The sequence below is a fragment of the Paraburkholderia sp. genome (assembly GCF_035948235.1).
GTDB lineage: Bacteria > Pseudomonadota > Gammaproteobacteria > Burkholderiales > Burkholderiaceae > Paraburkholderia.
Window position 1 is genome coordinate 1 of sequence record NZ_DASZJJ010000137.1, and the last position, 51,854, is coordinate 51,854.

Here is a 51,854-nt window from a genome sequence, read left to right on the forward strand (position 1 = left end):
CGCTTCCTTGCCCGATTCCGGCTATATCGCCCAGCCGATCGGGGTGAGCTACAGCGTGCTGGTGGCGTCGCCGACGTGGCTCGCGCGCCATGGCGTGCCGCGCACGCCCGCCGATCTCGCGCAGCACGCGTGCCTGGGGCTCGACACGCCCGCCGCGCCCGCGCACGAGTGGCGCCTGCAAGGGCCGGACGGCGAGTCGGTGCACGCGCTCGGCGAACCGGCGCTGCAGGTCAACGAGCCTGAGGCGCTGGCCGTCGCCTTGCGCGCGGGCAGCGGCATCGGGTCGCTCGCCATATACTCGGTAATCGACGATCTGCGCGCGGGCACGCTGGTGCGGGTGCTGCCCGCCTACCGGCTGCAAACCCTCAACGTTTATGCGGTGTATGTGTCGCGCGTGTTTGTCGATGCGCGCATCCGTACCTTTGTCGACCATCTGCGCACGACGCTCGCGCCCGCGCTGCGCGCCGAGGAACAGGAGATCGAGCGGCTCGTGCGCGCCACTTCCAGTGTGGCCGTGCTGCCGCCAAGGAGCCAACCGCGCCGATGAACCCACAACCCGACAGGCGCAGGCGCGAAGCGCCGGCCAATGGTGGGGCTGCCGCACGGGCCGCCGCGCTGATCCACACCAAGCTCGCGCCCGCGCATGCGCGCGAGCAGGTCGCGCGCACCGTGCCGCTCGAACGCCTGCGCGCGGGCCGCGAGCGCAAGCTCACCGTGGTGTGCGCGCCGGCGGGCTACGGCAAATCCACCCTGCTGGCCGAGTGGCGCGCGGCGCTGCTCGCCGAAGGTGCGCAGGCCGGCTGGGTGAGCTTCGACGACGATGACGACGAGCCGTCCACCTTCGCGGCGTATCTGATCGCGGCGGTGGTGGAGGCGAGCGGCGGTATCGGCACGCGCGCCGCGCAGCAGTTGCGCGAGCGTGCCGTGCTGCCGATCCACGTTGCCTTCGCGGAGTTGCTCAACGAACTGGCGGCCAGCAGCACGCCGCTGTTTCTCTTTCTCGACGATGTGGACCGGCTCGCCTCTCCCGCGATCCACGAAGCGCTGTTCAGCCTGCTGCGCTATGCGCCCGATCATCTGCATCTGGTGCTGGGCTGCCGCTCGACGCCCGCGTTGCCGCTCAGCTACTTTGCCTCGCGCGACCAACTGGTCTGGCTCGACGCCGATACGCTGCGCTTCACGCGTGCCGAGGCCGCCGAATTCGTGCGGCGCGTGGCGGGCAAGGAACTCGCGGCCGCGGATCTCGAAGCGCTGGTCGGCGCGACCGAAGGCTGGGTGTCGGGTCTGCAACTGGCGGCGCTGGCCCTGCGCGACGACGTGGATGCGGGCCAGGTCGTGCGCCGCGTCGCGCAGGCGCGCGGCGGCATTGCGGCCTATCTGAACGAAAACGTGATGCACGTCCTGCCGCAGCCGTTGCGCGAATTCCTGCTCGCAACCGCTGTGCTAGAACGCATGACGCCCGCGTTGTGCAACGCGCTCACGGGCCGCGACGACGCCCACGCCATGCTTGAATGGCTCAGCGCGCGCAATCTGTTCGTCAAGGTGCTCGACGGCGAGGCGCAGGCGGGCGCGCAGTGGTTCCGCTATCACGCGCTGTTTTCGCGTTATCTGCGTGACGAATTGCAGGTGCGCAAACCCGAAACCGTGGCCGGTCTGCATCGCGCGGCGGCGCGCTGGCTGGGGCAGGCCGGCCTGTGGTCGGAAGCCGTGCGCCACGCGCTGGCGGCCGGCGAAGTGATGCAGGCGGCGGACTGGGTCGAGTCCTGCGCGATGGAGCTGATCGCCGCCAGTGACGTGCGCACCGTGCTCAACTGGATCGCCCGTCTGCCGGACGCCGCGCTCGAAGGGCGCGTGCGCCTGCGCCTCGCGCACGCGTGGGCGCTGGCGTTGTCGCTGCAGATCGTCGCCGCCCGCCGCGCGCTCGAGCGCATCGAAGCCGATCTCGGCCATGGCACGCTTGCCATCGACGATGTGGCTGCGCTGGAAGTGCTGGCGGTGCGTTCCCTGGTGGCGGGCCTGGCCGACGAGAGTGCTGAATCGCTGCAACTGGGCCGCCGCGTGCTCGATGCGCAGCCGCGCCCCGGATCGTGGGTCGAGCATATCGGCCAGACCACGCTGATTTTCGGGCTGAGTTACGCGGGCGGTCTGGAGGAAGTGCTGCGGCTGCGCGCACACGACGAAGCGGCGGATGGCGAGCCGCTTTATTCGAACGTCTACCGGCGCAGCATGAGCGGTCTGGGCGAGTTCGTCGCGGGGCGGCTGGGCGACGCGGCGCGCACGTTCGAGGGCGCGCTGCACATGGCCGAGGAACGCGCGGGACGCCTGTGCGCGGCGGCGGCGCTGCCGGCCGGCTATCTTGGCGCGATCTGGTACGAGTGGGGCGATCTTGCGCGCGTGCGCGAGTTGCAGCGTGAACGACTGTCGATCGCACTGCAGGCCTGCTCGCTTGGGCCGATGCTGCGCTTCGCGCTCACTGCCGCGATGGATCTGGCGCATGCACGCGATTTCGGCGGCGCGCAGGCGTTGTTGCGCGATGTCGAGCGCGTTGCGGCGGGGCGGCAGTGGCTGCGTCTGCAAGCGGCGTGCATGGGCGCGCAGGTGCGTATCAGTCTGATGGAAGGCCATGACGCGCAGGCGCATCGCCATGGCGAAACGCTGCGCGCGCTGGTGGATTTCGACGCAGACATGCCGCCCAACGGTGGCAGCGGCATCGAAACATGGTCATTCGCGATGACGGCACGAGCGCGCCTGCTTCTTGGCGAGGGGCGTGCCGGGGAGGCGGCCGCCATGTTTGGCGGCGTGCATCGCCAACTGTCCGCGCGCGGCATGCCCTGGCTGGCGGCGCAGGCGGCGGTGCCCGGCGCGCTGGCCTTGCAGGCCGCAGGCGATGAGGACGCGGCGCTCGCGCTCTTTGCGCACGCGCTGGCTTATGGCCAGCGCAATGGTCTATCGCGAACCTTCGCCGACGAAGGCGAGCGCGTGGCCACGCTGCTGGCGGCAATCGGCCAGCGCCCGGCGAACTTTCCTGACGTGGGCGGCTGGTATCTCGACGAACTCAAGGCGGTTTGTTCGACCGCTGCATCCGCAGGCGGAGTCGATGACATGAAGAGGATTCCTGAGCGTAATCCGGAAAGCCTCGCGGCGAACAATCTCAGCGCGCGCGAAGTGGAAATTCTGGACTATGTGGCGCGCGGTCTGTCAAACAAGGAAATCGCCCGCGCGCTGCGCGTCGCCCCAGAAACCATTAAATGGCATCTCAAGAAAATCTTCGAAAAGCTCAACGTGCATTCGCGCATTCAGGCGGTGCGCAGCGGCCTGGCGTTTGACATGCCGACAGTGCGCGTTCGTACAGGAAACGGTCCTTGACGCCTGCGCTAAAGCATTGTGTGGGTAAGCGCTGAATGTGAAATACCGGCTTCCGGTCGTCGTTCAGTGGCGACCTGGTGCGCGATCATGACGGCGCGACGATATTTTTGCCGTCGGCGGATGTGGCTTCATCGACAATCCATTGCGTGAATGCCTGTAGCGGCCGCGCGCTCAACTCGATCGGCTCAGGAAGGACGAGGCAGAAGTTTTTGGTAATCGCTTTGCCGTCAGGCCAGGGCGCGACCAGACGGCCTTGTTCAAGCTCCGTGCCGATATAAAGACGCGGTACCAGCGCGACACCCAGGCCGGCCAGCGCGGCCTCGATCAGCATGGAATGAAGGTCATAACGCGCACCAACCGCCGAATTGCCCAGCTCGATGCCGGTCTCCTCTGCGTAAAGCTGCCACGCGTCCGGGTTCTGCCGCCGGTGCAGACGCGGCAGTTCATCGAGCGATACGTTCGCACCCGCGCCGGCGAGCAGCGCCGGACTGCATACGGGCACGAGCACCTCCTCCAGCAGTCGATGTGAATGCATACCGGCCCATGCCGGGTGCTCAAAATGGATTGCTGCGTCGAAACCGCTACCAGGAAGAACGAACGGCTCCATGCGCTCCGCAATATGCACGGTGATAGCCGGATGAAGAACCTGAAAACGTTTGAGCCGGGGAATCAGCCAGCGCGTGGCGAAGGTCGGAATGGCGGCGATATCGATGCTCGCGCCTTCGGTTGGCTGCCCCATCAGATACAGGCTGTCGCGCTCCAGTCGATCCAGCGTCTCGCGAACCTGCACCGCGTATCGCGCGCCATTGGGCGCAAGCCGCACCCGGTTGCCCACGCGCTCGAACAGCACAACGCCCAGAAATGCCTCCAGACGAGCGATCTGACGACTGATGGCGCCTTCGGTCAGCGCCAATTCCTCGGCCGCGCGGGCGAAGCTGCCGTGGCGGGCCGCGGCTTCGAAGGCCAGCAGCGCGGAATTGCTCGGAATTTTACGTCGCATTGAGGTTTCGCCGGTGGGAAAGGCAGCGACGCCAGCTTGAGCAAACATCACTGAAGCCTGACTTTATATCGCTATAAACGTGAAAAACATCAGATTAGCATTACGTTAGTGCAATCAACATAGTTAATCCGATGATCTACACCGTGGAATGCAGCTTCGACGATCCCGCTAGCGAAGCGCAATGGAATGAGTTCTACAGCGCTGAGAAGCTGCCTGCGTTGATTTCGGTTGCGGGCTTTCGCACCTCGCAGCGCTTCAAATCGTTAAGCGATGGTTGCCCGGTTTATCTGGCCATTCACACCGTTGATGGACTCGATGTCCTCACGGGAGAGGAGTATCGCCAGAAGGGCGGCGGCAATTTTGCCAGGTGGCAGCAACACATCACCAACTGGCGCCGCAATCTCTATGACGGCATTGAGCCTGCACCGGCGGTACAGGCCGACGAAGTTCTCGTGATGTGTGCAAGCGGCCCAGAAGCGCTGACCGGGATCGGCCTCGCGCCGCTGTCCATGAGCGCTGTCGCGCTGGATAAGTCTCCGCTGCGCCGCTGGCTTGCAAGCATGCCTCGGCGAAACGCTCATCTTGTCGAGCGCATTTCCACAAGCGTTCAGATTTACACACCGATGACCGGGCAGCTGACGAGTGAGCGTCTTGTGCGCGCGGCGTCGGATACGCACGTCCACAACTAGAACGTCTTCAGGAGACGCGCTGTGTCCACCAATACGTTCCCGGTTCAACGAGTCGGCGATTTCACGATCACCGCCATCAGCGACGGCTATCTCACCGCAAGCCTCGACTTCCTCTCGAATATCGATTCGTGCGATGCCGCCAGAATGCAAAGCGATGCCGGGCAGCAGGAGCCTGCCGCCGTGCATATCAACTGCTACCTGATACGCGGCGCGGGGCGGACCGTGCTTGTCGACGCCGGAGCGGGTGGCATCAGGCAATGGGGCGGCCGCCTGAGGGCGCATCTGGCGCTTGCCGGTGTCGAACCCGCCGATATCGACACGATTCTGCTCACCCATGCGCATCCCGATCATGTTGGAGGGCTAGTGGACCCGGACGGTCAGATCGTCTTTCCGGATGCCGAGTTGCTTGTCCATCAGCGCGAGGTCAAATTCTGGCAGGACGATGCCAATCTGGCGCGTGCGAGCGAGCGCGCCCGTGGCAACTTTCTGATAGCGCGCCGGGTGTTCGACGGCTATGGCGACAGGCTTCGTACTTTCGACGAGGGGGAAGTGCTTGCCGGTATCCATGCGCTGCCGCTTCCGGGGCACACGGATGGACATACCGGATATCTCTTCGAATCCGCCGGGCGCAGCCTGCTTGTCTGGGGCGATATCGTTCATTTCCCTCACATCCAGATCAAACGGCCAGACGTCTCGATTGCATTCGATCAGGACGCCACGCTGGCAGCCGACACACGCTCACGGCTGCTGGATCAGGTCAGCGCAGAGGGGCTTGTAATTGCCGGCATGCATCTTGGTGAAGCCGGCTTTGCGCGGATCAGGCGCACGAACGGAGAATATGGCCTGTTCTATGAGGCCGATCGCATGTCGGCCTGAGTAGAAGCGTCTCAATCATTGCCGTGCGCACGCGCAAAACCCGGCTGGCCCACCTGACTGGGTAGCTGGGGTACACGCCGGAATCGCGACGTGTCGTAACCCATCCCATCAAGACGCGCCAGCAGGGCGCGATAGTCGGCGTCGCTGATCTGCGGCTGCCGCGCAAATATCCAGCCGAGTTTCTTGCCCGGATAGCCGAGGATCGTGTAGCGATAGTCGGGATCGACATAGAGCGTGAACTGCGTGACATAGATCGGCCAGAAGAGGCGCACGCTCCACTCGCCGCCGCCGCTGCCGGCCTTGACCGTATCGACGAACTGGTAGCGCTTTTCTGGCCCGTCGAAACCGCCTTTACGGCCGACGAAAGCGTCGTCTATGCGTCCGTCCTCGCGCAGCGTCCATTCGGCGCGGCTTGCGACGAAGCCGCGCTCGGCGAAGTACGGAATATTGGCGATCACGTACCAGCGGCCCATATAGCGCGGCAGATCCACCGGCACGGTCTGCAGCGGTAGCGCGGCGCGCGGATTCGGGTTGGGCGGCCCGTCCGTGCAGCCGGTCAGGCCCACGAATGCGGCTGCGGCACAGTACGCGGTGAAGCGGGCATAGGGGCGCGCGTGACCGGCCGACCGATCCGCTGCGCGCCTGAGCACGGGAAGCGCCGACGCCAGCACAGTGGCGGCTGCGCCAAGGATGAAGATCGTGAGCATCGTGGCAAGGCTCCATTTCTCGATTCCATCGGCATATACGGATCAGGTGGCCGCACGGATGCATCGGCGCAGAAATGTGGGCGATGCGGATGACTACGTCAGCGATCGTGAATCGCATCCGGGAGGAATCGCCCGACACGCCTTAAACTGCGCTATGCGCGCGATTGCATTGCGTCGTGGCGCTCCGCATGAATCATGGACCGCCGGGACATTCGCACTGACCCGGCGCGCGTAAGGAGGAGTTTGCATGAGCGAAGAACGCTGGACCCTGGCCGCGCGCGGCTTGCGCAGCGCGGCCGACTTCTGGTCGGTGCGTTTCGTTGATGAGCGCACCGACGACCATACCGTACGCAACGACGTCGCGTTGCCGTCGCGTCAGGCGCGCGAGCGCGGCGCGATGGTCACGGCCTGGGCCGGTGCGGGCGCGGGCTACGCGGCCACCGCCGATCTTTCCGCAGGCGGGCTGCAGCGCGCGCTGGAGATCGCCACGGCGCGCGCCCAGGCGGGCGCGGCGCATGCGCTGATCGACCATCGCACGATCGCGCGACCCACGCAAAGCGGCAGTTATGTTTCGCCCAATGCGCACGCGGCGCTGCCGTCGCGGCGCGAATGGATCGAGCGCCTCACGCACGAATGCGCGGCGGCCAATGTCGATGCGCGCATCGTCGAGCGTGTCGCGGGCATGCAGGTCACGCAAAGCGACCAGCTTTATCTAACCAGCGACGGCGTGCGCATCGACCAGCAGTTCCGCTTTCTGATGCCGAGCCTGTCCGCCGTCGCGCACGCTGACGGCGACACCCAGGAACGCACGCTCAACGGCCACTACGGCACGCTCGCGCAGGGCGGCATGGAAATCCTGGCGCGCTATGGTTTCGACGGCGCGGGTGCCCGCGTCGCCGAAGAAGCGCTGCAACTGCTGGTCGCGCCCAATTGCCCGAGCGGCCGGCGCGACCTGCTGCTGATGCCCGACCAGATGATGCTGCAGATCCACGAGTCGATCGGCCATCCGCTTGAACTCGACCGCATTCTGGGCGACGAGCGCAATTTCGCGGGCTGGAGCTTCGTGAAGCCCGAGATGTTCGGCCACTACCAGTACGGCTCGCCATTGCTCAACGTCACCTTCGACCCCGAACTGCGCGAGGAAGCGGCGGCCTACGCCTTCGACGACGACGGCAGCGCGGCCAGCAAGCAATATCTGATTCGCGCGGGCGTGCTGGAGCGCCCGCTCGGCGGCGCGCTCTCGCAGCAGCGCGCGGGTCTGCCGGGCGTGGCGAATTCGCGCGCGGCCAACTGGAACCGCCCGCCCATCGACCGCATGGCCAACCTCAACATCGAGCCCGGCGACCAGTCGCTCGACGCGATGATCGCGGGCATCGAGCACGGCATCCTGATGAAGACGAATACCTCCTGGTCGATCGACGACCATCGCAACAAATTCCAGTTCGGCTGCGAGTACGGCCAGCTCATCGAAAACGGCAAGCTCACGCAGGTGGTCAAGCGGCCCGGTTATCGCGGCATTTCCGCCAGTTTCTGGCGCGGACTTACGGCGGTCGGCGACGCCTCCACGCGCGGTGTGTTCGGCACGCCGATGTGCGGCAAGGGCGAACCCGCCCAGGTGATCCGCGTGGGCCACGCGTCGCCCGCGTGCGTGTTTTCCGACGTCGAAGTGTTCGGAGGGGCATGATGACCGGAATTCTTTCTACGCGCGGCGTCGACGCGATCGACTGGCACGCGCACTTCACGATGCTCGCCGAGTCGATCGAGCGCATGTGCCGTCCCGGCGAAACGGTGCTGAGCGCCTTCGCGGGCGAGCAGTCCGATTTCATCCGCTTCAATGCGGGCAAGGTGCGCCAGAGCGGCCAGGTGGAGCAGGGGCGTCTGACCTTGCGGCTGATCCACGGCGCACGCCAGGCGTACTCCACCTTCGATCTGGGCGGCGACGCGCACGCCGATGTGAGCGACGTGTCCGACGCGCTCGCGGCGCTGCGTGAAAGCCTGCTCGATGCCCCCGACGATCCCCACGTGTTGTTCGAAACGAGTTCGTGGACGCGCAGCACGCGCCGCGACGGCCGCTTGCCCGATCCGCAGGCGCTGGTCGAACTCGTCGCGCGCGCCGCGCAGGGTCTGGATTTCGTGGGCTTTTATGCGGGCGGCACGCTTGCGCGCGGCTTTGCATCGACCACGGGCAGCCGCGGCTGGTACGAGGTGGAGAATTTCAACTTCAGCTGGTCGCTTTATCAGCCCAACGGACGGGCGATCAAGACCGCTTACGCGGGCGACGCCTGGGACGACGCCGTATTCGTCGACAAGGTGCGCGAGGCGGCTGAACGCCTGCCGGTTCTGTTGCGCGCGCCGCGCGTGCTGACGCCGGGCGGCTATCGCGCCTGGCTTGCACCAGCGGCGCTGGCGGAACTGATGGAAGCGGCGGCATGGAACGGCTTTTCGGCGCGCGCGCAGGCGTCGTCCACCAGTCCGCTCTACAAGCTCAATACCGGCGCAGCGGCGTTCGACAAGCGTATTTCGCTGGCGGAATCGCTCGAACTCGGCATCGCGCCCGCATTCAACGACGACGGCTACTTACGCGCCAGCGTGCCGCTGATCGAGGCGGGGCGCAGTGTGGGGCGGCTGACGAGCGCGCGTTCGGCGCGCGAATACGGGCTGGAGCCCAACGGCGCGCTGCCGCAGGAGATGCCCACCAGCCTCACGATGACGGCCGGCGATCTCGCACAGGCCGATGTGCTGGCCCGCCTGGGGACCGGGCTTTATATCGGCAACTTGTGGTACGTGAATTTTTCGGACCGCATGAATTGCCGGCTGACCGGCATGACGCGCTTCGCCACCTTCTGGGTGGAGGACGGCGAGATCGTCGCGCCCGTGGACGCCATGCGCTTTGACGACAATCTCTATGGTCTGCTTGGCGAGCGGCTGGAGGCGCTTGGCGCGCAGCCCGAACTGCTGCTCTCCGATTCCACCTGGGGACAGCGTGCGGCCGGTGGAGTGCAATTGCCGGGCGCGCTCGTGAAGTCGTTTGAGCTGGTGTTGTAGGATGCGCTCCCAATCGCTCAAACATTTGCCATCGTCGAAAAAGTCTCCATGAGAACAATCGCAGTTGCTGCAGCCTTTGCAGCGGTTTCGCTAGCCGCGCCGGTCGCCTGTTTCGCGCAGACAGCCGCCAAGGCCACGAAGCCGGCCACACACGTCATTTCGTCGATCGATCTGGCAAAGCCATTCGGAACCCGGTTGCCGTGGCGGTTCATCGCCTCGCAGGCGCCTGGCGAGCCGGACCGCAACGGCACGGGCGATCCTGACCCGGGCGTGATTTATCCGTGTATTACGGCTAACAATGGCAAAACCTGTCTGCCCGATACGGACAGCGTCCTGCGTCTGCCGAAGGATGCGGATGGCTTTGCGACGCCCCATTATCTTTTCGACGCAAGGATCGTGCAGGTGTCGAAACAGGCGCTGCTTCTGCTGCAACTCGGAAGTATCCGGGCAGACAACGGCGATCAGATCAACGGCACCCAGGTCTATGCATACGATCAGGGCAAAGACAGCTTCGCGCCGGTCTACGCGCATCGCACTGGACGTAACAACAATCAGGAAGTGCGCTTTATCGACACTGGCCCGCTGCAGGGAGACATCATCTCCGTCGACCCGACGCCGGACGCGCCGTTCGGCTATTGGGTGTCCGTCAACAGACTGGAGGCTCCGGGAGCGACAGACAGCTATAAGGAAGTGTTGCGCTATCGCAGCGCAACGGCCTATGGCGACGGCAATCCGCTGGCTGTGATCGACGCGGAAATGCCGGGCATCCAGCGACGCATGGGCGTGTGGAAGCCCGGTATGCCGCTCCCGGCGCCACACGACTGCCGTGCGCCGCACCTCGTCAAGTCGGTTCTGTGGTGCGGCTGAAAAAGGCGCCTGGTGATTTGCGGGCCGCTACGCCAGCCGCTCGACCTGTCGTTTGCACGACGGTCGACCGGCCAGCGTCCCCCTTTCCTTTTTCTCTCAGGTCTGGATCGTGTTCATCACGTTCGCAGGGGTGATGAGATCGAACACCACCGTAGCGGGAATCGCCGCCGCACCCTGATGCGCATTCAGGTACGTTGCGGTGTCTCGCGCCTGCCGCGCTGCGATTGCTTCACCCACCTTCAGCACGTCCTGGTAGTGACGGAATACGGCGTCGCGCAACTGCGGATCGACAAAACCGTACGTGTCCTGCAGGACGTCGATGGAAGGTTCCAGCACGCCACGCCCCAGCACGGTCTCGGGATACGGACCCTGACCGGTGACCGATGCATTGATCTGCACGTCCATGAACGTCATATTGCCGATGGCCGGATAAGTGGCCGTTTGCGAGGGCAGGCAGGCGAGCACGTCCGCCGGCGACCACTGCGAGGACGGCTTGTGGACGGGCAAGGGGTACATCAGCGTCGATGCATTCGGGACGAACGCCGCGTGGTTGTAGGCACCGTCGTTGACAACCGTGTGCTGCACCGAGAACTGCCAGATGAATAGCGCGAGTACCTCCTGCAACACCGCCGCCGTTTTGACCTCCGCAGGGAAACGATGCGCGACGCGCTTGCCATCGACATGGTTGAACGCCGGAATCAGCTTGCCGAAAAAGCGCTGCAACTGGATATCCGCCGCAATGGCCTGATCGCCGCCCGGATACTGGATCGAAATGAACTGCTGGACGAAGCGCGCGATGGCCTCGTACCAGTGGCCGGCGTCGTGGACGTAAGCATAGGAAAACGGCGTGTTTTCGACGCCGCGTCGCTTGACGTCGGCCGGCAGCGCCAGATCGAGAAAGCGGAAGCGGTCATCGTCGTAGTACATCTTGTCCTGCAACTGATAGTTGCCGATCCGCCCGCACGAGAAGATCAGATCGTAGATGTAGCCGATGTTGTAGACGCCCGGCGCGCCATTGGGCGTGCGGGTGGCCGGGAATGCCCCGGCGTACGGGTTGTAGTCGCGGTTGTAGATGCTCTGCTGGAATTCCACCGTCTTGACGACGTGTGGGCGCAGCAGCCTGAAAACCGGATGCTGCTGGAAGGGCTCGGCGGAGTGGGGCGCCGTGTCCGGATTGAAGACTTCTTCCGAGAACAGCGCGATCGACACCATGGCGCAAATCTGGTGCGTGAGCAACTGATGAAAGCCCACGTCGTGCAGCGACTGGCCCGCGCAGTTGGTCTGCATCTTGGCCAGCAGCCAGGCGTTGTCGGCGTTGTTCATGTCGGGCGTGAACAATTCGCCTTGCGCTTCGAGCTGGATGCCAACGGGCATCAGCTCCTTGCGGTCGTTCACGGTAAAGAAAACGATGGGTTTCGCCAGGTAGAACCCGACTGGAATCACCGTGCAGGCTTCCAGATAGCGGCGGTAGTTGGCCACGTATTGCACTGCGCCGTGACGTTGCAACTTGCCCGCGTCTGCGATGCCTGCGTCCGAAATCAGGCGGTCGAGGTCGGAGGCCGAGACTTTTTCGAGCAGGTTGGGCATGAAGCCAGCCAGTTGCTGGCGCGCAAATTCATCGTCGTCCTTGAGCCAGAATTTCGGTGCGGGGATGGTCTGGAAATTGTTGCCGTAATAGATGTCTTCCAGCATCTGGGCGGCGTTTTCCTGGTTGACGGCCTTCGGCGGCTGCTTCGCGCGCCAGGCGACATTGTCGTTCCAGCTCGCGTTGAGCATCGCCAGCACCTGCTTGTCGCCGGCCGTTGCCTTCATCGACTGGGGTACCACGTCGTAGTTCGCCACGAACGCCGGCACCTGACCGTCGAACACGTATTGCTGGTCGCCGTAAATGCCCGGCTTGCCTTCGGCGGGCGGCGATGCGGCATTGCGATCCACGGCGTTGTACTCGTACGCATAGGCCATGACGTTGGCGCTGGCGGGATCGCCCTCGACATCCGGCACTTCGAACGAGCCCCACGTCTGCTGCATCTGCACGATTTTTTCGGTCGCACCGGCGTGCTGGAGAATATTCAGTACTGCGTTATAAGCCGAATCCAGCGCACCGACGATCCAGCCATGATGAACCGAACAGCATTCGCCGGCGAAGTTCAGGTGGCCGTCGAATTCCGGCATCAGGAGCGAGGGATAGAGTTCGTTGAACTGGCCGGGTTTGAACAGCGCAAAAGCGCCGCCACCTGCATGCTCATCCCAGAACCACGTTTTGGTCGTCACGCCGTCGTGATAACCCGCGAAGCACGCATAGACATCGACATCGGGATAGAGATACTGGATGCCCTTGAGGCATTCTTCGACACGCTCGCGGTCGTCGAGTGCGCCGAGCTTTCTGGCATCCAGCGCCCAGCAGTACACCTGAAGCACGCCCTGGTCCGCCGCATAGCCATACGAGGGGTAAATGATCTGCCGGTTGGCGCGGTCCGTTGCTGCCGCGCCGTAGCCCTGGGTGCGCTGCTGGCGCTCGCCGAACTCGGTCCAGAATTGGCGTTTGAAGGTCAGGAAGGCCTTGAACGACGCCATGTAATTGCACTCGCGGATCGCTTGCGCCTTGTCGAAGGAGATACCTTCGAGCAGGTTCAATTGCGGTTGCCCGTTCAGATAGGCGCCGTTAGGCAGCGTCGTCACGACGTAGGGATAGGCGCGCTCGGATTGCGTGCCGTCGTCGGCGTTGCGCACGGTGACGCGCATGCCGCCCTGGCCGTCGTTCAGGCCGGGATCATGGCGCAAGGCGGTCACTTCGTGCCGCAGGTGCACGCGCACCTTGTCGGGGCTGCGCACGTTATCGTTGTGTACGGCAGCGTCGGCATAGCGTGCCGAGACTTGCGGCGGCTGCGCGTCCTGCGTGAGATTGGGCGGGTTATAGCTGTACGGGCCGCCGGGTTGCGCGGGCAACATGCCCACCTGGATCTGCGCGTCGATGCCTTCCTCCATCGTCACGGCGTCCTGCAGATCGAGCACGGCCCGGCATGCGTCGGGGAAGCGCTGCATGCCCTGATCGACGGTCAGCATGTAGATGGCGGGATCGTCCGGGCGGTAGGGGTCCTTGCTGCCGCCCCAGTCGTAGACCGCGATCACCATTTCCACGAAGGAGACGGAATACATGCCGCTGCCCACATTCGTGGTCTCAAGATAATTCGCCACCGACCACGGCAACAGATCCGACTTTGCGCCCATGGCCGGATCATAGTATTCGCCCAGATCGCCCAGATCGCCCAGCCGGAATTGCGTGGTGAGGTAATCCCACATCGAATACTGATCGAACTGCATCAGCAGATCGAAGCCCTCGGCAAAGGAACGGTTGATCGCCTTGAGGAAGGGATCGTTCACCTGGTCGAGAACGGTGTTGATGGGCAGGTAGGGCTTGCCGCTGCCGTCGTGTCGGGGCGTGACCCAGACCGCGGGAATATCGCCGCCCTGTTCGACGCCGAAATTGAAGCTATCGAGCGCCGAGTTGGCCTGCGTGGTGAATGTAGCCATGTTGTTGTAGCGCAGCCGCTGCTCGGGCGAGCTGTAATAGAACTTGCGCCAGAACACCTGCTGATCGTGCAGGCCGTTGCGGGCCAGCACGGCGTTGACCGCCAGCGCCAACTGCTGGACCGGCAACATGTCTTCCGAGAATTGCGGCAGGCGCATGCCGCCCACTTCGCCATACAGGCCGGCATTCTGCACATCGTGCGGATTGTAGTCGCGCGAGTACCACGTATGAATACGGCCGCCGACGCGATCGCTGGCTTCGAACAATTCGAACTCGATGCCAAGCGACTGCAGGATCAAGCCTGCGAACATGCCCGCGAATCCGCCGCCTACGATCCCGACCTGCGGCGTCTGCGTCTTCGCCGTCAGCAGATGGGCCGACGGCCCGCGCGCCGCGCGCAAGGCCGCTGCCTTGTTGCGTTGCGCTTCGACTACCGCGCGATAGTGCGCGCCATGATTGGCCAATATCCAGCGCGAAAACGCGGCGCCCAGCGAGCCGCGATGTTGCACCTGCCGGGGCGGTGTGACGGTCGCGGCGTTGAATTGCAGAAAACTCATGATGTCTGCTCCTTCTCCAGGATACGGGGATTGTTTATTGGCTTATCTGGAATTCACGGCTGAAGCGCTTCGACGCAGATGCCTATCCGTCCGATGTCGATGCTCGTACCGGGCGGGAGTGGGGGGTGAGGGCGGACGAGAAGATCGAATTGCACATTGGGGTGCGCGATTGCGCGCCCGATGACTGCGCGTAACACGGCCTCGTGCGCGGTGATGTCGAGAACGCACACCATGCCGCTATGGGGCGCGGCAGCAGTGGCCCGTCTCAGACCGAAGAGCGCCGCACTGCCCAGAAATAAGGCGCCGTTGGGGCTCGTGCGTGCAGGGTCCGGGTCGCGCAGATAGACCTGCAGGACGGTCGCATCGTGTGTTCCACGCACCTGCTCCAGCAGCAGATAAAAACGAACGGCGGTTGCAGCGTCGGCGGACGCCAGTACGGCGGCGGCGTCGATCTCGATACGCAGCAGTGCTTCGACGCCCGCCGATTGCACGACGATGGCCTGCTCGCTCGAGGCAAGCGAGCGCAGCGGTCGAGACGATCCCGCCGTACCGTCGGGGCCGCTCATGACAAGACTCCTTCGCGCACCGGCCGTTCAGCGCCGGGCCGGACATGGCGCAGGCTGCGATGCCTGCGCGCGTGGGCGATTTCACGCTGCAGCAACTGGCTGGCCGCGCGAAGTCCCCTGATTTGCCATGCGGGCCGCCGGGGGGCATCAAGGCGCTCGCAATACGCCAGCACCGCGATGACCGGCATGACCAGCAGATGCCAGACCGGCAGCATCGCGGTCAAGAGCATCCACGCCCAGCAGGTGCCGATGCACCACAACCCGTGCGCGAGCCCGAGTCGAAGCGCATCAACGTCCGCGCGCAGACCGAAAGCGGCCAGTGGCGGGTGCGTGTGGCATCGGTTGAGAAAGCCTTGCCTGAGCGGCGAGCACTGCCAGATTGCCGCCACCAGCAAGGCAAGCGCGGCCGGACCGTAACTGCGCGTGGTCAGGCTGCCCAACGACTTCGCCAGCGCGCTGATGACAAGGCCCGGAATCAGCCAGATGGCCGCAAAGCCCGCCAGGAAGATCAGGATCGTGCGCACGCGCCGCTGCGCGAACACGCTCACCTGAATGTGGGCGATGGCGGGCAAGGTCATCGGCGCCATCATGGCCACGATCATCAACAGCCAGCCGAGGCAGGCCGATGCGAACCAGCCAGGGGTCAACCACGGGGCCGGCGTCACGCTGCACAGAAAGTCCGGCAGGCCTTGCGCCGACCGCCAGGACAGTGCCGCGAGCGTGAACCAGGCCGCGAGGCTGGCGCCCAGCACGCTCAATCGCACGGGAGCAAAGGCGTGTCTGTTGTAGATCATGGGCCGGCCCGATCAATTGGGCTGGCGGTAGACGCTCACCCTGCCCACTTCGATGGTGGCTTGGGCCGGGAGCTTGCGCGCGGGCCGCAGGCTCACTTCGAGGCTCGTATTCGACAACTGCCCGGCCAGATACTCATTGTCCAGCGAGGCCGTGATGTCGAGCACGAACGTCAGGCCGCTGCCGCCGTGTGCGCCGTTCTTCGCGCTCGCGCGCCGCAGCCCGAACAACCCCACATCGCCAACATGATGCGCGCGCAACTGATCCGGGCTATCGTCCCCGGCAGGCAGATTCACATAGACGCCCAGCACGGTCGAATCCAGCTTGCCGCGCACATCCTCGAGTTTCAGATAGACACGATCGGGCGGCGCCGAAAGTGAGGCGGCCGCGAGACTCTGCGCCACGCGCTTTTGCACGGCTGCGTTCAGTTGCACCGTGACGGGCACAGTGGCTCCGGCACCGGAGATATCCACCGCGCCCGCACTGGCGCCTAGCAGCTCGGCGCTTGCGTGGGTCGGGGCGCGGCTGGCCGTCGCCGCCGCCACGTGGGCTTCGGGCGCGACGTTGACGCCCAGGCGTTGCAGTCGCATCAGGAGCGGCGCTGTCGCGGGTTTGGCCTGGATGGAGAGATCCTGATAGGTGTAGTTCAGTGCGGCGAGGCTGGTCATTTCGGCGGGCGTATAGACCCAGCTTTCGCTACCCGGCATCGGCATGACGAACTGGCGCGCCGGTCCTTTGAGCCATTCCGGCGAAGCGGGATTGGTGTTGCCTGCCTCGTTCCACGAGGCCCACATGCGGTCGATATTGCAGTGGTGCAGGTAGAAAATGGGATCGAGCGCTGCGGTGCCAGGGTCGGCCATGAGCCCGTAATTGGTGTCGCTGATCGTGCCGCCCGTGTACACGTGCACCAGATCATGAGGATTGCTTTCCATATTTCCGTGCGGGCCGCCGTTATGCGAAAAACCGCTTTCCGGACCGCCGAAACCCGGCAACGGCGTGGCCTGATTCGATCCGGTGTACACCGTGTTGCTCATGCAGGCGGCCGTGACATCGCCGCTCGTCCAGTTCTCGTCCGGACCGTGCGTTTCTGCCCAGCGGTCGGTCGGGATATAGATATCGCCATCACCGTCGGGGCCGTAGCGCATGGCGACAAAGAGCGCATTGGGCGAACCGTCGGGAAGCTTTTGTTGTGCGAAAGCCGGGGGCATTTCGGCGTCTGCGCCTTGTGCGCCGCCGAAGTAGTTCCAGTAAGGAAGCGCCCAGTTCGACGGACCGCCGAGGCTCACGATATCGGCGCGCAACTGCGTTTCGATCGCGATCAGATAACCGCGGTGCCAGGGCAAGAAGTACCAGCTGCCGTGCTGGCACTGGTTCCAGAACCGGTCCTGGGTGGCCGCGAGCGGAAGCGGCTGCGTGGGGACTTGCGGCGGGCTGCTGATATAGCCCCAGCCTGGAAACGAGGGCGGAGACGGATACCACGGATTGGCGGCGTTGACATATTCGCCGTGCATGGCGGCAAAAAACCACCAGCTGGACGGATCGTCGAGGCTGCGTGACATCATCTTCGCCACACCCTTTGCGTACCAGAAAAGATCAGGATTACTTATCGTGCCGCCTTCATTCCAGGCGTCGTTGCGAACATAGCTGGCCATTTGAAGCTTCTCCTTGAGAGCGATTTAAGGCGTTGGCGCCGTGATGTTGCGGGAGTGACGCACCAAAGATCCGGTGCTTGTTGCAACTGACAGATGGAACATCAGCTTGGTGATGGATTTAGTCCTGAATAAATACGGAATACTGATAAAAAGGCATGGCGAATGCTGGCGTATGGCGCGCCTGATCTTTTCAGAATGAAAATGCGGAACACACGTTTCCCTGCGAATCGGTGGCGCCCGGGGCTGGCGCAGCGCGACTCGCAATGTGCAGGGCAACTGGAAGCTACGGTGTCAGAAAATCACGGCGTATCCTGGACATCCCCCGATAGTCCTGCGTGACGAAACCTTCGAATTGAGCCCCTGGATGGCTGGCGAGAATTCAGGACTTGTGGTCTCCAGGTTTTTCTGGCGTTTCTTATGACGAAAATATAGCCGATGTGGGGCGTCCCGAAGGTCGATGGATGGAGTTCCTATCCAGGTTGATAGGTGCGGTGTGATTGTCAACAGTTCGACTCATTTCGCTAAGCGGCGCGATCCTTACCGTCGAAACACAACGTAAACGTCGTGCGCCTGGCCGGGCTGGCTCCCCTGGCCGTCAGGCCTTATCGTACGAACGCATTACAAGTTTCGGCGCTTTACCACGGAGGGAACCAGCCATGAAGAAAACACTGATCGCGCTTGCATCCATCGCCATTACTGCAGCCGTTTCGCTGCAAGTTCGCGCCGAAGAGCCGCTTGCGCCACCGCCCGAACACCACGCGCCGGAATTTGGCGGCGACATGCGCCATGTTCCTCCGTTCGCCGGTCCGGACTTCGACGTGATCAACGACCTTGAGCAGCTGCGCCGGCTCTATGGCCTGTCGGGACGGCCGGGCGATATTGTCGAGGTGTACCACGAGGTGCTGGATAAGTCCCACAATCCCACCGTACGCCGCTTTGCCTACGACGCTCTCGCTCGCGAGCAGCTCCAGCCTGCAGACCCCGCTGCGGCCATTGCAACGCTGCACGCCAGCCTGGAAGAAGATCTCGAACGCGCCAACAAGGCGCCGCGTTTCGAAGGGCCGCAAAAGCCGGGTGCGCCGCGTCCTTGATACGCGAGGGATGGGAAAGTCGACGCTAACAAGAACTTACGCAAACTTTCCTGGTGCGACGGATGGGAAAGGAGTGGGTTAGATTATTTGCCCACGCAACGGTCGCAGAAGTGTTCGCTTTCACGCAATCGGGAAACGAAAACCGCGAATAGCGGAATTTTTAAAATGCCCGTAATTCGTGCGCAAAATGCCCCATATGGAGGCATGAAATCGACCGGTAAGATTGGCCTGGTCTCCTTCCGCCAACAATACATATTTTTCCGACAATACTCGCGCGAGTGATGTTAATTTTCACTATGCTGCGGCGCAGCAGTGCATAAAATAGTGTGTGTGTTTCAGGCTCGCGATGATGTCGTCTGGTGCAGCCCGCGGCGTACGCCATAACTGGCAAGGCGTTTGCGGGCGCGGCGGCTTGGGTTCCTTACCCGGCCTTACCGCAGCATCGTGCATTCACCATTCATTGGATGTTGCATATGCATATCGAATTAAAAAATCGTCGTCAATTCGGTCGCCGACATCGATAAAAAGAAACATTCGTACAGCTTAACAATATCACAATCATCATACAAAAACAGGCTGATCAAAAAAAGCTTGCGCCTTAAGGGAGGCGGGGGAAATCGGAAGCGGTTTTTTCAAGTTCCTCGTGCAGTGCTGGCCGAGTGCATTTGTGCAACAACGTGTCCGCCATGTACGGACCGTGTTCCATATGCCGCTCGCCAATCCTTGAAGCGGAGTGAGGTATGAGGGGACCTGTCATGATCAGCAAACGCAATGCGCAGCCTGATGCCGCCGCGCGGATCGAGGCATGCTGCGTCACCTTGTTCGAGCGGTGGTGCGAGGGCAGGCTGGTGATTCCCCTCGCTTACCTGATGTCGGTCTGGCCGCTTGCCACACCGTCGCCTGTCTATATGAGGCGGCTCTCACGCTCGCTCGACGATCTGGTCCGCGCGCACGGCGAAATGCTGGGCGACGACGATTGTCGCCTGATCGAAGACGCGATCGCGCACGCCGAACGGCCGCAGCGGAACTGAGTCACTCTCGCCCACCGATGTCCAGCGATGTCCATTGATGGCCACCGGCATGCAGCAGTAAAGCAATGCAAGTTGCACCCAGGTTGGCTGTGCGCGGCGCGCTCGTTGTCGGGTGGCGCCGGGCAGGCCGCAACTCACCGGTGCACAACAGGGGAAACAAGATGGAGCGCCTTTCGAATCTCTCTGGCGTCGTCTCCAGTCGGGCCGGCGGGCCGCGCAGCACCCGCACGGTCAGACAGATCGCCATCACACTGTTCAACGGTTTCTCGCAACAGGAGGCCATCACCGTCGCGCGGGCATTCCAGTCGGCCAATGCCTTGTCGCGTTCCTCGCGCAGTGACAGCGCGATTTACAACGTGCGTCTGCTTTCCGCGACCGGCGGCATGATTGCCAGTTCGTCCACCATGGTCATCTGGACGGAGAGCATCGAAGCCTGCCATCACGGCGAAGGCTTCGACGCGCTGTTCATCATGGGTGGCGCAGGCGCGCACCACGCACTCTGCGATGAGCGTCTGGTCGGCTGGCTGCGGCAGGCCGTGCCGCGCTGCCGCCTGACCTTGCCGATCGCGGAAGGGCGGCTCTTGCTCGAAGCGGCCGCGAGTGTGGCCGCGCATCACGCCCGGCCATCGGGCAACGTCACGCGCAATGAGGTACGCGACACACGCTCGACGCCAGCGTGCGCGTATGCAAACTTCGTGGGACCGCTGCGCATGGCGCTCGATGTGATCCAGACGGACCTGGGCGCGGATATCGTCAACCAGATTGCGGTGGCGGTCGCGCCGCCCTCCGAAACCCAGTTCACGGCCATCGTGCGCAAGAATGCGGAGCATCTCGTGAGCGATCGCATCCAGGCGTCGGCGCGCTGGCTGCTGGCGCATGCAGGCAGCCCGGTCGCCATGCGCGAGGTGGCGCGCGTGGCGGCCATGAGCGAGCGTAATTTTCTCAGGCGCTTCAAGATCGAGATTGGCGTGACGCCTTCCGAGTATCTGATGTACGCACGGCTCGACATGTGCTGCAGGCTGCTGGTCGAAACCAACCTGTCCGTCGACAAAATCGCGGAGCGCTGCGGGATTGGCGGTGGCGGGCGGCTTTCGAAGCTCCTGCGCAAACATCTGGCCACCACGGCGACCGCTTATCGCGCCGACGCGCGGCGCACGGCAGCCACGCCGCCGCAGCAGCAGGAAGCGGCCGGAGATGGGCGTCTCGCGCCCGTGCTCCGGCATCAGAACGTGAACGAAGCGCCTGCGAAGATGGAGTAACGCACGAGGCTGCCGAATTCGCTGCGGCTCGGTCCAAGCGTGACCGACGGCACGAAGTAGAGCAGCCAGTTTTTCCCGACTTCATATTCGACGTCCGATAGTAACTGCGTCGAGTGATCGTTGAGATCCTGGATCACGCGCACGGTGAGGCTGACGTTGCGCACGAGCTTCGAATCGACGTACTGGAGCAGCAGGTAGTCGCGGCGCGGATAGGGGTTGGTCGGATCGAGCGTGAGCGCCGACGTGCAGTGCGCGATGTCCTGCGTCGTGCAGCCCGCATTATGGTGAAAATACTCGCCCGTGATCATCGCGCCGTTCATGAGCGTGTAGGTCGCGCCGGCCAGCAGATCATAGTCGGGGTGCGGGAGCGCTGGATTGGTCGAGAGCGCCGCGCTGCCTTCGCTATAGAGCAGCCACGCGTCGGAGACGTTCCAGCCGCCGAAATAGCCGATGCGCCACGGCGTCGTATCGCGTTTGGAGACGATCAGGGAAAAATACGTCTTTTCGCCCGTGTAGTCGAACTTGGACGCGTAGGCCTTGTGAAACGGGCCGCTAGCCTCGGTGCTGTCGTTCAGGCGCCCCGCGCCGGTATTGGCGATGAACGATCCCGTAAACGACGAGTTGGGAATTGCGACGACGCGCGCATAGTCCAGCCCAGGCTGTTCGATGGCCGGATTGTTCTTGCCGTTGTTCTGGTTGAATGGATTGGACGGCGAAAGCAGTTGCGAAGGTCCCCATTGCAGGTTCTCGCGGCCGTAGCTCACCAGCAGCTTGTCCGTGACGCGATAGCGGGCAATCCACTCGTTGATGTAAGCCGTTGCCGTCGTGAGATCGGTGCCGCCCTGGACGCCGTTCTGCACGCGATCCCAGTCGGCCTCGAAGCGCGGCTTGATGCCCAGTTCCAGCTGACGGAAATTCAGGCTGAAGTCCGGACGCAGGGCGAGTTGCGTCTGGTAGCGCTGGATGCCGAGCGCATTGTTCGGATTCAGTGTCGAGTTCACCGGGTCCTGGATAACGCCGTAACCCAGCACGTTGATGCGCGAATAGAAACCCGCGATGAGCTCCTGGGCGAGCGGCGAGTCCAGCGTGGGCTCGTCGAGTGCTTCTTCTCCAGCGGCAGAGGTGTGGGTTGGCGGTGCAACTGTGACCGCTGGCGGCTCGTCGGGACCACTAGCGAGCGTGATCGCTTTGCCTGGCGCACCCGATGCAGGCGCAGCGAGTGTGGCTGCGCCTGCCGCCACCACATCGTCCGGCAAGGGCGACAAGGTCAGCGCAATAGGCTTGCCGTCGATTGGCGGCAGCTCGCTGTGGTCGTCAGCGAGTCCAGGTGAAACTCGTAAGTTATCCATATCATTGTCTTTGTGGACGTTTGTGGCAACTCCCGCGGGCGCGTCGGAATCCAGGCCATCGTCGTTTTCGACAGCCTGTGCGCCTGGCGCTTCGATGCCCGGCGGCGCATGTGCGAGCGCATCGGCGGCCATTGGCATCGACGCTGGATCGACAGCATCGGCAGGATCGGCGAGTGCGGCGGCGGGCACCGCTAGCGTCACGCCAAGTGCGAATCCCGAGACGATCAAGAACGGTACGGTCATAGCAGTCTCCCAATCCGGTTCCAAAACGGCTTTCCAGGTTAGTCAGTTCGCGTCTCTAGAACCGGTAATCCACCTTGATGCTGCCGGCCTTGACTGAGGCGTTTGAGGTATGAAGCAGGGTGTCGAACGCGGCGGATACCCACAGCGAACGCGTTACCCGCATGTTCAAGGCGACGCCCGCCGTGACGAGGTTGCGCGGCAGCGGCACACCGGCCGCCGTGAACTGCGTGCCGTCCTGCGCGCTCACCGACACTGCGCGACTGGTCGCGCCGACTTCGCGTGCGTAGCCCACATACGCTTCCAGGTGCGAGGGCATCGACGTGCTGCCAAACGCGTAGCGCAGCGCGAGTTGCGCATAGGGCTGCACGCTCTGGATGTTGTCGGTGCCGACCGACAGGTCCTGGTTGCCCGCGCCCGACTCGCTGAACGCCTGGCCGTGGAAGTACGCGAAACGCAACCCCGCACGGGGAATCAGCACAAAGCCGCCCAGCGAGGGCAGCGGCATGCTGGCCTGCGCGGCAGCGGTGACTTCGAGGCCGTTGTGGCTGCCCGAGGTGTTGCCGATGGCGGTATCGAAGGGCCGTTTCTGGTCGATGAAGTCGTAGCCCAGACCCACGGTGGCGGCCAGGTTGACGGGGCCGGTCCACGTCGCGCCGTAGGCTGACCATCGCAGGCTGTCGGCGGTGCCGGTGTCGGGTGTTTGCGCTTCGCTCACATCGAGATGGCTGTAGGCCAGCGTTGCGCCCACGTCGTAGCTGCCGATGCGGTGGTCGTAGCCCGCGATGAAACCGTACTGCCGTGCCGAATAGCCGGAGATGCCGCCGTTGTCGTCGGTGCGCGCGTAATCGCCGATGGCCTTGATCCACACGTGATCGGTGCCGGCAATGCAGTCGCGCGTGTTGGTGCTGCGGCACAGACGGCTGACGCGGTCGAGGATTGCCGCGTTGGTCGCCTGGGCGACCTGCGAAATCGCCGAACCCATTGCCGTGAAGATGCTCGTGTCGACGGGCGTGAGGACGAGATCGATCTCGTTCGCCTTATACGTGACGCTGGGCGTGACATAGCTCAGATTCGCCCCGCTTTCGACGATCGAAACCGGCGAGCCCGAGAACGTGCCGCTGATCGACGACGCCGTGAGCAGCTTGACGGTGCCCGGCCCATAGGCGCTGGTCGCGGCGCTACTGCCCGCGTCATAGACGATGGCAAGCGTCCCGGCGAGCGTGGCGTTGCCCATCACGTCGAGTTGCGAGGCCGAGGTCGGGCTGATCTCCACTTGCAGCGTGGCGCTGGCGGTCTGCTGGTAATTGCCGGCGATCGTCGTCGTACCGATCGAGCCACCGGGGCTTACGGTGCCGTCGTTGACAACGTTGCCGCCGATCGTGCCGTGCCCACGCAAGGTGCCCGCCGCGCCCACCACCACATCGCCGCCGAGCGTGGCCGACGTATGCGCGCTGTCACCCACTTCCAGCGTGCCCGCGAGCACCTGGGTCGTGCCGCTGTAGGCTGTGCTCACGCCGTTCAGGATGACGGTGCCGCTGTGCGCATCCACCAGCGTGCCGCTGCCCGTGAACGCGCCGCCATAGGCGTAGGTGCCGGCCAGATCGAAAACGAGCGTGCCGTCGTTGTGGGTATCGCCAGCGAGTGTTCCTGTCGTTCCGCCCTGACCGAGCATGAGCGTGCCGCCGCCGTTGATCGTTGCGCTCACAACGGTGCCCAGAACGTTCTGCATGCCGCCGCTGTTGACAACCGAATTGCTGGTCACGCCGCCGCTCATGACGAGCTGCGTGCCGCTGCTGTTGATCACGGTGCCGCTCGTGAGCGCGCCACTGTTGACGGCCTGCAGGCCTGCCGCGTTGATCGTCGTGAGCGTGGCGAGGCTGCCCGCGTTGACGCTCTGCATACCGCCGTTGAGCGTCGTATCGGTCACCACCGAGCCACTCGTCAGATATTGAACGCCGCCCGAGTTGACCGTCGTGCCGATGGCGGTGCCGCCGCTGACGACGTCCTGCACGCCGCCGTTATTGATCGCCGTGACACTGGCCACGCCCGCCGACGCGACGTACTGCAGGCCGCCGCCGTTGACGCTCGTGCTGGTGGCCACGCCACCGGCTCCCACGATCTGCGTGCCGCCGTCCGAGAGCGTCGAGGCGCTGGCCGTTCCGGATATCGCCACGTACTGCGTGCCGCCATTGTCGACCTGCGTGATGCTGGCCGTGCCGCCGCTCGCCACGTACTGGGTGCCGCCGGAAAGCAGCGTGCTGCTGGTCGCAATGCCGCCAACTACGTATTGATCGCCGCCGCTGTTGACCGTCGTTGAGACCGCCGATCCCGCGCTTGCGACGTATTGCGCGCCGCCGCTTTCGATGCTGTTGCCGGTGGCGATGCCGCCACTCGCGACGGTTTGCGTGCCGCCGTTTTCGATGTCGTTGTTGTTTGCCGCTCCGCCAACTACGTACTGATTGCCGCCGCTGTTGATCGTTGTTGAGACCGCGGTCCCCGCACTCGCGACGTATTGCACGCCACCGCTATCGATGCTGTTGCCGGTCGCGATGCCGCCGCTGGTGACGGTTTGCGTGCCACCATTTTCGATGGCGTTGTCGTTAGCCGCTCCGCCAACTACGTATTGATTGCCGCCGCTATTAATGGTCGTCGAGACATCAGTGCCCGCATTCGCGACATATTGCGCGCCGCCGCTGTTGATCGTGTTGCTGTTCGCGATACCGCCGCTGGCCGCCGTCTGCACGCCGCCGTTTTCGATGGTATTGCCCGTCGCCGTGCCGCCTACGACATATTGATTGCCACCGCCTTCGACTAGCGTATCCAGGGCGCTGCCCGCGTTTGCCACGTATTGCGCGCCGCCGCTGTTGATCGTGTTGCTGCTCGCGATGCCGCCACTCGCCACCGTCTGCGCGCCGCCGCTATCGACGGTATTGCCGCTCGCCGCGCCGCCCACCACGTATTGATTGCCGCCGCTTTCGACCCAGGTGAGATTCGCCGTGCCCGACGTCGCGACATACTGTGCGCCTTGCGCGAGCACGGTATTGCTGGTGGTGACGCCTCCGCTGACGATGGTCTGCGTACCGCCGTCGATGATATTGCTGGTAGCCGCGCCGCCCGCCACATACTGATTGCCACCGGCTTCGATCATTGTGACGACGGCGCTGCCCGCGATCGCCACATATTGCGCGCCGCCGCTGTTGACGCTGTTGCTGGTGGCGACACCGCCGCTGGCAATCGTCTGCATGCCGCCATCGTTGATGTCGGTGAAGAACGCATTGCCGCCCAGCACATATTGCGTGCTGGCGGAATTGACGGACGTACTGGTGGCCGTGCCGCCGGACCCGACGGTCTGGGCGCTCCGTTCGAGTGTCGTGTCGTTGGCGTTGCCGCCGTAGCCGATGTCCTGCGCGCTGAGTTCCAGTGTGTTGCCGGTCGCCGTGCTGCCGTAGCCGACAAACTGATAGCTGGCGATAAGCGTATTGCTCGTGGCCGCGCCGCCCAGCAGGAGAAACTGTGCGCTGCCAATCAGCGCGTTGCCGCTGGTGACGCCACCGTTGCCGACCACCTGCACGCTGCCCGTGAGCGAATTGCTGGTCGCGATGCTGCCGCTGCCGTTGACGATCTGCACGCCGCCAATCACATCGTTGTCGGATGTCGTGCCGCCGCTGTTGACGAGTTGGATCCCCGCAACAATGGTATTGCTGGTCGCCGTGCCGCCGCTATCGACGAACTGCAGGGCGGCGTCGAGCGTTGCGCTTTGCACCGAGCCGCCCGAACTCACGACTACGGTGACGCCATCGGGCGCGGAAGGAAACGCCGAAATAGAAAACGGTCCTTGGCCGAGAACGGCGTCGAGTGCGATCTGGGCGATTTGCGCCGCGGCCGGTACGGCGCCGATGCCATTGACGACGGTGTTGGTAGCGCTGCCGCCGTCGGCGATGTACTGAAGCCCGGTATAGACCGTCGTGCTGCTCGCCGTGCCGCTATCGACGACGAACTGCGCGCCTGCGCTGTTGACCGTCGTGCCGTCGGCGGTGCCGCCCGTCACCTGCTGGATGCCCGCGCTATTGACGACGGTGGCAATGGCCGTGCCGCCGCTCAACACCCATTGAGTTTGATCGGAGCCGCTGGGCACGACGACGCCCGACGTGGTCTGCCCGGCGCTGACGACGTACTGCGCGCCAGCGGTCGTCGACCAGCCGTGGGCCATGACGCCCGACAGCAGCAGCACCGTCAGGCGGGAGATCCGCTGCGAGCGCCGGCCAAAAACATGTACGCAGAATCTGCGGCGATAGGTGATCGGTTTCATTCTGGTCTCCCTGCGTGATCCAGCACAGATGTGTGTCCAATGGAGTGATGTCGCCGGGTTGTTTTGTCGCTCTCTGCCGCGGCCCAGCGGCGCTTTCAGGTACATCTTTTCAAACTGGCAGTTAATTTGATTCGCATGACGAAGTAATTGCTGTGATAAAAATTGCTGCGAGAATCGGATTCGATCGCTGCGTTGCTGCGGGTACGACGGGCTGGTTTTAGTCGGGTTCGGCGAACGCGGGCAAACGGCGGATCGCGGCTTTCACCTGCGTGGCGGTGATGAGCCGCGTGCACTCGAATTGTCGCGGCGTACCGGCGTGCCGCGGACACCAGAGGAAATCGCTGTGATCGAAGCGCACGCGCGGGTCGTTCCAGCAACTGTTGCAGGCGTGGTAATTGATCACGCGCGCCGGGGTCGCAAATTCATTGCTGGCGCTCGAAAAGCCGCTGATAAGCACGACCGGCGTGCGCGCTGCCCAGGCGAGCCAGGACAATCCGCTCGACAGCCCGACGAAAAAATCCGCGTATCTGAGCCATCTCGCGCGTTCGGTGATCGGACGCTCACCGGTTTGATCCTCGGCGCCGTGGGGAATGTGGTTCCAGACGATCCCGTGACCATGCACCGGCTTCTGGTCGATGCAGATCACGCGATATCCCTGGTCCTTCAGAAAGGCGACGATCTCGCGCCAGCCGTCCGGATTGTTCCAGTACTTGCATTGCGTGGTGCTTTGCGTCGCGATGCAGACGTAGCGTTCCTCGATGGGGCGTCGCTCGTCGTCGAGCGCCAGCAGGGGCGGTGTCTCAACAGGATCGACGCCGAGGATAAAGGCGGCGGTGCGATGCAAGCCCGTTTGGCGGAAGTCGCACGGCTGCCAGTCTGCCGCGCTGTCATCGAAAAAGAGGCCGATGTTGTAGGTCGCGTAGTAACGCTCGGGACGAACTGCGTCTGGTTCGATGAATTCGATCTCGGGATACGCTTCCTCGAAGAGCGGAATCAGCGTGGCCGACATCGCGCAGGTCAACCGGCAATGGTGCTGGCGCTGGAACTTCACCGCGTACGGAAACCAGCCGACGATATCGCCAAGCGTGCCAACCGGGAACTGGATCAGCACTGGCTGGCTGGTGGCGTCGTAGCCATGGCTCACGACCGCAGGGTGGTCCGGGCGTGTGCGGTCGTGAATGTCGATGCCGAAACGCACGAAATACTTCTTTGCGCTGCAGACCGTGCCTGCGCCGAACGCCGTCTCATAGAGCACGTTACCGGTGTCGAGGTCGGTCAGGCGCACGCGCCAGTCGCCAGTGGGCAGCACGACACGGCAGCCCAGGTTGAAGTCGAAGCGGATGCCTGCAGCAGCCTGCTGCGTGGGCAACGGCGCGGGAGCGGGGAACGGCGCCTTGAGCACAGGCGCAACGCTTGCGGGTTGCCGGTTCGCTATCGGTGCTTCATCGACGGAAGCAGGCGTATGGCCCCGTGATTCTAGTTGATTAGCAATACTCATTTTTATTCCCGTATTTTGTGATGTGGTGTTGTCGCCGTGTGAGGCGCTTTAAATGCCCGTGTTGAGCGTCTCGATCGCAGCGCCGGTCACGGGGCGCTCGCGCGCCAGAGAACGGTATTCAAGCGGCGAAACGGAGAGGTACTTGAGAAAATAGCGGCGCAGATGATCGCCGTTGAAGAGGCCACAGCGTCGCGCGATCTTGTCCACCGGCAGGTCGGTTTGCACGAGCAGGATCTGCGCATTTTCCAGTCGCACGCGCGCGAGATATTCGCGCGGAGTCTGTCCGACCTCGGCCTTGAAGCGGCGCAGGAAATTCCGTTCGCTCATGGAAGCGCGCCGCGCCAGTTCGGAAATCGATACCGAGCCAGCGTGATTGCTTTTAATCCATAGCAGCGAGGCTTCGATGCGTTCGCTCAACGCGAACGTGCCCAGCATGCTCATGGTCCGGCCGCCGCTGCGGGTTGATGGCAGTTTCGCGCGCAGCATCTCGCTGCGAATACGCACGAGCGTACCGAAGTCGCGTTCAGCCATCGCCAGCACGCGTTCCACCGCGGCCACGCTGCGTGCATTTCTTGCACCGTTGCGGCCTGCCGCATCCTCAGGCACGGGGCGCACCTGGGTGAGCAGTGGCTCGACGTCGCTCGAAATGGCGATTAGCTCGACCTCGGGACCGGCCTGAACCAGCCAGTCGATGACGGGCGGCGCGAACGTGGTATGGCCGCTGCCAACGAAGATTGCCTTGAACGTGCGCGGGTCGTATTCGTCGATGTTCTCGGCGAACAGGCGAATCGACGAGGCGCAGGCAACATTGCCTTTTTCCGTCGACAGCACGAAAACGTCGTAGCGGTGCGTGGTTTCGTCCGACCAGGACAGGGCGTCGTTGACCAGTTGCCACGTTTCCGCCACGGAGGCCGCTTCGCTGAGCTGACAGGCCTCGAGAATGAGGATCGCGATGCGGCTCGTCGTGAAGGCAACGCCCGCAGCGTCCGTGTCCCGTGGCGTGTGGTTCCCCGTTTTATCGCAGTCTCTCAGGCTCATCGCGGTCTCCCGTTCAAGCGTGCGAATCGTCTTATCCGCTGCGTTGCATCATACTGGCCACGTTTTTGACGGGTTGCATTTCGTCGGAATGGAAGGTTTTTTTGGCGGAATCTGGCAGCGAGGCCCAGGTTGCTTTGCCGCAGTCCTTATTTCATGGAGTATTCGCTCAATAGCGCGTCTTGCGCGCGGCGCTCGCCGCCGCACCTTCTTTGTGAACGGACGTTTGGAATGTTCGATGTGCAATGCGGAAATCGTGTCTGAAACTTTAGGGAATATGGCGGATACGACGGAATTTATCCAATAACATCCATTTAACCGGTTCGGCACTTACAAGCAGTAACAAAAGCAGTCGAGCGGGGAGGGCGCCGGGGAGGCGTATCGCGTTGACGATGCGAGCCGGACATAAAAAGGCCATTGCGGGGCGCGGGGATCAGGTGTCGAAGCGCGCTGCCGCAACAGGTCGACACCCATATCGAGGATGACCGTTAATTAATAAGGATGGCTGAGCAATGAACGAGAGCCAGATTGTCATTACGAAGATGCGCGACACGTTTAGCCAGATCGAATACGCAGGCAGTATCGAAGATTGCCTGAGCGAGCTGGCGGTGAAAGCGGGGGACGTGCTCAATGCCGCATGCGCGATCGTCATGCTCAGCGAGTCCCAGGTCGCAGAGATGGGGCTGCGGCCGGGAACCGGGTTCGGCGACGTGCTGCCGCCCGCTGCGTTGGCCACGCCTTCGCTGGAGAGCATGCGCATGTTCTCCGCGATCGAGATGCAAGGCAAGGTGATTGGCGTGATTCGCGCGCATCAGCGGCAGCCGTCGCGCTGCTTCGATGCCGACGATCTGCAGCTTTTCGGCCTGCTCGCGCTGGTCATCACGCGCTCGATCCAGGTCATCCAGATGCAGCACATCCTCAAATCGCGCTTCGCGCAACTGGCGCTCACCCGCAGCACCGAAAAGACGATCGGCGAAATCGTCGCGGAATCGGCCCAGTCGCCCAACCAGATGGCCCGCATTCTTGCGAAGTCGTTCTACCGCGAAATGATTAGCGCGGGTTTCAGCTTCAACCAGATCGTCTATGCGGCGACCGAGGTGATCTCGGAGTTGACCGACAACATGCGCAAACACAAGAACGCGTACCGGCGCCGCGTGGCGAAAACGAGTGCGCCGGAACTGGAGGCAAGCGTCGGGCCCGTGGGGCAGATCGACGCGATTTAAAGGACGGCGCGAGACAAAGAATTCGCGTCGATCCATGCCGCACGGATGCAAGCAAGGGGAACGCCATGAATGTGAGACCAGACCTGGGCAGGTGGCTAACCGAGCACCACGCCGTGATGGATGGCGACGCGCTGCTGTGCCGCGTGCCGCATACCGCGCTCGACTGGACGATGCTGGAAGAAATCATTCAGCATCCCTTAACGAGTGAAGGGGCGATGAGCGAAGCGCAGCAGGAATCTGCGCCCGTTCACTCGTTGACACTCGACTCACTTGTGCCAGAGCCGATCCAGCGCCGCTTCGAAGTCCGTGCGCAGATCAACCCCGGTGCGCGCGCCGTGAAGTTCGGCGACGACGAACTGACTTACGGCGAACTCGACAGCCAGGCCGACAGCCTTGCCGCGATCCTGCAGGACCAAGGCCTCGCGCCACGCGAAGTCTGTGCGGTGCTCATGCCCGTGTCGCTTGCCATGGTGCGGGCGATTCTCGCGGTGCTCAAGGCGGGCGGTGTGTGCCTGATGCTCGATCCGCTCAACGACTGTACGCGCCTGGCCGCGGCGCTGCGGGCCGCCGGCGCGCGTACGGTGATCGCGCAGCGCGCCGAACTGCCGTGCTGCGCGGGCATCGGCGCGAACGTCGTGTGCTGCGATGACAACGATGACGACGACGACGCCTGCCACGCCCACTGGCCTGATGACTGCAAATCCGATGGCGTGTCGCCTGCGTGCGCGGTGTGCCGCGATGCGGGAAGCGATGCGCCTAGCGTCGTGTTCCAGCAGCACATCGACGTGCTGGACCGGCTGGAGTCGATGCAGGCGATGGCGCCGATCGGGCAGGGCGATTCGCTGCTACAGGACGTCGAACACGTCTTCGACGAGGCTGTTTGGCAATCCTTATGGCCGCTCACCCAGGGGGCGCGGCTGGTGATCGTCCCGCAGCGCGAACGGATGAGTCTGGAAAGCGTGCGCCGGCTCATCGAGCGGGAGCACATTACGGTCATGCACGTCCACTTCCGTGGATAAGGGGACTTCAATGAGAACAGCCCGACAAAAAACGCTCGCGGTGATGGCGCTCACCCCGTCTTGCTGGCTCACTCCGGCGATCGCCATCGCGGCCTGCCGCGCGGGTGCGACTGGGGTGCTGGATCTTGGCATCGGCAAGCCGCCTGGCGAGGTCGAAGCCGCGCTTGCGCGACTCAGAAGCGGCATAGCGGAGTCGGCGTCGTGGGGCGTGCGCTGGGATGCATGCAGGGATGCGTCGGGTGGGCTGGCTAAGCTGAGCGCATTGCTGGGCGACGCGCTGCCGGTGCCCTTGCTCGTGCTGGCTGGATTGAGCGCCGCCGACGCGGCGCAACTTGTGGGTGCCGCTCATGAACTTGCGGGCACGGTCATGCTGGAGGTGCAGGATCTGCGCGGCGCGCAGGTGGCGCAGGACGCGGGGTTCGACGGTGTGATCGTCAAGGGTCACGAAGCCGGTGGCCATGTGGGGCCGCACGCCTCGTTCATACTGCTGCAGGAATTCAGCGGGCAACTGGAGATCCCCTGGTGGATTCAAGGCGGCATCGGCCTGCATACGGCGGCGGCCGCGATGCTGGCTGGCGCGGCTGGCGTGGTGCTGGGCGAGCCGCTGTGGCTCGCGGAAGAAGGCCCGTTTGCTACGCCCGCGCAGCGCATGCAATGGTCGAAGCTCGATGGCAGCGAGACCGTGGTGATCGGCGCGGGCGATGCGCAGTATCGCTTCTTCAACCGTGCGGGGCGCGCGCATCTGCGTGAGCTAGACGTCGCGCTCGCGAAAGGCGAGGCCTGGCAGGAAGCGCTGGCGCAGCGCATGCAGGGCGACGATGGGCTGATTGCGCTTGGCCAGGACATCGCCTTCGCACCGTCTTTCGCCGAACGCTATGGCACCGTGGGCCGCATGATCACCGCGCTGCGCGAGCACGCCGCTACCGCAATCGAGCAGGCCGCCGCCCAGACGCCGCTCGCGCCGCATAGCGCGCTCGCGCAGCAGCACGGCACGCGTTACCCGATCGCGCAAGGCCCGATGACGCGCGTGAGCGATGTCGGCGCGTTCGCCGCTGCGGTGGCAGAGGGCGGCGCGCTTCCGTTCCTGGCCCTCGCGGTGCTGCGCGGCAAGCAGGTGCGCACGGTGCTGGAAAGCACGGTCGAGCGCATCGGCACGCGGCCCTGGGGCGTTGGCATTCTCGGCTTTCTGCCGCTGGAGTTGCGTCAGGCTCAACTTGAAGTCGTGCGCGATTTCAAGCCGCCGTTCGCGATCATCGCGGGCGGCCGCCCCAGCCAGGCGCGCGAGTTGGACGAGGCTGGCACTGTCACGTATCTGCATGTCCCTTCGCCGGGTTTGCTGCGGGGGTTTCTCGCGGACGGCGCACGGCGCTTCGTATTCGAAGGCAGCGAGTGCGGCGGCCATACGGGGCCGCGCACCAGCTTTATTCTGTGGGAATCGGCCATAGAAATTCTTTTGCACGCCGATATTAAGGATGCCGAATCAGTTCAGGTGCTATTTGCTGGCGGCGTGCACGATGCGCTTTCGGCGGCGATGGTCAGCGCGGTGGCTGCGCCGCTCGTCGCGCGCGGCATGAAGATTGGCGTGCTCATGGGTACCGCCTATCTCTTCACGCACGAAATCGTTGCGCAGGGCGCAATTGTCGAGGGGTTCCAGCGCGAGGCCGTCGCGTGCGAAAAGACCGCGCTGCTGCAATCGGGCGTGGGCGTCTACACGCGCTGCGCGCAAACGCCGTTTTGCGACGAATTCGAGAAGGTGCGCCGCGATCTCGTGCTGTCCGCCAGTTCGGACGAAGACACGCTGATGAAGCTGGAGATGATGAATATCGGGCGGCTGCGCATTGCGGCAAAAGGCATCGCGCATCGCAGCGACGCGGAACTGGCACGCGGCGACGACGGCTATGTCGAAGTCGACGAGGCTACCCAGCGCAATGAAGGCATCTATATGCTCGGCGAAGTCGCGCGGCTGCGCACGTCCACCTGCAGCGTCGCCGAATTGCACGAGAACGTCGCAGCCGGCAGCGAAGCGCTGTTGCGCCGTCGCGCCCGGCCTGTGCCGTTGCCGGCACGCTCGCGGCGCGAAGACATTGCCATCGTCGGCATGGCGTGTCTGTTTCCGGGCGCGCAGAACGTGCGCGAATACTGGCAGAACATTCTGCGCGGCGTGGATGCGATCCGCGAAGTCAGCGACGATCGCTGGCGCGTGGCCGATCTGTTCGATCCGAAGCGCGGCCAGGCGGACAAGATCTATTCGAAGTGGGGCGGCTTTCTGGACGATATCGCCTTCGATCCGCAGCGCTACGGCATCGCGCCCGCGAGCGTGGCGTCGATCGAACCGGTGCAACTGCTGTCGCTCGAAGTCGCGCGGCTCGCGCTGGAGGACGCCGGATTTGAGCGCCGCGGCTTCCCGCGCGAGCGTACCGCGACCATCTTCGCGGTGGGCGGCATGAACGACCTCGGCACGATTTTCAATTTCCGCGCGCTGCTGCCGCACTATCTGCGCAACGTGCCAGGCCTGTCCGACGCGGCGCGCGAACAACTGCTCGCGTCGATCTACGACGACGTGCTGCCCAAATGGACCGAGGACACTTTCCCCGGCATCCTCGGCAACGTGATCGCCGGGCGCGTGGCCAACCGGTTCGATCTGGGCGGCGCGAATTTCACGGTCGATGCGGCCTGCGCGTCGTCGCTGGCCGCGCTCGACGCGGGCATGCGCCAGTTGCGCAGCCACGATGCCGACGTCGCGCTGGTGGGCGGCGTGGACGGCACCAATGGACCGCTCGGTTTCATGTGTTTCGCGCAGACCTATGCGCTCTCGCCGCGCGGGCGCTCACGTCCGTTCGACGATAGCGCCGATGGCATCGCTATCAGCGAAGGTGTGGGCGCGGTGGTGCTCAAGCGCCTCGCCGACGCCGAGCGTGACGGCGACCGCGTCTATGCCGTCATCAAGGGCATCGGCAGTTCCAGCGATGGGCGCAACCGCAGCCTGACCGCGCCGCATCCGCCCGCCCAGGTGCAGGCGCTCAAGCGCGCCTACGCGGAAGCGGGCGTCGATCCCGCTGCCGTGACGCTGATCGAAGCGCACGGCACCGGCACGGCGCTCGGCGACAAGTCGGAAATCGCCGCGCTCAATCTCGCGTTCGGCGAGGCGCAGATGGGCAAGCAGGTCTGTGCGGTCGGCTCGGTCAAATCGATGATCGGGCACACCAAGGTCGCGGCAGGCATGGCGGGCCTCATCAAGGCCGCGCTTGCGCTGCGCCATCGCGTGCTGCCGCCCACCATCGGCGTGGATAAACCCGCGAGCGGAATCGACTTCGAGACCTCGCCGTTCTATGTGAACACGCAGACGCGGCCCTGGCTGCGCGGCGCGCAGGCGCAACCGCGTTACTGCGGCGTGAGCGCGTTTGGCTTTGGCGGCACCAATTTCCATACGGTGCTGGCCGAGTATACGGGCAGTTTCCGCGAGTCGGACGCGCTCGACCTCAACCCGCGCGACGCGGAAATTTTTGCCTTCGCCGGGCCGACCCGTGCGGAGATCGAGAAGGCTGTGCGCCAGTTGCAGCAGGCGCTCGATCGCACCCAGGCAGTCGATCTTGCGCAACTGGCGTGGTCGCTGTGCCGCGAGCAGTCGGCCGTCAAGCGCGTGAACGGCTCGCACGCGTGCCGTCTGGTGGTGCTGGCGACGTCGATTGCGGATCTCCGGCACAAGCTTGCGCGCGTGCTCGAACTGCTGCCGGATCACGCGGAAATCTCGGCGCCGCCGGCGCTCTTTTACGCCGAGCGCAAGGAAGCCGCAGGCGGCGTGTGTTTCCTGTTCCCGGGGCAGGGCTCGCAGCGCGTGAACATGCTGCGCGATCTGGTCGCGACCATGCCTGGGCTGCAACGATACTTCGAGGAAGCGCCGCCCGCTGATGAGGGCAACGCAGGCGAGCGCATCGCGTCGCATATCTTTCCGGTGCCCGTGTTCGACGACGCCGCGCGCGACGCGCAACAGGTAGCGCTCAACGATACGGCCGTCGCGCAGCCCGCGCTGGGCATGACCGGTATGGCGGCATTCGACGTGCTCACGCGTTTCGGACTGCGCCCGGACTTTGTCGCGGGGCATAGCTATGGCGAGTACGTTGCGCTGTGCGCGGCCGGCGCGCTCTCCTTCGACGCGCTGATCCGGCTTTCCATGGCGCGCGGCAGGCTGTCGGCGGATGCGCCGCCCGGAGCAATGGCGGCGCTCGAAGCCGATGGCGTATGTGTGGCCGAAACGATCGCCAGTCATGACATGAAGATTAGCATTGCTAATTTGAATGGCCCGGATCAAACCATCGTATCCGGCACGGTCGAAGCCATCGACGCAGCCCTGCCGGTTTTCGCCCAGGCGGGCTTGCGCGTAAAGAAGTTGCCGGTGAGCGCCGCGTTCCATTGCGGCATCATGGCCGGCCCGCGCGATGCACTGGCCGCGGAACTGGCGAACGTCGAATTCAATACGCCTGGCGTGCCGGTGTACAGCAACACGACGGGCGAGCCGTATCCTCCGTCCGGCGACGAGGTGCGGGCGCTGCTGGCGCGCCATATCGCAGAGCCGGTGCGTTTCGCGGACGAGATCGAAGCGCTTTATCGCGCGGGGGCGCGGGTATTCGTCGAATGCGGGCCGGGCCTCGTGCTGGGCGGTCTGGTCGATCGCATTCTGGGCAGCCGTGCGCATGCGACGCTGGGAATCGACGCGCCGGGGCGTTCTTGCGGGCTGCAACTCGCGCAATTGCTCGCTCAGGCACAGGTGATCGGCCTGCTGGTGCGGCTCGATGCCTGGTTTGCCCATCGCGGTCTGAAGGACTGGAGCGTCGAGGAAGTCTTCGCCGATGCCGCCACGCGCGACGCGCCCGGTCCGCTCGTGTGGCGCGTGAATGCGGCGCGTGCGAAACCGTGGCATGCGCCGCAGCCGCGCGCCGTTGCGCGGCGTCAGGCGGCGCCCATCGTGGTCGCCCAGGCCGATCCGCAGACGTTGTCCGTATCGCACGCGCCGTCGTCCGCAACGCAGCCTGAGGCCGTCGCTGCGTCCCTTCCCCCGTCCGTTGCGGCACCTCCCGCCGCCGCGTCCCCCGCGCCTGCCGCTGCCGATCCGGCGCCGGCCTTCGCCGCAGCAGTGCCTGCTTTTGCGCCGGCGCTGCCGCTTACGCCTTCCATCCTCAGCGACAGGAGAACCACGATGAAAATGGAAAACCTACCCGGCGAAGGGCCAGGCGCGATTGCGCGTGGCGCGCCGCCCGCAGAGCGCTGCTCGGAGACCGAGTTCGCCCAGATCCAGTTCGGCGTGAGCCGTCTGCTGGAGCTGCAGTTCGAGCAGCAACGCAGCTTGCGGCATTTCCTTGAATTCCAGGCGCAGCTTGTCGCCATGCCGCGTCAGCGTGCGGGGATTGCTGACCCGCTGCAGCAACCGTCGCCTTATGCGATTCTGGGTGCGGTGCCGCTGGCCACAGCGGCGGCGTCTACCGTCGGTGCGCCGCTTGCCGTACCTGCGCCCGTGTTTGCTCCCGCGCCCGAGCCGCAGCAAGCGGCGCAGCCCGTGGCGCTCGCGACGACACTCGACGCCGCGCCGCCCACACCCGTGTTACCGCGCCAGATCCTCGCCGCCGCGCCGATCACTCCCGCGCCGCAGCGGGTGACGCCATCGGTATCCAGTGCGCCGATCGAAGCGCCGCAGGTTATAGCCGTACCGTCAGGCCACACCAACAGCGCGGGCGCGGCCTCGACCGAAGCGTTCAAGACTCACCTCCTTCAGGCCGTCTCGGAGCGCACCGGCTATCCCATCGAGATGCTCGACCCTGACGCCCACATGGAAGCCGATCTCGGCATCGACTCGATCAAGCGCGTCGAGATCTTCAGCAACCTGACGACGAAATTCAATCTGCTGGGCGAGCGCGACGAGGAGGCCGTCATCGAAGCGCTCTCGGGGCTTAAAACGCTCAATGAAATCGTGGCGTGGTACGCGGACATGACGGGCGCGGCGGCCGCGCAAGCGAACGTCGTTGCCGGAGGGCATGCGCCAAAAAAAGCCTCGGCTCCACCGACTTCGTCCAATGAAGCGGTGGAGTCCGATGACGATGTCGCGCACGGCGACCCGGTGCAGTGCTATGCGCTGGAGGCAGTCGCGGCGGGACTGGACGAGGCCGCGGGGGCTGGCGACCTGTTCGCGAACGCGGGCGTGTTGCTGGTCGGCACGGGGCCGCTGGCCGATGCCTTCGCCAGCGTGCTCGCGGGGCAGGGCGCCGAGGTGCAGCGAATTGTGCCTGCAACGCTCACGCGCGCCATCGACGCTCAGCACTACGAAGTGGATTTATCGTCGCTGGCGGCGGTACGGCAACTACGCGAGCTCGTCGTTGCTGCGTCTGCTGCAAAGCCGGTTGTGCTCATCAATGTGATGGGCGCCGTAACCGGCGGGGCGCACGGCCATCGCCACGATGCGCGTGCGCTGTTCCTGCTGCTCAAGGCGTTCGAGCAGGATCTGAAAGGCGGGGCTCAGGGCGGCGCCTGGCTCGTCAACGTGACGGCCTTCGACGGGCAGTTTGGCCTGAGCCGCTCGCGCGCGTTCGAAGTCGAAAGCGCGGGCGTGCTGGGCGTGGCGAAGACGGCGGCGCGCGAGTGGCCGGGCGTGAAGGTCAAGTGCGTAGACGTCGATCCTGCGCTCGCGCCCGCCGTCCAGGCGGCACGCGTGATTGGCGAGATGCGCAGCGGCCAGCCTGGTATCGAGGTGGGCTACACGGCCCAGGGCCGCTGGCGTCTCGATCTGCGGCACACCGACGTCGTGCGCCAGGATCTCTCGCGCCTCACGCTCGATCCCGACGCGGTCGTGCTCGTCACCGGCGGTGCGTGCGGCATCACGGCGGACGTGACGCGCGCGCTTGCCGAGCGTTATCGGCCGAAACTCGTGCTGGTGGGCCGCAGCCCGTTGCCCGCCGAAGAGGACGCATCGACCGCCGGCATCGACGATCCCGCCACGCTCAAGCAGATATTGATTCGCGAGCGGCGCGCCCACGCGGACAAAATCACGCCGGCGGAGATCGAGCGCATTTACACGCGGATCCTGCGCGATCGCGAGATACGCGCGAATCTTGCGGCGATGCGCGCGGCGGGTGCCACCATCGACTATCGCAGCCTGGATGTACGTGACGAGAAATCATTCGAACAACTGATCGATGATGTATACGAGCACTACGGACGTATCGATGGCGTGCTGCACGGCGCGGGTGTAATCAGCGACAGGCTGATCGCCGACAAGCCGCTCGACGCCTTCGAAGCGGTGTTCGACACCAAGGTCACGCCCGCACTCGTGCTCGAACGCAAGCTGCGCCCGCAGCAACTGAAGTTCATCGTGTTTTTCTCGTCGGTCACGGGACGCTTCGGCAACGTGGGGCAGTCGGACTATAGCGCGGCGAACGAAGTGCTCAACAAGCTCGCGGACCGGATGTGCCACACATGGCCGCATGTTCACGCACTCTCGATCAACTGGGGGCCGTGGGACGCCGGCATGGTGAGCAACGAATTGCGCCGCCTCTATGCGCTGCGCTCGATCCGGCCCATTCCTGTTGAACTAGGACGACGCCACTTCATGACCGAACTGGAGCGCGGGGCGAGCGGTACGCCCGAACTCGTGATCTCGTCGAGTCTCCAGCAGATCGCCGCGCTACGGCTCGGCCCGGACGCACGCAAGGCCAACCAGGGGAGCACGCTCAAATGAATACTTTCGCCAAGCCCGTCCTCACCAACTTCTGGCCCGCCCAGGTTGCCAAGCCGGTGGCGCAGCGCATCACGCTGGAGGTGAGTTCGTACGCCCTGGCCATGGGCTTTTGCCGCACGCACGACATCCAGACGCGCGACGGCATCCGCCAGACCGTGCGCGATTTCAGGGACAAATTTTCGCGCTACGCGGTGACGCCCGACCAGATCCGCCGCCGTCAACTGGTATTCTTCCCGCGCCTGCGCGATATCCGCTTTGTCGATGGGGAACTCGTGCTCGCCGACCCGGCTCCCGAGCATCGGCATCTGCGTCTGCATTCGCCCGACCTGAAGGACCCGAAGGGCGCGGACATACGCGAGCGTCACGAAAGCTACGCGAAAGTCGTGGGCGACTGTCTTGCGGAAATGTACGACGGCATCCCCGATGCACCCGACGACATGATCCACGTGACCAGCACCGGCTATCTTTCGCCAAGTCCCGTCGAGCGCATGGTGGCGCACAAGGAATGGTTCGATACGACCGTGACGCACAGCTACCACATGGGCTGCTACGGCGCGTTTCCGGCGATCCGCATGGCGCACGGCTTTCTGTCGTCGTCGCACTTCGGCGTGACGCCGCCCAAGCAGCGCGTCGATGTCGTGCATACGGAACTGCTTTCCGCGCACCACAACCTGGAGGATGGCAGCGCGCAGAACATCGTCGCGATGACGCTGTTCGGCGACGGTTTCATCAAGTATTCGGTGTGCTCGGACGAGTACGTACGCTCGCACGGCCTGCGTGGTTTGCGCGTGCTCGCCTTCGACGAACATCTGCTGCCGGATTCCGCCGATGAAATGACCGAGGTGCCCGCGCCGCACCAGTTCCAGATGACGCTCACGATCCGCGTACCCATCGTCATCAAGCAGCATGTGCGGCGTTTCGTGACTTCGCTGCTGCAAAGCGCGGGCATCGACTTCGAGCGCGAGAAACACAGCATTGTCTTTGCGATCCATCCGGGCGGCCCGCGCATCGTCGAGCACGTGCAGGACGAACTGGGACTGCGCGACGACTACGTGGGCATCAGCAAGGAGGTGTTCCGCGACAACGGCAACATGACCTCGGCGACGATTCCCTACATCCTCAAGCGCATCGTCGAAGAAAAAGCCATCGCGCCGGGCACGCGCGTCGTCTCGCTGGGATTCGGGCCCGGCATGACGGTGACTGGCCTCGTCATGGAGAAAGTGTGATGCTCAATCACCACGACCACGGCATGCCCATCATCGCGCGACTGCATGAAGTCCGCGCGGCAGCCGGGCTCGCGGCCGACGAATCACGCGCGGCGCACGAAGCCGGTGCGAGCGCCTATGAACCCGTTGTTGCCGAACGCGAACCAGAACCCGAGCGCGTGTTGCCGTTCGTGGGTGACGTACTCAGCTACGAGCCGGGCGTAGCGGTCATGGTCGCACGACGGCTTTCGCTCGACGAGGATCTGTATCTCGCGGATCACCACTTCGTGCAGGCGGACGGGGTCAAGCCGCTATCCGCGTGCTTTCCGGTGGTGCCGATGACCGTGAGCCTGGAGATCATGGCGGAAGCCGCGGCGTGTCTGGCGCCAGGGTTCGGATTGATCGGCTTCGAGCAGGTGAATGCGGCGCGCTGGATCGCGCTGGCCGATACCGACTCGCTCGCGCTGCGGGTCGAGGCGCGCACCCGCAATGTCGATCCGCAGCGCGAAATCTGCCGCATCGACGCGCAAATCTACGTGCAGGACGAGGCCCGGCCATCGATCAGCGCAACGGTGCTGTTCAGCTCGCACTATCAGCTCGATCTCAATCTTGGCTTCGGTCTCCTGAACGAACCGCGGGCGGTTTCGGCGGGGCAAGTCTACGAGGAGCGCCAGCTTTTTCACGGGCCGCGCTTCCAGTGCATAACCGGAGACATGCTGGTGGGATCGCAAGGCGTGCAGGCCGATCTGCGTGTGAATTCACCGGCCAGCTTTTTGCGTTCGACCGCGCAGCCGCAATTGCTGACCGATCCTGCACTGCTCGACACCGTGGGGCAGGCGATGGCGGTATGGACCTTGCAGCAGGGCGGCGTGGTGTTTCCAATTGGCCTCGGCAAGCTCGAGCTTTATCGCTCGACGCCTGCGCCCGGCACACGCGTGCCGATGCGGGTGGAGGTCACGAGCGGCGCGGGCAAGACGCTCGCCGCTAACGTCGAGATCGAGGACGGTCAGGGCGGCGTGTGGCTGCGCGTGAAGGACTGGCGTTCGTGGCGTTTCCAGTGGGACCGCAAACTCGTGGCGTTTCGCCGCCGGCCCGAGAAGCATCTGCTCAGCGACGAACTCGCGCTGCCGCCAGGCGCCGCCGATGCGGACGCGGTCGCGCGGCGCGTGACGAAAGCGTGCCTCGCGGGTTTCGATCTGGAATTGCTGGCGCGCCATTACCTGAATGGCGACGAAATGGCCGTATTCGCGAAGCACGCGCAACGCGTGGAACCGGCGGGGCGGCAGCGCGCGTGGCTACTCGGCCGCATCGCAGCGAAAGACGCGTTGCGCGCGTGGCACGCACGTGAGCACGGCCACGAGACAGCGTTGCATCCTGCGGCGTTCGGTGTCGCCAATGACGCGCGCGGCAAGCCGGTCGTCACGGATTGGCCCGACGCGAGCGTGCCCGCGCTGACAATCGCGCATTGCGGCGACGAAGCCGTGGCGATCGCACAGCGCGCGCCCGTGGGCGTGGATATCGAGCGCGTTGCGAGTCGCGACGAGGCTTTCCTGCGCACGATCTCCAGTGACGCAGAACGTGCCCTGCTCGAACATATTTCGCATGCCGAATCGTTGACGCAGGTACAGCGCGATGCGTGGGTTACGCGGCTCTGGTGTGCGAAGGAGGCGCTGGGCAAATGGCTGGGCACCGGAGTGGAGGGCGCGCCGCAGCATTTCGAGGCGACGGCGCTGGAATCCGGCGGCCAGTTGCACATGCGCCATCGGGGCAGCGCTCGCGAAGCGCAGGTTAGCACCGTGCAGGATGGCGCGATGATCGTCGCCGTGTGCCGTGAATGCGGACCCGAAGTGTGCGGGCGTGACGACAACAGCCCATCGACGTTTTGATCGAGGAGCCTCACATGACCATACTCGCCTTGACTCAGGCTAGCGAACCGCTTGTGGAGATGCGCCAGGTCGTCAAGCGATACCAGCTTGGCGAGTCGCAGATCACGGCGCTCAGAAACGTGGATGTCTCGATCCAGGCGGGCGAGTTCGTCGCGGCGTGGGGACCGTCGGGATCGGGCAAGTCCACGTTGTGCAATCTGATTGGGCTGCTCGACACACCCACGTCGGGCACCGTGCTCTTCGAGGGGCGCGACGCGGCCACGCTCAGCGACGACGCGCGCAGCCGCGCGCGAAATCGCAAGATCGGCTTCGTTTTTCAGGGCTTCAATCTGCTGCCGGTGCTGTCCGCGCTGGAAAACGTGATGCTGCCGCTGCAGATCGGCCGACGCGCTTCGCGCGCATGTGTGGATGCGGCCGAGCGGCGTCTGGCCGATGTGGGGTTATCAGGCTTTGCCTCGCATCGCCCAAGCAAGCTCTCCGGCGGCCAGCAGCAGCGCGTGGCGATAGCGCGCGCGTTGATAGCGAATCCACGCCTTGTGGTTGCCGACGAGCCAACGGCCAATCTCGACTCGGACAACGCGCGCCGCATTATCGACCTGATGCGCAATATCAGCGAGCGCGAAGGCACGACGTTTGTGTTCTCCACCCACGACGAGCGCCTGCTGGAGCGCGTCGATCGCCGCATCATGATGCGCGACGGCGCGCTGATCGAAGACCGCATTCATAAGCCGACCGTCAACTACGCGATGGGGAGATACTGATGATGACCTGGTTCAAGCTCGCGCTCAGGAACCTGTGGCGCAACGCACGCCGTTCGCTCTTTACGATTCTCGCGATCGGCATGGGTTTTCTGGCCGTTAACACGCTGGGAGGCTTCACGCAGTACATCTTCCAGAGCCTCAAGGACAGCTATATCTACGCTGAGGCTAACGGACACCTCACGGTGTTCAAGCAGGGCTTCCTGTTGCACGGCAAGCTGGAACCCACGCGCTATCTGCTCTCGGAAGGCGATGTAAAAGCGATGCGCGCGATCCTGGCGCGTCACCCGGAAGTGCTGGTCGTCACGCCTCAGCTGCAAATATCCGGACTGCTTAGCAATGGCAAGGTATCGACAATCTTCTTTGCGCCGGGCCGCGTGCCGGGTGACATCCAGGCGATTGCCAGCCATGCGGTGGGCGTGATGGGGCGCGCGAAACTCTATGACGGCAAGCCGTTGTCCGATGCGCTGGACTACGGAATCGGCATCACGCACGGGCTTTCGCAGCAGTTGAACCTGAAGCTGGGTACGGGCGCGGTGGCGATGTCGCCGACGATTTCCGGCCAGATCAACGCGCTTGATGCGCAGATCGTGCAACTCATCGATGCACCCGACGAGGCGCTGGAAAATTCCTTCGCCGCGGTGCCGCTCAAGTTCGCCCAAAGCCTCTACGACACCACGAATGTCGATCGTCTCACCATCCTCCTGCGCGACGACACGCAAACGCTCGCGGTCCGCGCGGAACTCGAACGCGAGTTTGCCGCCGCGGGACTTGCCGTGGACGTGAAGACCTGGAACGAGCTTTCGCCGTTCTATACCAAAGTGAAGAAGATGTTCGACGTAATCTTTCTCATCACCTTCCTGATCGTATTCACGATCGTTGTCATGAGTATCGTCAATACGGTGACGATGGCAATCATGGAGCGCACGCGCGAGATTGGCACGCTACGCGCGCTGGGCGTGCGGCGGCGCGGCATTGTCGGGTTGTTTGCGCTGGAGAGCCTGATGCTGGGGATCTTCGGCGCGCTGCTTGGCGCGCTGCTCAACCTCGGCGTGTTGTGGGCGGTCGCCTGGTTCCAGCCTACATGGGTGCCGCCGCAGATCAGCCGTCAGGTGCCGCTGCAAATCTACTTCGTGCCCAGTTATTGGATCTACAGCGTTCTGGCGTTGTTGTTGCTGTCGCTGTTCGCCTCGCTGATGCCGGCACGCAAGGCGGCGCGCATGGTGATCGTGAATGCGCTCGGTTATGCCTGAAGGGCGGGAAATCGGGGAAATCGGGGAAATCGTGGGAATCGTGGGAATCGTGGGAATCGTGGGAATCGGCTGACTTTCTGGAAGGGAGTTCAATCATGGAGCGGATTATCAAGCGCATTTTCGCGCTCGCCGGACTGTTGGCCAGCCTCGCAATAGCGGCCGCGGCGCACGCATCGCTCACGCCGCACGAAATCCTCAAGGCCGCCGACGAGGCGCGCGGGAATGTGGCGGGCGTGTCCTGGCAGGTGAGCGTCCAGTCCACGGAAAACAATGAAGTCCTCGACGATATGTCGTACGAGATCAAGGCGCGTGGCTTCGACGTGTCGGGGTTGTCGCTTGCGCCGCCCAAGTATCGCGGTCAGAAACTACTGATGCTTAGCTCCAGCATGTGGTTCTACAAACCGGGCCTGTCGAAGCCCGTGCCAATTTCTCAGCGGCAGAAACTGCTGGGTGACGCCGCATACGGCGACATTGCATCGACTAACTATGCAGAGGATTACGAAGCGAATCAGCTCGCCGACGAGACCGTAGACGGGGAGGATTGCTACGTCTTCGACCTGAAGGCCAAAAACGATAAAACGACTTACGACCGCATCAAGTACTGGGTATCCAAAAAGCGCCTGCTAGGCGTCATGGCCGAGTACTACACGGTATCGGGCAAGAAGTTCAAGTCCTCGACGATGGATTATGGCAACCAGATTCGCGTCGATGGCCAGGTGCGCCCGTTTATCTCGCGCATCACCTTTCACAGCACGCTCATGAACAGCGACGTCACCTATCTGAATCTGAGCAATCCGCAGATATCGGCGTTGCCCGACTACGTGTTCGACCTGAACCTGTTCATGCGCTGAACGGGATTTGCAGGACGCGTGCGCAGCAAGAACCGCTTGAACGCCGGGCCTCTTCAGGAGCCGTTCATGGACGAGTGCATGACGCGGCAAGTGCGGCAGCTACAGCATATGCAGCTCGCGGCGGAAGTCGAGCAGTTGTGCTGCGCGCTCTTTGAACGGTGGTGCGCCCGGCGCAGCGTTGTTGCGCTCGGCTGCCTGATGCGTCACTGGCCGGTAGTTTCCCGGGCCGCGCCGGATATCCGCTGTCTTTCGGACTCGCTGGAGCAACTCGCCGTTAGCGAAGAGGACGTGCTCGATAACGAAGACCGGGAGTTGATTCTGAAAATTATCTGGATCGCGAAGACGTGCATATGAGGTGCCGCCATGACAGAAGTATTGCCGGTCGTTCCTCGCGAACCCTCAGCGCGTGGCTTTCGTGTGGATATCACGACGGGAACCTCGCCCGATCCGTGGGATGGTCACTTTTCGCGCATGCAGCGCCGGCGCGTACGCGAGGCGATTGGCCTGGGTCCCGATGCAGTGCTAGTCACCGCGAATCTGGACCGCTTGCTGGGCGATGACGCATTGTCGGAGCGCGACGCGATGGAGCGGCTGGTCCGGATGCCGTGCGGCCATTTTGTCCTGCACGGCAGTATCTGGACTTTGCGCAGCGCCTGGTTCAGGCAGCTCGCGAAATGTCATGGCAAGCGCTTGATCTACGCTGGCGCGTCGCGGACGGTCTATGAGGATATTCGCCTGATTGCCGCGACGGACCTGCTGCTGGACGGGCCGGGCGAAACGGCGTTGTTCGCCGGAGATACACGGCTCATGCGCACGATGGCGCTGGGCAGCGCGTTCGACGGTGATGTGAGGCGCTTGTTGCTGGATCGCGTCGGCGCGTTGAGCGAAATGCCATACGCCACAGGCAAGCTGATGCGTGACGAACTCGACCGCCTCGCCGACAAACGACTGAAGGCCGCAGCGGCAGATCAACGCTGCCGCGACGACGTGTTCCGCTCCTGCCAGCAGCGCAACCCAAACAGGGGCACCAGCCCATAAGCGTGATCGAGCATGTCCGACTGCAGGGCTTCGTACGCTTCCCAGCGCGTTTCGTCGAGGTAGAGAAATATTTCGAGCGCAACCACGGGCTCGCTGGATTGCACCTGGCGTATGACAACCGGCATGTCGTGGCGGACCGCTGGATGGTCGCGAAAATACGCGTTCAGGTGGAGGCGATAGAGGCCCAGATTCGTGCGGCGCGTCTCGCCGGGTGTCACTTCCACCGGTGGCCGTCTGCCGTCGTCATTGTTGTTCAACTGGCCAGGCAGCGCGGCATCGGCAAAGCGTACCGTGTCGGCATCGAAATGGATCGCGTGTTTGACACGCCGGGCGCCAGACTCGCTCATCCCGCGCCAGTTTTTCACGCTATTCGTCAGCAGTACATAGCTTGGCAGCATGACGATCGAATTGTCGAAGTTGCGGACCTTGATGGTGTTCAGTGCGATGTCGATCACGGTGCCGTCGGCGACGTAGCCTTGGACTTCAATCCAGTCGCCTACCCGCACCATGTCGTAGACGGTGAGCTGGATACTGGCTACAAAGCCAAGCAGCGAGTCGCGGAAAATGATGATGAGTAGCGCCGTCATCGCGCTGAGACCCGTCAGGAAATAGGCCGGCGAGCGTTCCAGCAGAACCGAGATCGCGGCGATCAGCGCGATCACATAGAGCACGATCGTTGCCGTCTGCAGGAAGCTTTTGATTGGGCGCTCGCTCGCCGAAGGAAAGTGGCTGTAGCGTTCGCCGACGCTATTGAGGAAGGCCAGCGCGGCCCGCAGCAGCGTGTACACCATGTAGCACGCCGCGAGTATGGCCAGGGGGTGCCCGAGTGCCGAGACGAAGGGGAACGTGAGACCCGAAAGCAGCGGGGCGGCCGCATAGACGATCAGGGCGGGCACGAGCGGCGCGAGCCGGTGAAACACCTTGTGGGATTGGGCGGCGCGCAGCCATTTTCGGTGCGGCTGGCGCGCAAGGCGGCCCACGATCGTCAGCATGACCGCGCGCGTGAGGTAGTAGCAGATCGCGCTGGCCAGCAGAATGGCGAGCAGCAGGGCGACCACCAGCAGAACCGCGACGAACGTGCTGTCGGTATAGACGTTGACGTGATGCCAGTCCGGGCCACCCTCGATACGCAGCGCCTTGTCGAACATGCGTTCCTCCAGTGCCGGAAAACGGTCCGCCCGGCTCAGTGGCCGGCCTGTGCGCGCCTAAAGCCTGCTTACAACGTGCCCCGCCGCAGCGTACGCTCAGGCGGCCAGTTGCACCAGCGCTGCCGCCAACGCAATGTGCGTCGGCTAACACAAGCTGGCTGCTGGTGGGGGATAACGGGCGCTACTGGGCGCTAACGGGCACGCTTAAAAACTCGCGCGCGAAAGCGTATCGGCGGCGCTCTTCACGCTGGCTTCCACACGCGCACGCAGGTTTTCGTCCGCCAGAAAGGCGGTATTCGGCCCGGCCACGCTAAGCGCCGCGAGCACCTCGCCGCGTGCGTCGCGTACCGCCGCCGCGCACGAATCGATGCCCGCTTCGAGGCCGGAAAAGCTCCACGCGCAACCGTTCGCGCGCACGCTGTCGAGCGTGGCCGCAAGCGCCGTCCAGTCGGCCGGACGCGCGCTTGCGCTCTGTTGCGCGTAGCGTGCGTGCAGCGCGTCGTCGGGCAGGTGCGCGAGCATCGCGAGGCCCGGCGTCGCGCGATGCGCGGGCAAGCGGCTGCCCGTGCGGATGCGCGTGACGAGCGGGGTGTCCGGCGTCTCGCAAAGCAGATAAACGATTTCCGCCCCCTCGAGCACGGCGAGGAACGCCGAAAGCCCGGTGCGCGCGACCAGTTCCGGCAGGACCTGGCGCGCGCGCGAGGTGAGATCCGAAGCGCCCAGCGCGCTTGCCGCAAGCGTCAAAAACGGCAACGCCAGCCGATGCGCGCCGCCGCCGGGCTGCAACTCAATGAGTTGCGCAGCTTCAAGCGAATCGAGCAGGCGCATCAGCGTCACGCGATTCACGCCGATCTGGCGCGCCACGTCGCTGAGGTTGGCGGTCGAGCCGCCTTCGGCCACGTAACGCAGCAACCGGAACGCCCGCTCGACGGGCGAGGTGGCGTCGGCAGTTTTCGCCGCTGTTTTAGCGGATTGAGCACCACTGGACTCGGGGTTCGGATATTCGTCGATCATCGGTTCTCGTTTTCGGGCTGCGCCCGCTTCAGGCGAGCGGCACGGTCCACGCATCGTAGCCATAGACCCAGTCGGCGTTGCCGCCGCTCTTGAGCCAGTTATTGCCGCGCGAGCCGATCTGGATGCGCGCCGTGCGCTCCTGACGCGCCTGCGCGTAACGCGCGAGCGCGGCCTGCAGCGCTTCGGGGTTGGCGGCGCTCACGTCGGCGAGTGCGCGGGACAGCACGACCGCATCCTCGATCGCCATGCCCGCGCCCTGCGCCATGAACGGCATCATCGGGTGGCAGGCGTCGCCGAGTAGCGTCATGCGCGCGCCGCTCCACTGCGGTAGCGGATCGCGAATATACAACGCCGAGGCCAGCACCGTGTCGCACGCGTCGAGGAGCGCCCGCGCTTCGGGGTGAAAAGCGGCGTAGGCGCGGCGCAGCGCGTCGGGGTCGCCGGGCATGGTCCAGGACTCGTGGGTCCAGTCGCCTTGCGAGGTGGTCGCGAAGATGAAGACGTCGCGGCCGCGATTGAGCGGGAAGGTGACGATCTGCAGATCGTCGCTCGGCCCCCACCATTTGACAAACGCGCCGGTGTCGCCGCTGCGCACGCGCTCGACGGGCACCACCGCGCGATACGAGACGATGCCGGTGAACTGCGGATGCTCCGCGCCGAACAGATGACGCCGAACGCCCGAATGGATGCCGTCCGAGCCGATCAGCAGATCGAACGCGTGCGTGCTGCCATCGGCGAGCGTGACGGTGGCCGCCTGCGCGTCCTGGGCAAAGGATTCGGTGCGCTTGCCCAGTTGCAACACGCCGGGTTCGAGCGCGGCTTCGAGCGCGCTCATCACGTCGGCGCGATGCATCGTCAGTTGCGGCGCGCCGTACTTGCGTTCGGCCTCGTCGGACATCGCCAGCCGCGAGGTTTCCTCGCCGGTGTCCCACATGCGGCTCACGCGCGCGCTCGGCCGCGCCGCCGTCTCGCGCAACTGCGCGCCGATGCCCAGGCCGTCGAGCGCCCGCACCGCGTTGGGCGTGAGGTTGATGTCGGCGCCCACGCGGCCAAACCTTTCCGCCTGCTCGAATACCGTCACTTCGTGGCCCACGCGGCGCAGCGCGATTGCCGCCGCCAGTCCGCCAATCCCGCCACCGATCACACCAATTTTCAGCATCGCTGTCTCGCCTCTCTTCGCCAGATTAAATCGCCGATCGTTCCTTTGAATGTTCAAAAATGAACACAAAGAACGTAAATGAACTGAAATTGTGAGGCCGGTTTATTTTGGCGGCAAGTCCCAAACGACTCGATCCGCATCGGTTGAAACCCGCATAGGCGACTCGGCAAGGCTGTGTGCAGACGAATAAAGCTGAGACGATCGGCGACTTTTTTGGATTTTGAGGCGGTTGTGCGCTCGCCATGCGTCGCCAAGAATGTGTCTCATCGACGGTCGTGCCGCAGCCCGTGCACACCGTCGCGATTCCAGACTGTGAGGACACACAACATGCTGAGCGAAGAAAAAAACCGGCTGCTGACCGAAGTCGGCCCCGGCACCCCGATGGGCGACTATCTGCGCCGCTACTGGCACCCGGTTGCGGGTGTGGCGGAATTCGACGATAAGGCCGTGCGGCCGATCCGCCTGTTCGGCGAGGATCTGGTGCTCTACAAGGATCTGAGCGGCGATTTCGGCCTCGTGCAGCGCCGTTGCCCGCATCGCAACGCCGATCTGGCGTTTGGTTTCGTCGAGCAATGCGGCCTGCGCTGCGCCTATCACGGCTGGGAATTCGACCGCAGCGGTCAATGCACGCATCAGCCTTATGAGGAGATCGTCGATGCCGAAGCGCGGCTGCGCCAGAAGACGAAGATCACCGCCTATCCGGTGCGCGCGAAGGCCGGCATGCTGTGGGCCTATATGGGCCCCGCACCCGCGCCGGAATTGCCCGACTGGGAGCCGTTTAGTTATGCGAATGGTTTTGCGCAGGTCGTGATGGCCGAGATTCCCTGCAACTGGTTCCAGTGCCAGGAAAACTCGATCGACCCGATCCACTTCGAATGGACTCACAACAACTGGACCGGGCGCCAGCAGGATAGCCATGCCGAACACGTGCCCACACATCTGCGCACGGTTTACGAGGAATTCGAATACGGCTTCGTCTACAAGCGCCTGCGGGCGCACGAGAGCGAACAGAACCCGATGTGGACGACGGGGCGCGTGACGCTGTGGCCGAACGGTTTCTATCTGGGCCATCACTTCGAATGGCGCGTGCCCATCGACGATCACAACACGCTGAGCATCCTGTGGGTGCTCAACAAGGTGCCGAAGGAGCGCGAGCCCTACGTGCAGGAGCATATTCCGGCATGGTACGGGCCGCTGCGCGACGAGCACGGCGAATGGATCACCACCCACGTGGCGAACCAGGATTTCGCGGCCTGGGTCGGGCAGGGCGCCATTACCGATCGCACCAAGGAAACGCTGGGCGCGAGCGATCGCGGCATCGTCATGATGCGCCGGCGCTTTTTCGAGGAGCTTGAAGCGGTGGCAGCGGGCAAGACGCCGAAGGGCCTCATCACCGATGCCGAAGCCAATCGCAACGTGTTCCTGCCCTCGGCGTGCCGTGAGGAGATGATGCACGGCCTCACGCGCGATGCGCTGGCCGCGCATCCGCTGCTTGGCGCCTATCTGCGCGACTTCTTCGGGCAGTATGGGCAGCCCGACGCCGTGCGCCAGGCGTACGAGGCGGCAATCGGGCAGAAGACCGAGGGCGCGCGCTTTTTCTCGGTGCACGGCGGGCGTCCCACGGACGATGCCGGCGACGAAGCGGCGTGAGGCGCATATGAACGAGCCCATCAAGGAAGCGGGCGGCGCGGGTTTGCAAGCGCAAAGGCAAACGCAGATGCAGGCGCGCGTGCGCACGCTGCGGCACGAGGCACAGCGCGTCGCGAGCATCGAACTCGTGCCGCTGGACGGAGCGACGTTTCCGGCCTTCACGCCGGGCGCGCATCTCGACGTGCATCTGCCTGACGGTCTCGTGCGCAGCTATTCGCTCGTCAACGCGCCCGAGGACGATGGGCGCTATGTGATTGGCGTGCTGCACGACGCCAATAGCCGGGGCGGCTCGCGCTGGCTGCACGAGCAGTTGCGCTGCGGCGCGACGCTGACGATCGGCGCGCCGCGCAACAATTTCGCGCTCGACGAAACGGCGGCGACGTCGCTACTGGTGGCGGGCGGCATCGGCGTCACGCCGATGCTGTGCATGTATCGCCGCCTGCGCGAGCGCGGGCGGGCGGCGCGG

General features: G+C 64.2%; 34 protein-coding genes and 1 pseudogene. 22 read left to right on the forward strand and 13 right to left on the reverse strand.

Translation table 11 applies throughout. From position 1 onward, the window contains the following. Both VG320_RS11970 and VG320_RS11975 read left to right on the forward strand, forming a co-directional pair. On the forward strand, positions 1-547 hold a 547-nt coding region (locus VG320_RS11970; protein WP_327200319.1), incomplete at its 5' end, for a substrate binding domain-containing protein. Then, the gene (locus VG320_RS11975) at positions 544-3,366 is read left to right on the forward strand and encodes a LuxR C-terminal-related transcriptional regulator (RefSeq protein WP_327200320.1); all 2,823 of its coding nucleotides are present in this window, start codon (positions 544-546) and stop codon (positions 3,364-3,366) included. The genes VG320_RS11970 and VG320_RS11975, both read left to right, overlap by 4 nt. Before the next feature lie 85 nt (positions 3,367-3,451). Here the strand turns inward: VG320_RS11975 and VG320_RS11980 are convergent, their stop codons facing one another. After that, positions 3,452-4,366: a LysR substrate-binding domain-containing protein gene (locus VG320_RS11980; RefSeq protein WP_327200351.1), complete on the reverse strand. Its 915-nt coding sequence runs from the start codon at positions 4,364-4,366 to the stop codon at positions 3,452-3,454. Positions 4,367-4,497: 131 nt separating this feature from the next. Here VG320_RS11980 and VG320_RS11985 point away from each other — a divergent pair, with 131 nt between their 5' ends. Then, complete coding sequence (locus VG320_RS11985) at positions 4,498-5,055, forward strand: sugar ABC transporter (protein ID WP_327200321.1); 558 nt, start codon at positions 4,498-4,500, stop codon at positions 5,053-5,055. Positions 5,056-5,076: 21 nt separating this feature from the next. After that, on the forward strand, positions 5,077-5,931 hold the full coding sequence (locus tag VG320_RS11990; protein ID WP_327200322.1) for an MBL fold metallo-hydrolase: 855 nt from the start codon (positions 5,077-5,079) through the stop codon (positions 5,929-5,931). A gap of 11 nt (positions 5,932-5,942) precedes the next feature. On the opposite strand, the gene VG320_RS11995 is transcribed toward VG320_RS11990, so the two are convergent. Continuing rightward, positions 5,943-6,638, reverse strand: coding sequence for a lipocalin family protein (locus VG320_RS11995; protein WP_327200323.1), 696 nt, complete (start codon positions 6,636-6,638; stop codon positions 5,943-5,945). A gap of 247 nt (positions 6,639-6,885) precedes the next feature. Here VG320_RS11995 and VG320_RS12000 point away from each other — a divergent pair, with 247 nt between their 5' ends. From VG320_RS12000 to VG320_RS12010, 3 genes are read left to right on the forward strand one after another with little or no spacing between them, the layout of a single operon-like run. After that, positions 6,886-8,322: a TldD/PmbA family protein gene (locus tag VG320_RS12000; protein ID WP_327200324.1), complete on the forward strand. Its 1,437-nt coding sequence runs from the start codon at positions 6,886-6,888 to the stop codon at positions 8,320-8,322. After that, entirely contained in the window at positions 8,319-9,683 is a 1,365-nt protein-coding gene (locus tag VG320_RS12005) for a TldD/PmbA family protein (protein ID WP_414696024.1), read from the forward strand. Before VG320_RS12000 ends, VG320_RS12005 begins: the two co-directional genes overlap by 4 nt. A 48-nt stretch (positions 9,684-9,731) precedes the next feature. Then, complete coding sequence (locus VG320_RS12010; RefSeq protein WP_327200325.1) at positions 9,732-10,550, forward strand: hypothetical protein; 819 nt, start codon at positions 9,732-9,734, stop codon at positions 10,548-10,550. 96 nt (positions 10,551-10,646) lie between these two features. Here VG320_RS12010 and VG320_RS12015 read toward each other — a convergent pair whose 3' ends face one another. Genes VG320_RS12015 through VG320_RS12030 form a run of 4 tightly spaced genes read right to left on the reverse strand, consistent with a single transcriptional unit; the run spans position 10,647 to position 17,646 of the window. Further along, positions 10,647-14,636, reverse strand: coding sequence for an FAD-dependent oxidoreductase (locus VG320_RS12015; protein ID WP_327200326.1), 3,990 nt, complete (start codon positions 14,634-14,636; stop codon positions 10,647-10,649). 53 nt (positions 14,637-14,689) lie between these two features. Further along, the gene (locus tag VG320_RS12020; RefSeq protein WP_327200327.1) at positions 14,690-15,202 is read right to left on the reverse strand and encodes a hypothetical protein; all 513 of its coding nucleotides are present in this window, start codon (positions 15,200-15,202) and stop codon (positions 14,690-14,692) included. After that, positions 15,199-15,954, reverse strand: coding sequence for a DUF2182 domain-containing protein (locus VG320_RS12025; protein ID WP_327200328.1), 756 nt, complete (start codon positions 15,952-15,954; stop codon positions 15,199-15,201). Before VG320_RS12025 ends, VG320_RS12020 begins: the two co-directional genes overlap by 4 nt. Positions 15,955-16,008: 54 nt before the next feature. Beyond that, complete coding sequence (locus VG320_RS12030; RefSeq protein ID WP_327200329.1) at positions 16,009-17,646, reverse strand: tyrosinase family protein; 1,638 nt, start codon at positions 17,644-17,646, stop codon at positions 16,009-16,011. A 656-nt stretch (positions 17,647-18,302) separates the two neighbouring features. Between VG320_RS12030 and VG320_RS12035 the strand changes: the two genes are divergently transcribed. From VG320_RS12035 to VG320_RS12045, 3 genes are all read left to right on the forward strand, one after another. Further along, entirely contained in the window at positions 18,303-18,737 is a 435-nt protein-coding gene (locus VG320_RS12035; protein WP_327200330.1) for a hypothetical protein, read from the forward strand. A 755-nt stretch (positions 18,738-19,492) separates the two neighbouring features. Further along, positions 19,493-19,768, forward strand: coding sequence for a hypothetical protein (locus tag VG320_RS12040; RefSeq protein ID WP_327200331.1), 276 nt, complete (start codon positions 19,493-19,495; stop codon positions 19,766-19,768). Positions 19,769-19,929: 161 nt separating this feature from the next. Continuing rightward, positions 19,930-21,027: a helix-turn-helix domain-containing protein gene (locus tag VG320_RS12045; RefSeq protein WP_327200332.1), complete on the forward strand. Its 1,098-nt coding sequence runs from the start codon at positions 19,930-19,932 to the stop codon at positions 21,025-21,027. Here the strand turns inward: VG320_RS12045 and VG320_RS12050 are convergent. The 4 genes from VG320_RS12050 to VG320_RS12065 form a co-directional block, all read right to left on the reverse strand. After that, positions 20,991-22,619 carry a hypothetical protein gene (locus VG320_RS12050; protein WP_327200333.1) on the reverse strand — a complete coding sequence of 543 codons (1,629 nt, stop codon included), beginning with the start codon at positions 22,617-22,619 and terminating at the stop codon, positions 20,991-20,993. The two genes, VG320_RS12045 and VG320_RS12050, sit on opposite strands and share 37 nt — an antisense overlap. 55 nt (positions 22,620-22,674) lie before the next feature. Next, positions 22,675-26,928, reverse strand: coding sequence for an AIDA repeat-containing protein (locus VG320_RS12055; RefSeq protein ID WP_327200334.1), 4,254 nt, complete (start codon positions 26,926-26,928; stop codon positions 22,675-22,677). A gap of 217 nt (positions 26,929-27,145) precedes the next feature. Continuing rightward, on the reverse strand, positions 27,146-28,426 hold the full coding sequence (locus tag VG320_RS12060; protein WP_327200335.1) for an autotransporter strand-loop-strand O-heptosyltransferase: 1,281 nt from the start codon (positions 28,424-28,426) through the stop codon (positions 27,146-27,148). Between the two features lie 48 nt (positions 28,427-28,474). After that, positions 28,475-29,464 (reverse strand): helix-turn-helix domain-containing protein, encoded by a 990-nt coding sequence (locus VG320_RS12065; protein ID WP_327200336.1) that lies wholly within the window; start codon positions 29,462-29,464, stop codon positions 28,475-28,477. Positions 29,465-29,973: 509 nt separating this feature from the next. On the opposite strand from VG320_RS12065, the gene VG320_RS12070 reads away from it, so the two are divergent. The 10 genes from VG320_RS12070 to VG320_RS12115 all read left to right on the forward strand — a co-directional run bounded on the left by VG320_RS12070 (position 29,974) and on the right by VG320_RS12115 (position 46,417). Further along, positions 29,974-30,684 carry a hypothetical protein gene (locus VG320_RS12070; RefSeq protein ID WP_327200337.1) on the forward strand — a complete coding sequence of 237 codons (711 nt, stop codon included), beginning with the start codon at positions 29,974-29,976 and terminating at the stop codon, positions 30,682-30,684. 65 nt (positions 30,685-30,749) lie between these two features. After that, the gene (locus tag VG320_RS12075; protein WP_327200338.1) at positions 30,750-31,703 is read left to right on the forward strand and encodes an AMP-binding protein; all 954 of its coding nucleotides are present in this window, start codon (positions 30,750-30,752) and stop codon (positions 31,701-31,703) included. A gap of 10 nt (positions 31,704-31,713) precedes the next feature. Continuing rightward, positions 31,714-39,426, forward strand: a complete 7,713-nt coding sequence (locus VG320_RS12080; protein ID WP_327200339.1) for an SDR family NAD(P)-dependent oxidoreductase — start codon at positions 31,714-31,716, stop codon at positions 39,424-39,426. Beyond that, entirely contained in the window at positions 39,423-40,652 is a 1,230-nt protein-coding gene (locus VG320_RS12085; protein WP_327200340.1) for a 3-oxoacyl-[acyl-carrier-protein] synthase III C-terminal domain-containing protein, read from the forward strand. The genes VG320_RS12080 and VG320_RS12085 overlap by 4 nt, the downstream gene beginning before the upstream one ends. After that, a complete protein-coding gene (locus VG320_RS12090) occupies positions 40,652-42,517 on the forward strand; it encodes a 4'-phosphopantetheinyl transferase superfamily protein (RefSeq protein WP_327200341.1) in 1,866 nt (621 codons plus the stop codon). Before VG320_RS12085 ends, VG320_RS12090 begins: the two co-directional genes overlap by 1 nt. A 14-nt stretch (positions 42,518-42,531) precedes the next feature. Further along, complete coding sequence (locus VG320_RS12095; RefSeq protein WP_327200342.1) at positions 42,532-43,278, forward strand: ABC transporter ATP-binding protein; 747 nt, start codon at positions 42,532-42,534, stop codon at positions 43,276-43,278. Beyond that, the gene (locus VG320_RS12100) at positions 43,278-44,528 is read left to right on the forward strand and encodes an ABC transporter permease (protein WP_327200343.1); all 1,251 of its coding nucleotides are present in this window, start codon (positions 43,278-43,280) and stop codon (positions 44,526-44,528) included. Before VG320_RS12095 ends, VG320_RS12100 begins: the two co-directional genes overlap by 1 nt. Before the next feature lie 95 nt (positions 44,529-44,623). Continuing rightward, on the forward strand, positions 44,624-45,379 hold the full coding sequence (locus VG320_RS12105; RefSeq protein ID WP_327200344.1) for an outer membrane lipoprotein-sorting protein: 756 nt from the start codon (positions 44,624-44,626) through the stop codon (positions 45,377-45,379). Positions 45,380-45,445: 66 nt separating this feature from the next. Next, a complete protein-coding gene (locus VG320_RS12110) occupies positions 45,446-45,733 on the forward strand; it encodes a hypothetical protein (protein WP_327200345.1) in 288 nt (95 codons plus the stop codon). A gap of 9 nt (positions 45,734-45,742) precedes the next feature. After that, positions 45,743-46,417, forward strand: a complete 675-nt coding sequence (locus tag VG320_RS12115; protein ID WP_327200346.1) for a hypothetical protein — start codon at positions 45,743-45,745, stop codon at positions 46,415-46,417. On the opposite strand, the gene VG320_RS12120 is transcribed toward VG320_RS12115, so the two are convergent. The 3 genes from VG320_RS12120 to VG320_RS12130 all read right to left on the reverse strand — a co-directional run bounded on the left by VG320_RS12120 (position 46,348) and on the right by VG320_RS12130 (position 49,738). Continuing rightward, a complete protein-coding gene (locus tag VG320_RS12120; RefSeq protein WP_327200347.1) occupies positions 46,348-47,565 on the reverse strand; it encodes a mechanosensitive ion channel family protein in 1,218 nt (405 codons plus the stop codon). The genes VG320_RS12115 and VG320_RS12120 overlap by 70 nt on opposite strands. Before the next feature lie 204 nt (positions 47,566-47,769). Beyond that, entirely contained in the window at positions 47,770-48,579 is an 810-nt protein-coding gene (locus tag VG320_RS12125; RefSeq protein ID WP_327200348.1) for an IclR family transcriptional regulator, read from the reverse strand. Between the two features lie 28 nt (positions 48,580-48,607). Further along, entirely contained in the window at positions 48,608-49,738 is a 1,131-nt protein-coding gene (locus VG320_RS12130; protein WP_327200349.1) for an FAD-dependent monooxygenase, read from the reverse strand. Positions 49,739-50,065: 327 nt separating this feature from the next. Here VG320_RS12130 and VG320_RS12135 point away from each other — a divergent pair, with 327 nt between their 5' ends. Both VG320_RS12135 and VG320_RS12140 read left to right on the forward strand, forming a co-directional pair. Further along, positions 50,066-51,388 (forward strand): aromatic ring-hydroxylating dioxygenase subunit alpha, encoded by a 1,323-nt coding sequence (locus VG320_RS12135; protein WP_327200350.1) that lies wholly within the window; start codon positions 50,066-50,068, stop codon positions 51,386-51,388. Between the two features lie 67 nt (positions 51,389-51,455). Continuing rightward, a pseudogene (locus VG320_RS12140) lies at positions 51,456-51,854 on the forward strand (ferredoxin reductase); the annotation flags it as partial.

Bases quoted from the DNA above. Each gene is read 5' to 3' on its own strand.
- VG320_RS11975 (WP_327200320.1), top strand. From the start codon at position 544: ATGAACCCACAACCCGACAGGCGCAGGCGCGAAGCGCCGGCCAATGGT.
- VG320_RS11980 (WP_327200351.1), bottom strand. From the start codon at position 4,366: ATGCGACGTAAAATTCCGAGCAATTCCGCGCTGCTGGCCTTCGAAGCC.
- VG320_RS11985 (WP_327200321.1), top strand. From the start codon at position 4,498: ATGATCTACACCGTGGAATGCAGCTTCGACGATCCCGCTAGCGAAGCG.
- VG320_RS11995 (WP_327200323.1), bottom strand. From the start codon at position 6,638: ATGCTCACGATCTTCATCCTTGGCGCAGCCGCCACTGTGCTGGCGTCG.
- VG320_RS12000 (WP_327200324.1), top strand. From the start codon at position 6,886: ATGAGCGAAGAACGCTGGACCCTGGCCGCGCGCGGCTTGCGCAGCGCG.
- VG320_RS12005 (WP_414696024.1), top strand. From the start codon at position 8,319: ATGATGACCGGAATTCTTTCTACGCGCGGCGTCGACGCGATCGACTGG.
- VG320_RS12010 (WP_327200325.1), top strand. From the start codon at position 9,732: ATGAGAACAATCGCAGTTGCTGCAGCCTTTGCAGCGGTTTCGCTAGCC.
- VG320_RS12015 (WP_327200326.1), bottom strand. From the start codon at position 14,636: ATGAGTTTTCTGCAATTCAACGCCGCGACCGTCACACCGCCCCGGCAG.
- VG320_RS12020 (WP_327200327.1), bottom strand. From the start codon at position 15,202: ATGAGCGGCCCCGACGGTACGGCGGGATCGTCTCGACCGCTGCGCTCG.
- VG320_RS12030 (WP_327200329.1), bottom strand. From the start codon at position 17,646: ATGGCCAGCTATGTTCGCAACGACGCCTGGAATGAAGGCGGCACGATA.
- VG320_RS12035 (WP_327200330.1), top strand. From the start codon at position 18,303: ATGAAGAAAACACTGATCGCGCTTGCATCCATCGCCATTACTGCAGCC.
- VG320_RS12040 (WP_327200331.1), top strand. From the start codon at position 19,493: ATGATCAGCAAACGCAATGCGCAGCCTGATGCCGCCGCGCGGATCGAG.
- VG320_RS12045 (WP_327200332.1), top strand. From the start codon at position 19,930: ATGGAGCGCCTTTCGAATCTCTCTGGCGTCGTCTCCAGTCGGGCCGGC.
- VG320_RS12050 (WP_327200333.1), bottom strand. From the start codon at position 22,619: ATGACCGTACCGTTCTTGATCGTCTCGGGATTCGCACTTGGCGTGACG.
- VG320_RS12055 (WP_327200334.1), bottom strand. From the start codon at position 26,928: ATGAAACCGATCACCTATCGCCGCAGATTCTGCGTACATGTTTTTGGC.
- VG320_RS12060 (WP_327200335.1), bottom strand. From the start codon at position 28,426: ATGAGTATTGCTAATCAACTAGAATCACGGGGCCATACGCCTGCTTCC.
- VG320_RS12065 (WP_327200336.1), bottom strand. From the start codon at position 29,464: ATGAGCCTGAGAGACTGCGATAAAACGGGGAACCACACGCCACGGGAC.
- VG320_RS12070 (WP_327200337.1), top strand. From the start codon at position 29,974: ATGAACGAGAGCCAGATTGTCATTACGAAGATGCGCGACACGTTTAGC.
- VG320_RS12075 (WP_327200338.1), top strand. From the start codon at position 30,750: ATGAATGTGAGACCAGACCTGGGCAGGTGGCTAACCGAGCACCACGCC.
- VG320_RS12080 (WP_327200339.1), top strand. From the start codon at position 31,714: ATGAGAACAGCCCGACAAAAAACGCTCGCGGTGATGGCGCTCACCCCG.
- VG320_RS12085 (WP_327200340.1), top strand. From the start codon at position 39,423: ATGAATACTTTCGCCAAGCCCGTCCTCACCAACTTCTGGCCCGCCCAG.
- VG320_RS12090 (WP_327200341.1), top strand. From the start codon at position 40,652: ATGCTCAATCACCACGACCACGGCATGCCCATCATCGCGCGACTGCAT.
- VG320_RS12095 (WP_327200342.1), top strand. From the start codon at position 42,532: ATGACCATACTCGCCTTGACTCAGGCTAGCGAACCGCTTGTGGAGATG.
- VG320_RS12100 (WP_327200343.1), top strand. From the start codon at position 43,278: ATGATGACCTGGTTCAAGCTCGCGCTCAGGAACCTGTGGCGCAACGCA.
- VG320_RS12105 (WP_327200344.1), top strand. From the start codon at position 44,624: ATGGAGCGGATTATCAAGCGCATTTTCGCGCTCGCCGGACTGTTGGCC.
- VG320_RS12110 (WP_327200345.1), top strand. From the start codon at position 45,446: ATGGACGAGTGCATGACGCGGCAAGTGCGGCAGCTACAGCATATGCAG.
- VG320_RS12115 (WP_327200346.1), top strand. From the start codon at position 45,743: ATGACAGAAGTATTGCCGGTCGTTCCTCGCGAACCCTCAGCGCGTGGC.
- VG320_RS12120 (WP_327200347.1), bottom strand. From the start codon at position 47,565: ATGTTCGACAAGGCGCTGCGTATCGAGGGTGGCCCGGACTGGCATCAC.
- VG320_RS12125 (WP_327200348.1), bottom strand. From the start codon at position 48,579: ATGATCGACGAATATCCGAACCCCGAGTCCAGTGGTGCTCAATCCGCT.
- VG320_RS12130 (WP_327200349.1), bottom strand. From the start codon at position 49,738: ATGCTGAAAATTGGTGTGATCGGTGGCGGGATTGGCGGACTGGCGGCG.
- VG320_RS12135 (WP_327200350.1), top strand. From the start codon at position 50,066: ATGCTGAGCGAAGAAAAAAACCGGCTGCTGACCGAAGTCGGCCCCGGC.